54 protein-coding genes (2 of these 54 running past the window's edge) are annotated in these 55,627 nt (G+C 65.0%); 31 read left to right on the forward strand and 23 right to left on the reverse strand.

Going from position 1 to position 55,627, the window contains the following annotated elements:
* The 5 genes from dctP to I6F21_RS32065 all read right to left on the reverse strand — a co-directional run.
* Positions 1–750: the 5' portion of a TRAP transporter substrate-binding protein DctP gene (dctP, locus tag I6F21_RS32045; protein ID WP_035996972.1), read on the reverse strand. It extends 339 nt beyond the left edge of the window; the window shows 750 of its 1,089 coding nt (coding positions 1–750); its start codon is at positions 748–750; its stop codon lies beyond the left edge, outside the window.
* A 180-nt stretch (positions 751–930) separates the two neighbouring features.
* Positions 931–2,244 carry a Gfo/Idh/MocA family oxidoreductase gene (locus I6F21_RS32050; protein WP_109142262.1) on the reverse strand — a complete coding sequence of 438 codons (1,314 nt, stop codon included), beginning with the start codon at positions 2,242–2,244 and terminating at the stop codon, positions 931–933.
* Between the two features lie 153 nt (positions 2,245–2,397).
* Positions 2,398–3,198, reverse strand: coding sequence for a phytanoyl-CoA dioxygenase family protein (locus I6F21_RS32055; protein ID WP_225129019.1), 801 nt, complete (start codon positions 3,196–3,198; stop codon positions 2,398–2,400).
* 148 nt (positions 3,199–3,346) lie between these two features.
* Positions 3,347–4,024 (reverse strand): GntR family transcriptional regulator, encoded by a 678-nt coding sequence (locus I6F21_RS32060; RefSeq protein ID WP_225183994.1) that lies wholly within the window; start codon positions 4,022–4,024, stop codon positions 3,347–3,349.
* Between the two features lie 140 nt (positions 4,025–4,164).
* Entirely contained in the window at positions 4,165–5,064 is a 900-nt protein-coding gene (locus I6F21_RS32065) for a sigma-70 family RNA polymerase sigma factor (protein ID WP_225183995.1), read from the reverse strand.
* A 100-nt stretch (positions 5,065–5,164) separates the two neighbouring features.
* On the opposite strand from I6F21_RS32065, the gene I6F21_RS32070 reads away from it, so the two are divergent.
* Complete coding sequence (locus I6F21_RS32070) at positions 5,165–5,620, forward strand: carboxymuconolactone decarboxylase family protein (protein ID WP_109145603.1); 456 nt, start codon at positions 5,165–5,167, stop codon at positions 5,618–5,620.
* Between the two features lies 1 nt (position 5,621).
* Here I6F21_RS32070 and I6F21_RS32075 read toward each other — a convergent pair whose 3' ends face one another.
* Both I6F21_RS32075 and I6F21_RS32080 read right to left on the reverse strand, forming a co-directional pair.
* A complete protein-coding gene (locus I6F21_RS32075) occupies positions 5,622–6,434 on the reverse strand; it encodes an alpha/beta hydrolase (RefSeq protein ID WP_225183996.1) in 813 nt (270 codons plus the stop codon).
* A gap of 2 nt (positions 6,435–6,436) precedes the next feature.
* Positions 6,437–7,255 carry an alpha/beta hydrolase gene (locus I6F21_RS32080; RefSeq protein WP_109142266.1) on the reverse strand — a complete coding sequence of 273 codons (819 nt, stop codon included), beginning with the start codon at positions 7,253–7,255 and terminating at the stop codon, positions 6,437–6,439.
* Positions 7,256–7,389: 134 nt separating this feature from the next.
* On the opposite strand from I6F21_RS32080, the gene I6F21_RS32085 reads away from it, so the two are divergent.
* Entirely contained in the window at positions 7,390–7,932 is a 543-nt protein-coding gene (locus I6F21_RS32085) for a methylated-DNA--[protein]-cysteine S-methyltransferase (RefSeq protein ID WP_225183997.1), read from the forward strand.
* A gap of 128 nt (positions 7,933–8,060) precedes the next feature.
* Here I6F21_RS32085 and I6F21_RS32090 read toward each other — a convergent pair whose 3' ends face one another.
* The gene (locus tag I6F21_RS32090; protein ID WP_225183998.1) at positions 8,061–9,605 is read right to left on the reverse strand and encodes an acyl-CoA synthetase; all 1,545 of its coding nucleotides are present in this window, start codon (positions 9,603–9,605) and stop codon (positions 8,061–8,063) included.
* 118 nt (positions 9,606–9,723) lie between these two features.
* Complete coding sequence (locus I6F21_RS32095; RefSeq protein ID WP_036020859.1) at positions 9,724–10,896, reverse strand: acetyl-CoA C-acetyltransferase; 1,173 nt, start codon at positions 10,894–10,896, stop codon at positions 9,724–9,726.
* Between the two features lie 231 nt (positions 10,897–11,127).
* Between I6F21_RS32095 and I6F21_RS32100 the strand changes: the two genes are divergently transcribed.
* The 7 genes from I6F21_RS32100 (at position 11,128) to I6F21_RS32130 (ending at position 19,413) form a co-directional block, all read left to right on the forward strand.
* Positions 11,128–11,706 (forward strand): TetR family transcriptional regulator, encoded by a 579-nt coding sequence (locus I6F21_RS32100; RefSeq protein ID WP_244608878.1) that lies wholly within the window; start codon positions 11,128–11,130, stop codon positions 11,704–11,706.
* A 55-nt stretch (positions 11,707–11,761) separates the two neighbouring features.
* Positions 11,762–12,520 carry an SDR family NAD(P)-dependent oxidoreductase gene (locus I6F21_RS32105; protein ID WP_024337318.1) on the forward strand — a complete coding sequence of 253 codons (759 nt, stop codon included), beginning with the start codon at positions 11,762–11,764 and terminating at the stop codon, positions 12,518–12,520.
* 242 nt (positions 12,521–12,762) lie between these two features.
* Positions 12,763–13,569, forward strand: coding sequence for an enoyl-CoA hydratase-related protein (locus I6F21_RS32110; RefSeq protein ID WP_109142270.1), 807 nt, complete (start codon positions 12,763–12,765; stop codon positions 13,567–13,569).
* A gap of 43 nt (positions 13,570–13,612) precedes the next feature.
* Positions 13,613–15,484 carry an AMP-binding protein gene (locus tag I6F21_RS32115; protein ID WP_109142271.1) on the forward strand — a complete coding sequence of 624 codons (1,872 nt, stop codon included), beginning with the start codon at positions 13,613–13,615 and terminating at the stop codon, positions 15,482–15,484.
* 158 nt (positions 15,485–15,642) lie between these two features.
* On the forward strand, positions 15,643–16,770 hold the full coding sequence (locus I6F21_RS32120; protein ID WP_225183999.1) for an acyl-CoA dehydrogenase family protein: 1,128 nt from the start codon (positions 15,643–15,645) through the stop codon (positions 16,768–16,770).
* A gap of 144 nt (positions 16,771–16,914) precedes the next feature.
* Positions 16,915–18,159: an acyl-CoA dehydrogenase gene (locus I6F21_RS32125; RefSeq protein WP_225184000.1), complete on the forward strand. Its 1,245-nt coding sequence runs from the start codon at positions 16,915–16,917 to the stop codon at positions 18,157–18,159.
* Between the two features lie 9 nt (positions 18,160–18,168).
* Positions 18,169–19,413, forward strand: a complete 1,245-nt coding sequence (locus I6F21_RS32130; RefSeq protein WP_225111510.1) for an acyl-CoA dehydrogenase — start codon at positions 18,169–18,171, stop codon at positions 19,411–19,413.
* A gap of 58 nt (positions 19,414–19,471) precedes the next feature.
* Here I6F21_RS32130 and I6F21_RS32135 read toward each other — a convergent pair whose 3' ends face one another.
* Positions 19,472–21,067 carry an ABC transporter substrate-binding protein gene (locus tag I6F21_RS32135; RefSeq protein WP_225111511.1) on the reverse strand — a complete coding sequence of 532 codons (1,596 nt, stop codon included), beginning with the start codon at positions 21,065–21,067 and terminating at the stop codon, positions 19,472–19,474.
* Positions 21,068–21,265: 198 nt separating this feature from the next.
* Between I6F21_RS32135 and I6F21_RS32140 the strand changes: the two genes are divergently transcribed.
* The 12 genes from I6F21_RS32140 to I6F21_RS32195 all read left to right on the forward strand — a co-directional run bounded on the left by I6F21_RS32140 (position 21,266) and on the right by I6F21_RS32195 (position 34,334).
* On the forward strand, positions 21,266–22,927 hold the full coding sequence (locus I6F21_RS32140) for an ABC transporter substrate-binding protein (RefSeq protein ID WP_128266499.1): 1,662 nt from the start codon (positions 21,266–21,268) through the stop codon (positions 22,925–22,927).
* A 193-nt stretch (positions 22,928–23,120) separates the two neighbouring features.
* Entirely contained in the window at positions 23,121–24,074 is a 954-nt protein-coding gene (locus I6F21_RS32145; protein ID WP_057028344.1) for an ABC transporter permease, read from the forward strand.
* Between the two features lie 3 nt (positions 24,075–24,077).
* On the forward strand, positions 24,078–24,980 hold the full coding sequence (locus I6F21_RS32150) for an ABC transporter permease (protein ID WP_057028343.1): 903 nt from the start codon (positions 24,078–24,080) through the stop codon (positions 24,978–24,980).
* 3 nt (positions 24,981–24,983) lie between these two features.
* A complete protein-coding gene (locus I6F21_RS32155; RefSeq protein ID WP_035997070.1) occupies positions 24,984–26,045 on the forward strand; it encodes an ABC transporter ATP-binding protein in 1,062 nt (353 codons plus the stop codon).
* Complete coding sequence (locus I6F21_RS32160; protein WP_109142275.1) at positions 26,042–26,239, forward strand: hypothetical protein; 198 nt, start codon at positions 26,042–26,044, stop codon at positions 26,237–26,239. Before I6F21_RS32155 ends, I6F21_RS32160 begins: the two co-directional genes overlap by 4 nt.
* On the forward strand, positions 26,236–27,651 hold the full coding sequence (locus I6F21_RS32165) for an amidase (protein ID WP_225184001.1): 1,416 nt from the start codon (positions 26,236–26,238) through the stop codon (positions 27,649–27,651). The genes I6F21_RS32160 and I6F21_RS32165 overlap by 4 nt, the downstream gene beginning before the upstream one ends.
* Complete coding sequence (locus I6F21_RS32170) at positions 27,648–28,625, forward strand: ABC transporter ATP-binding protein (RefSeq protein WP_036020911.1); 978 nt, start codon at positions 27,648–27,650, stop codon at positions 28,623–28,625. The genes I6F21_RS32165 and I6F21_RS32170 overlap by 4 nt, the downstream gene beginning before the upstream one ends.
* 100 nt (positions 28,626–28,725) lie before the next feature.
* Entirely contained in the window at positions 28,726–28,995 is a 270-nt protein-coding gene (locus tag I6F21_RS32175) for a GlsB/YeaQ/YmgE family stress response membrane protein (protein WP_035997080.1), read from the forward strand.
* A gap of 254 nt (positions 28,996–29,249) precedes the next feature.
* A complete protein-coding gene (locus I6F21_RS32180; protein WP_035997082.1) occupies positions 29,250–30,998 on the forward strand; it encodes a type I secretion system permease/ATPase in 1,749 nt (582 codons plus the stop codon).
* Between the two features lie 10 nt (positions 30,999–31,008).
* Complete coding sequence (locus I6F21_RS32185; RefSeq protein WP_225184002.1) at positions 31,009–32,340, forward strand: HlyD family type I secretion periplasmic adaptor subunit; 1,332 nt, start codon at positions 31,009–31,011, stop codon at positions 32,338–32,340.
* Between the two features lie 168 nt (positions 32,341–32,508).
* Entirely contained in the window at positions 32,509–33,978 is a 1,470-nt protein-coding gene (locus I6F21_RS32190; protein WP_225137593.1) for an AMP nucleosidase, read from the forward strand.
* Between the two features lie 80 nt (positions 33,979–34,058).
* Entirely contained in the window at positions 34,059–34,334 is a 276-nt protein-coding gene (locus I6F21_RS32195; RefSeq protein ID WP_036040528.1) for a DUF1488 family protein, read from the forward strand.
* A 16-nt stretch (positions 34,335–34,350) separates the two neighbouring features.
* Here I6F21_RS32195 and I6F21_RS32200 read toward each other — a convergent pair whose 3' ends face one another.
* Positions 34,351–34,833 carry a CinA family protein gene (locus tag I6F21_RS32200; RefSeq protein WP_225140821.1) on the reverse strand — a complete coding sequence of 161 codons (483 nt, stop codon included), beginning with the start codon at positions 34,831–34,833 and terminating at the stop codon, positions 34,351–34,353.
* A 145-nt stretch (positions 34,834–34,978) separates the two neighbouring features.
* Between I6F21_RS32200 and I6F21_RS32205 the strand changes: the two genes are divergently transcribed.
* From I6F21_RS32205 to I6F21_RS32215, 3 genes are read left to right on the forward strand one after another with little or no spacing between them, the layout of a single operon-like run.
* Positions 34,979–36,037: an amidohydrolase family protein gene (locus I6F21_RS32205; RefSeq protein ID WP_035997107.1), complete on the forward strand. Its 1,059-nt coding sequence runs from the start codon at positions 34,979–34,981 to the stop codon at positions 36,035–36,037.
* Between the two features lie 25 nt (positions 36,038–36,062).
* Positions 36,063–37,175 carry an amidohydrolase family protein gene (locus I6F21_RS32210; protein ID WP_225184003.1) on the forward strand — a complete coding sequence of 371 codons (1,113 nt, stop codon included), beginning with the start codon at positions 36,063–36,065 and terminating at the stop codon, positions 37,173–37,175.
* A gap of 51 nt (positions 37,176–37,226) precedes the next feature.
* Positions 37,227–37,640 carry a Rieske (2Fe-2S) protein gene (locus I6F21_RS32215; RefSeq protein ID WP_036040510.1) on the forward strand — a complete coding sequence of 138 codons (414 nt, stop codon included), beginning with the start codon at positions 37,227–37,229 and terminating at the stop codon, positions 37,638–37,640.
* Between the two features lie 134 nt (positions 37,641–37,774).
* On the opposite strand, the gene I6F21_RS32220 is transcribed toward I6F21_RS32215, so the two are convergent.
* Positions 37,775–38,674 (reverse strand): transcriptional regulator GcvA, encoded by a 900-nt coding sequence (locus I6F21_RS32220; RefSeq protein WP_225184004.1) that lies wholly within the window; start codon positions 38,672–38,674, stop codon positions 37,775–37,777.
* 110 nt (positions 38,675–38,784) lie between these two features.
* On the opposite strand from I6F21_RS32220, the gene I6F21_RS32225 reads away from it, so the two are divergent.
* A complete protein-coding gene (locus I6F21_RS32225) occupies positions 38,785–38,988 on the forward strand; it encodes a DUF1127 domain-containing protein (protein ID WP_035997119.1) in 204 nt (67 codons plus the stop codon).
* 69 nt (positions 38,989–39,057) lie between these two features.
* Positions 39,058–39,681, forward strand: a complete 624-nt coding sequence (locus I6F21_RS32230; RefSeq protein WP_225184005.1) for a GNAT family N-acetyltransferase — start codon at positions 39,058–39,060, stop codon at positions 39,679–39,681.
* A gap of 188 nt (positions 39,682–39,869) precedes the next feature.
* Here the strand turns inward: I6F21_RS32230 and I6F21_RS32235 are convergent, their stop codons facing one another.
* Both I6F21_RS32235 and I6F21_RS32240 read right to left on the reverse strand, forming a co-directional pair.
* Entirely contained in the window at positions 39,870–40,700 is an 831-nt protein-coding gene (locus I6F21_RS32235; protein WP_036040518.1) for an enoyl-CoA hydratase, read from the reverse strand.
* A gap of 115 nt (positions 40,701–40,815) precedes the next feature.
* Complete coding sequence (locus I6F21_RS32240; protein ID WP_225140827.1) at positions 40,816–41,517, reverse strand: SDR family oxidoreductase; 702 nt, start codon at positions 41,515–41,517, stop codon at positions 40,816–40,818.
* A gap of 34 nt (positions 41,518–41,551) precedes the next feature.
* Here I6F21_RS32240 and I6F21_RS32245 point away from each other — a divergent pair, with 34 nt between their 5' ends.
* From I6F21_RS32245 to I6F21_RS32255, 3 genes are read left to right on the forward strand one after another with little or no spacing between them, the layout of a single operon-like run.
* A complete protein-coding gene (locus I6F21_RS32245; protein ID WP_035997131.1) occupies positions 41,552–41,755 on the forward strand; it encodes a hypothetical protein in 204 nt (67 codons plus the stop codon).
* On the forward strand, positions 41,739–43,523 hold the full coding sequence (locus I6F21_RS32250; RefSeq protein ID WP_225184006.1) for an acyl-CoA dehydrogenase family protein: 1,785 nt from the start codon (positions 41,739–41,741) through the stop codon (positions 43,521–43,523). The genes I6F21_RS32245 and I6F21_RS32250 overlap by 17 nt, the downstream gene beginning before the upstream one ends.
* Positions 43,524–43,567: 44 nt before the next feature.
* Positions 43,568–44,656: a Zn-dependent alcohol dehydrogenase gene (locus tag I6F21_RS32255; RefSeq protein WP_225184007.1), complete on the forward strand. Its 1,089-nt coding sequence runs from the start codon at positions 43,568–43,570 to the stop codon at positions 44,654–44,656.
* A 144-nt stretch (positions 44,657–44,800) separates the two neighbouring features.
* On the opposite strand, the gene I6F21_RS32260 is transcribed toward I6F21_RS32255, so the two are convergent.
* The 6 genes from I6F21_RS32260 to I6F21_RS32285 all read right to left on the reverse strand — a co-directional run bounded on the left by I6F21_RS32260 (position 44,801) and on the right by I6F21_RS32285 (position 51,086).
* Positions 44,801–46,273, reverse strand: coding sequence for an amidase (locus I6F21_RS32260; RefSeq protein WP_225184008.1), 1,473 nt, complete (start codon positions 46,271–46,273; stop codon positions 44,801–44,803).
* A gap of 87 nt (positions 46,274–46,360) precedes the next feature.
* Positions 46,361–47,509: an alpha/beta hydrolase gene (locus tag I6F21_RS32265; protein ID WP_276573632.1), complete on the reverse strand. Its 1,149-nt coding sequence runs from the start codon at positions 47,507–47,509 to the stop codon at positions 46,361–46,363.
* A 174-nt stretch (positions 47,510–47,683) separates the two neighbouring features.
* A complete protein-coding gene (locus I6F21_RS32270) occupies positions 47,684–48,550 on the reverse strand; it encodes an MBL fold metallo-hydrolase (RefSeq protein ID WP_225184009.1) in 867 nt (288 codons plus the stop codon).
* Between the two features lie 15 nt (positions 48,551–48,565).
* A complete protein-coding gene (locus tag I6F21_RS32275) occupies positions 48,566–49,177 on the reverse strand; it encodes a glutathione S-transferase family protein (protein ID WP_035997146.1) in 612 nt (203 codons plus the stop codon).
* Between the two features lie 133 nt (positions 49,178–49,310).
* On the reverse strand, positions 49,311–50,153 hold the full coding sequence (locus I6F21_RS32280; protein WP_035997147.1) for a fumarylacetoacetate hydrolase family protein: 843 nt from the start codon (positions 50,151–50,153) through the stop codon (positions 49,311–49,313).
* 84 nt (positions 50,154–50,237) lie between these two features.
* Positions 50,238–51,086 carry an MBL fold metallo-hydrolase gene (locus tag I6F21_RS32285; RefSeq protein ID WP_225184010.1) on the reverse strand — a complete coding sequence of 283 codons (849 nt, stop codon included), beginning with the start codon at positions 51,084–51,086 and terminating at the stop codon, positions 50,238–50,240.
* 125 nt (positions 51,087–51,211) lie between these two features.
* On the opposite strand from I6F21_RS32285, the gene I6F21_RS32290 reads away from it, so the two are divergent.
* Entirely contained in the window at positions 51,212–51,688 is a 477-nt protein-coding gene (locus tag I6F21_RS32290) for a DUF3775 domain-containing protein (protein ID WP_035997316.1), read from the forward strand.
* A gap of 160 nt (positions 51,689–51,848) precedes the next feature.
* Here the strand turns inward: I6F21_RS32290 and I6F21_RS32295 are convergent, their stop codons facing one another.
* Both I6F21_RS32295 and I6F21_RS32300 read right to left on the reverse strand, forming a co-directional pair.
* A complete protein-coding gene (locus tag I6F21_RS32295) occupies positions 51,849–52,631 on the reverse strand; it encodes an SDR family oxidoreductase (RefSeq protein WP_035997153.1) in 783 nt (260 codons plus the stop codon).
* A gap of 139 nt (positions 52,632–52,770) precedes the next feature.
* A complete protein-coding gene (locus tag I6F21_RS32300; protein WP_225184011.1) occupies positions 52,771–53,283 on the reverse strand; it encodes a CvpA family protein in 513 nt (170 codons plus the stop codon).
* Between the two features lie 121 nt (positions 53,284–53,404).
* Here I6F21_RS32300 and I6F21_RS32305 point away from each other — a divergent pair, with 121 nt between their 5' ends.
* Positions 53,405–54,166, forward strand: a complete 762-nt coding sequence (locus I6F21_RS32305) for an SDR family oxidoreductase (RefSeq protein WP_225184012.1) — start codon at positions 53,405–53,407, stop codon at positions 54,164–54,166.
* A 72-nt stretch (positions 54,167–54,238) separates the two neighbouring features.
* Here the strand turns inward: I6F21_RS32305 and I6F21_RS32310 are convergent, their stop codons facing one another.
* Positions 54,239–55,627, reverse strand: partial view of a choline dehydrogenase gene (locus I6F21_RS32310; RefSeq protein ID WP_225184013.1) — the 3' portion only. It continues 210 nt past the right edge of the window; the window shows 1,389 of its 1,599 coding nt (coding positions 211–1,599); its start codon lies beyond the right edge, outside the window — the gene reads right to left on this strand; its stop codon occupies positions 54,239–54,241.

Below are 55,627 nucleotides of genomic sequence, written 5' to 3' on the forward strand. Positions count from 1 at the left end.
GAGGTTCATGATGTTGTGGCCCTGGCCGGTGCCTTCCCACCAACCGGGATAGTAGTAGTACTTCGCCACCTTGACGAAGCCGAGCTTCTCGTCGTCATACGGACCGACCCACTCGGCAGCGTCGATCGTCCCTTTCTCCAGCGCGGGATAGATGTCGCCGGCCGCGATCTGTTGCGGCACGCCCCCGACCTTTGCGACAATGGTGCCGGCGAAGCCGCCAACCCGGAATTTCAGGCCCTTGAGATCATCGACGGTCTTGATCTCCTTGCGGAACCAGCCGCCCATCTGAGCCCCGGTCGAGCCGGTCGGCACGCCGATCGCGTTGTGCTCTTTCAAGAGATCATTGAGCATGTCCTGACCGCCGCCCCATATCAGCCAGGAAATGTGCTGACGCGTATTGAGGCCGAACGGCAGCGAGGTGCCGAAGGTGAATGCCGGATTCTTGCCCCAATAATAGTAGAGCGCGGTGTTGCCCATTTCGACGGTGCCGTTGGACACGGCATCGAGCACTTGCAGGCCCCCGACGATTTCGCCGGCCGCGAAGGGTTGGATCTGGAATCTGTTGTCGGTGATCTCCGCGACCCGCTTGCAGAAATACTCGCAGCCGCCGTAGAGCGTATCCAGTGATTTCGGCCAGCTCGCCGCCAGCCGCCATTTCACCTCGGGCATTGATTGTGCGACAGCCGGCGCTGCAATTGCGCTTGCGGCAAGGCCCAGTCCGCCTGCCTTCAGAAATTTACGACGTTCCATGCGTTTCCCTCCTGCGGTGTCGTGTCCTCGACGAGGGATCGCGGTCTTGACGCCGCTTCATCTTTCGCCGGTGGCCGACGTTTCTTGGTGTCCGAAATTCAATGTTCCCGGATCGCAGGCAGCATGACCAAAGGGGAACAGCAAATCAAGCTCGCTTTGGTTGTGCGCCTGCCAAGCCGATCAATGCTGCGGCGCGAACGCGGCTTCCATGGCCTTGCGCGCCTTCACCGTTTCGTTGCCCGGGTCGAATTCGACATCGCTCCAGCGTACCAACGTGCCATGGGCGACGTCGTGCTTAAGCTTGAGGCGATGTGCGAGCCCGATCGGCAGGGCCCCAGCCCTGAGGCTCGCGGCCGCCGGTATCAGCTTGCCCCATACCGTGTAGCCGCCTTCGCCGTCGAGCATCTCCCCGGCACGCAAGTTACGTTTGGCTACGGCGGCGACGTCGCCGCGAAAGCCGTAAGGCTGCCCGGTGGGCTCGCCCCGCAGCGCGGCCGACAGCACCGAGATGTTCAGCTCGAGCCCGATCAGATGGTAGGGCTTGTACATCGCGGCATAGCGTCCGCTCCCATCGGTCTTGAGGCCGTATTGCCTGAAGCAATCGGCGGCATAGTCGTTGGGCGCCTCCAGTACCACATAGACGCCCCAGCGCAGGTCGCGAAACACCGGCCGGCCGTCGCGCTCGAGCGAGGAGACGACTTCGACGACACCGGATCGCTCCAGCACACCGCCGCGCGAGCGCGGCCGCATGATGTGCGGCAGATCATCGACGCCGCACGGCGGAAACGCCAGGCCGTCCGCGGGCACGTCGAGGCCGCAGGCATTGGCGATCGCGGCCATCTCGATCGCCGATTTGGTGCCGTCGAGGAACGAGTTGAACATCTGCGGATTCATGCCGGCCGACTGCGCTTCGCCCGCGGTCAGGCCGTAATGCTGCCAGACACCGTCGGGCGTCACGTCGTGATAGGCCGGCAGGTACTTCGTGCCCTTGCCGGCGGCAATGACGTGAAATCCGGTGGCGCGGGCCCAATCGACCATCTCCGCCGTCAGCGCCGGCTGGTCGCCATAGGCGAGCGAATAGACCACGCCGGCTTTGCGCGCTTCGTCGGCGAGCAGCGGGCCCGCCAGCACGTCGGCCTCGACATTCACCATCACGATATGCTTGCCCGCCGCGATCGCGGCGCGCGCGTGGGCAATGCCGACGGCGGGATTGCCGGTCGCCTCTACCACCACGTCCATGGCGCCGCCGGCAATGGCGCGCGCGCCGTCATCGGTGAACACGGTCGCGGCGATGCGTTCGGCATCCCAGCCGACGGTCCGGCAGGCCTCGCGGGCCCGGTCGCGGTCGATGTCGACGATGATGGGCACCTCCAGCCCCGGCGTGTGCGGCACCTGTGCGAGGAACATCGAGCCGAACTTGCCGGCGCCGATCAGCGCGACACGGACGGGCTTGCCGGCGGATGCGCGGGCTTGCAGGAGGCGGAAGAGGTTCATGGGGGGTCCGAGATCGCTATGGCTGTCAGGTGACACTGTCAAACTTCGTCATTCCGGGGCGCGCGAAGCGCGAGCCCGGAATCCATTTCTCCACAAGCACTGCGGCCCGATGGATTCCGGGCTCGACGCTCCGCGTCGCCCCGGAATGACAGGTTACTCCGCCGCCTGCCGCGGTGCCCGTGCCAGCCGCAGCAGCGCGTCGTCGTCCACCGTCTTGATCGGCGTGAAATCGCGATGCGCGATGTAGTCCGGCCGGGTCGGTGTGCGGATATGGTTCGAGACCGCATTCAGCGTCAGGTACACGATCTTGCGCGGATAGGGCGTGATGTTGCCGCTGGAGCCGTGCACGAGATTGCCGTGGAACATCAGCATGCCGCCGGGCTTGCCGGTGGGCGCGACGATGCCGCCCTGCTTGACGAGGCGCGTCACCGTATCCTCGTCCAGCGTCCATAGCGGATAGGAGGTGGTGGCGAGATCGTGCGAAGCCTCGAGATCGCCGGCGTTCTGGCTGCGCGGCACCAGCATCAGGGGGCCGTTGATCGGCATCACCTCGTCGAGGAAGATCGCGATGTTCATCGCCCGCGGCTCCGGCATGCCGTCGTCGCGCTTCCAGGTGCCGTAGTCCTGGTGCCATTGCCAGACGTCGCCGGTGAAGGCCGATTTCGCGTTGATCTTGAACTGGTGCATGTAGACGGGCTCGCCGAACAATTGCTCGACCGGCTCGATCATGCGCGGATGCGCGCCGAGGATCGCGAACGCCTCGTTGTAGAGATGCGCGGCAAAGGCCGTGCGCGGCGCTCCGCTCTTCTCGCGCCAGACCTCGGGCCGGTTGGCGTCGTAGATTGCGACCGCCTCGCGCGCGAGCAGGTCGACCTCCTCCTGGGCGAACAGCTCGGGCAGGAACAGCCAGCCCTCGCGGTGGAAGAACTCCAATTGCTCCTGAGACAGTTTCATGGGTCGTCCTCCTTGGTTTTGTTTGTTTTTGTCATTCCGGGGCGCGACGAAGTCGCGAGCCCGGAATCCATTTTCCCCGCAGTCTCTGCCGCCCGATGGATTCCGGGCTCGATGCTTACGCATCGCCCCGGAATGACGGTGGCAATCGCTACGCCGCCGCCTCTTCCGTCGCCCGCAATCTCTCCTCGGTCATCCGTCCCGCCGTCTGCGCGTGCGCGAGCGCGGCGCGTTCGGCCGCTTTCGCGTTGCCGCCGAGAATGTGCGCGGCAATATCGGCATGCTCCGCCCAGGCGCTGGCGCGATAATCGAGCTCGGAGAGCACCGTCGCCATCGAGCGCCGCATGTGCGGCCATTGCGGCGCCATGGTCTCCTCGATCACAGGATTGCCGGCGAGCTGATAGATCGCGCGGTGAAAATCGACATCGAGGGTGATGAGCTCGGATAGCGTGGTGTTGCGGTCGCTGCGGCGCCCGGCGGCGAGCGCTGCCTCCAGTCGCGCGCGTCCCGCTGCGTCGCTGGCCGCGCGCTGAGCGGCAAGCCCGGCCGCCAGCGCGTCGATGGCGCCGCGCACCTCGTAGAGCTGGCGGATGCGCGCGGGATCGAGCTGCGTCACTTCAAAGCCGCGGCGGCCGCTCTCTGCGACCAGGCCCTGCCGGTGCAACAGATGCAGCGCATGCGACACCGGCTGGCGCGACACGCCGAGCCGGTCGGCGAGCTCGTTCTGCCGGATGCGCTGGCCGGGCTGAAGCGTGCGGTCGGAGATCGCCTCCAGGATCCGCGCATAGACCTGGTCGATCAGGTTCGGGAGCGGGTCGAGAGGGATCACGCCGGCAGCTCCAAGCCATCTCGGAATACGGAATTCCGTATTCGAACTTACGCTCGGCGAGGTGGAGCGTCAAGCCGTATCTCGGGCGATCCCAAGGGCTTCACGTCACCCGGGTAAGCTGTTGAATTTCCTGAGTCCGTCTACTGTGCATGGGGTTGTTTTCGCGACAACGGGTCCGGATCTGACCCATCCAGCACCTCCACCTCCATCGTGGCGATGTCGTCCGCATCGGCCACCGCCTCGATCGCCCCGATCCGCTCGCCCACGAACGTCACGCGCAGGGCAATGCGCAGCTGTCCGCCGAGGATGACGGCAGCACCCAACTCACCATCGACCAGCGCCGTGCGCGCCGTCCGGGCGCGGCCCTTGTAGAGCTGCGCGACAGCCTCGGCGCCGCGCACCTCCGCCAGCGAGCCGAGCCGCACCGCGGCCTGATCGGCGCGGAATACCACGTCGGGATCCAGCACCGCGAGTAGCCCTTCGAAATTGCCCTCGCGCGAGGCTTTAAGAAATGCATCGACGATCCTTCGCTGCTGCGTCAGATCCGTCTCGGGCACCGGTGCGCCCTGCACGCGCCGCCGGGCGCGGCTCGCCAGCTGCCGCGAGGCATCGACCGAACGGCCGACGATCGGCGCGATCTCCTCGAACGGAACGGCGAACATGTCGTGCAGCACGAAGGCGAGCCGCTCCGCGGGCTGCAGCGTTTCCAGCACGACCAGCAGTGCCGCGCCGACGGAATCGGCCATCTCCGCCTCTCGCTCGCGGGTGTCGTCGACCGGCTCGGGTACGTGCGGACCCATCGGATCCTCGCGACGCGACTTCCGGGCGCGCAGCATGTCGAGGCAGATGCGCGCCACGACCGTGGTCAGCCAGCCGCGCAAATTCGCGATGTCGGACAGGTCGTAGCGGCTGACCCGCAGCCACGCCTCCTGCACGGCATCGTCGACCTCGGCGCGGGAGCCCAGCATGCGGTAGGCGACCGCACGCAAATGGTCCCTGCTCGCCTCGAACTGTTCAGTCAGAAAATTCTCTCCAGTCATCGGTCACATTCCCTCGTCGCGATCCGTCATGCCCATGACGAAGCCAATCCGGCCGATGTGACCGGAACCTTCGAAATTCGACAGATGGAGACGCAACATGATGCACGCCCGCATGAAACACCCTGTCATGGTCCTGCCGGAGGCCATGAATGTCCTTCAGTCCCTCGGCAACCTGACAAAGCAGGGTCTGCCGGAAAGGCTCCTCGAACTGGTGCACCTGCGCGCCAGCCAGATCAATGGTTGCAGCGTGTGCGTCGATATGCACCCGAAGGTCGCCCGCAGACTGGGTGAGACCGACGAGCGCTTGTTCGCCGTATCCGCCTGGCGCGAGGCACCCTACTTCACCGACGCCGAGCGCGCCGCGCTGGCCCTGACCGAAGCCGTCACGCGCCTCGCCGATCGCGAGGATCCGGTGCCCGATGCGATCTGGAACGAAGCCGCCAAGCACTTCGACGAGCGCGAGCTCGCCACGCTGATCGTTGCGATCGCGACGATCAACGTCTGGAACCGCCTGAACGCGACGATCAAGATGCCGGTCGGCGTGTGGAAGGTGTGAGCTACTCCGTCAGGAATCTGCTCACCACCTCGCCGAACTCGAGCGGCGCCTGCTCGAACATCCAGTGGCCGGCGTTCGCGATCACTGCCGTCTCGGCGCCCGCGATGTGCGCGGCCAGCACGCGCCACATCACCGACAGGCTGCCGGTGGTGGCGCCGCCGCCGATCAGCAGCGTCGGCGTCCTGATCGCCTGCGCATCGCTGAGGGTGTAGGGCCGGCGCTGCTCGTTGATCTGGCCAAGGAAGGTGAGCGCGTTGTCGCGGAGTTGTTGCTTGGCCGCAGCCGGCACGCGCCGCCAGGAACCGTCGCCCTCGATGCCTTCGTAGAAATTCCGCACCGCGCCCTCGAGGTCGCCGCCGCGGATCATCTCGACCGATCGCGCCGTGCGGGCCGCCAGCGACGGATGCGCGGGCGTGCCTTCGGGCACAGGCAGGGATGGGTCGAGATCGCCGCCGGGCTCGGCCAGCACCAGCTTGTGCAACAGATCAGGCCGCGCCTGCGCCACGCGAAAGGCGATGTGTCCGCCGCGCGAATGGCCCATCAGGTCGACGGGGCCGGGCCTGACCTGCTCGATGAAGGCAATCGTATCGGCGACGTGCTGCGCCATCTTGTAGTCGTCGCCGACGGCGTCCCAATGCTCGGGAAAGAAGTGCCGCAGGCTGACCGCGATCACGCGATGGGATTTCGACAGCGGACCGAGCACGGAATACCAGGTGCGGAAGTCGCCGAGTGTGCCGTGCACGCAGACCAGTGGCGGGCCCTCACCGACCTCGAGATAGGCCATGTCGTAACCATCGACGCGGAAGCTTTGCATGGTCAGCTCGCCAGAAAATCCAAAACCACTTCGGAGAATTTCTGCGGCGCCTGCTCGAACATCGGATGCGTCGCGTTCGGGATGATCGCCGTCTTGGAATAGGGCACATGCGCGGCTAGCGCATGAAGCACCTTCGGCAAGAGGCCCTTTGTCCGCGCGCCCAGGATGAACAGCGTCGGCATCTTGATCGCCTCCGCATCCGCCTTCGAGAACGGCGGGCGGCTGTCGCGGACCTGGCCGATCAGCGTAAAGGCATTGTCGCGCAGGTTCTGCTTCACCATCGCGGGCAATCGCGGCCAGGTGCCTGGGCCTTCCAGCGTGTCAACGAAGACGGCGAGCCCGCCGTCGACATCGCCGGCCGCGATCTTCTCGGCCGAGGCCGTGAAGCGCGCCAGCAGCGGCGAGGGGCCGCCGACGTAGTCCGGATCAAGGCTCGCATCGAGCTCGCCCCCGGGCTCGGCCAGGATCAGCCGTCGCAAGAGATCGGGCCGCTGCTGCGCCACGCGGAAGCAGATATGCCCGCCGCGGGAATGGCCCATTAGGTCGACCGGCCCGAGATCGAGCTTGTCGATGAAGGCGATGACGTCCTCGACATGCTGGGCGATCGAATAGGTCTCACCGACGCCGTCCCAGCGCTCCGGGAAGAAGTGCCGCAGGCTGACGGCGATCACTCGGTGCCGCTGCGTCAGCGGCCCCAGCACGCAGCCCCAGACGCGGAAGTCATTCAGCGATCCATGCACGCAGACCAGAGGCGGACGGCCCCTGTCTTCGCCCACGTCGAGATAGGGCATGTCGTAACCGTTGACGTGGAGGCTCTGCATGATGGACTCGGGAGAGGATTGGAACGCCTGTGCAAGATTCCCGGAAACCGGGTGGATCGCAACTATTTCCAAGCCTAGATTTGGCACGACATCAAAGTGGGGGCCTGCAACGGAAGCAAGCCAGGAACCTAGACATGACCGACCAACATTTTGCCCTGTTCGACACAAGGATCGGCCTGTGCGCCATCGCCTGGAGCCCGCGGGGCATCAATGGCACGCAATTGCCGATGGGCGGCGAGCAGAAGATCCGCACCCGCATCAGCCAGCGTCATGCCGACGCCGTTGAGGCCGAGCCGACCGCCGAGGTGCAACAGGCGATCGATCGCATGACAAAACTGCTCGCCGGCGAGCCGGATGATCTCACCGACATTCCGCTCGACCTCGACGGCGTGCCCGAGTTCAATCGCAGCGTCTACGACATCGCCCGGGCGATTCCGCCGGGTAAGACCATCACCTATGGCGACATCGCAAAACAGCTCGGCGGCGTCCAGCTGTCTCGCGACGTCGGCCAGGCGCTCGGCCGCAACCCGTGCCCGATCGTCGTGCCCTGCCATCGCGTGCTCGCCGCGGGCAACAAGCCCGGCGGCTTCTCGGCGAATGGCGGCGTGGTCACGAAGCTGAAGATGCTGGAGATCGAAGGCGCGCTGGTGAACCACACGCCGAGCTTGTTCGATTGAAGATACCAAAGCTTGCTCGGCGTCATGGCCGGGCTTGACCCGGGCATCCACGTGTTCCTTTGCGGTACAAAGAACGTGGATGCCCGGGACAAGCCCGGGCATGACGGTGTTGAGAGCGGCCGCTCGCCCTAAGTCTTCGTCGCCGTCTTCGGCCAATACCGATCGCGCAAATGCCGCTTCACCAGCTTGCCGGTCGGCGTGCGCGGCAGCTCGGCTTCGAAATCGACCGAGCGCGGGCACTTGATGGCGGAGAGGCGGCTCTTGCAATAGGCGATCAAATCGGCTTCCAGCGCCTTGCCGGCGCGGCTCATGTCGTGGGGCTGCACCACCGCCTTGACCTCTTCGCCCATCTCCTCGTTCGGCACGCCGAACACCGCGACGTCGGCGACCTCAGGGTGGGTGATCAGCACGTCCTCGGTCTCCTGCGGATAGATGTTCACGCCGCCGGAGATGATCATGTAGGACTTGCGGTCGGTGAGATAGAGGAAGCCGTCCTTGTCGAGATAACCGACATCGCCGAGCGTCGACCATCCCTTGGCGTTGTAGGCTTTCTTCGTCTTCTCGGGGTCGTTGTGATAGGTGAAGGCGGGCGCATCGGCGAAATAGACGGTACCGATCTCGCCGACCGGCTGCTCCTCATCGTTCTCGTCGAGAATCTTGATCTTGCCGACCACGGCGCGGCCGACGCTGCCGCGGTGCTCCAGCCATTGCTGCGAGTTGCAGACGGTGACGCCGTTGCCTTCCGAGCCGGCGTAATACTCGATCAGGATCGGCCCCCACCATTCGATCATCTTGGCCTTGACGTCGATGGGGCAGGGCGCGGCGGCGTGGATCGCGCCCTTCAGGGTGGAGACGTCGTACCTCGTGCGCACCTCGTCCGGCAGCTTCAGCATGCGCACGAACATGGTCGGCACCAGCTGCGATTGCGTCACCTTGTACTTCTCGACCAGCTTCAGGAACTCTTCGGCGTCGAAATGCTCCATGATGATGGAGGTGCCGCCGAGCACGATCGCCATCATGTTGAAGCGCAGGGGTGCCGCATGATAGAGCGGCGCCGGCGACAGATAGGTGCTCTCCGCATTCATGCCGCACATGTCGGCGCAGAGCACGCGGAGGAAGGCGTTCGGCACGTCGATCCTGTTGCCTTCGAAAGCCTTCTTGATTCCCTTAGGGCGCCCGGTGGTGCCCGACGAATACAGCATGTCGTAGCCGGCGACCTCGTCGGCGATCGGCGTCGTCGGCTGCGCGGCGGCTTCCTTGTCGTAGGAGCGGAAGCCGGGCAGCGGGTCGTCCATCATGTAGAAGATCGGCTCACCGGGCGCGCCCTTGATCAGGCCCTTGATCTGGTCGGCGCATTTCGGCGTCGTGATCACGACCTTGGCGCCGCAATCGGCGATGATGTAATCGATCTCGTCCTGCTTCAGGTAGCGGCTGATCGCGGTGTAATAGAGCCCGCTGCGCTGTGCCGCCCAGCACAGCTCCATGAAGGCGAGGCGGTTCTCCATCAACAGCGCAATGTGGTCGCCGGCCTTGAGGCCAAGCGAGCGGAACAGATGCGCGCCCTGGTTCGAGAGCTCGTCGAGCTCGCGATAGGTGATCGCCTTGCCGGTCCCGGCCATCTGGTAGGCGATCTTGTCGGGCGTCGTCTTGGCGTGGATACAGGGGTGGGTCATGGCGTTTCCTCAAAACGTGAAATGGCGAGTAGCGAGTGGCGAATAGGGAAGAAGGGCAAACCGCTCTTCGCCTACTCACCATTCGCTACTCGCCACTCGCTACTCGCTTTTGTTTTTCTTACAGCCGCTCCACGATCGTCACATTGGCCATGCCGCCGCCTTCGCACATGGTCTGCAGGCCATAGCGCTTGCCCCGCTGGTGCAGCGCGTGGACCAGCGTCGTCATCAGCTTGGTGCCGGAGCCGCCGAGCGGATGGCCGAGCGCGATGGCGCCGCCGTTGACGTTGAGACGCTCCGGGTCGGCGCCGGTGGTCTTCAGCCAGGCGGTCGGCACCGAGGCGAAGGCCTCGTTGACCTCGAACAGGTCGATGTCGCCGATCTTCATGCCGGCCTTCTCCAGCGCGCGCTTGGTGGCGTGCAGGGGAGCATCGAGCATGATCACGGGATCGCCGCCCGTCATGGTCATGTGATGGATGCGGGCGAGCGGCTTGACGCCGAGCTGCTTCAGGCCCTTCTCGTTCACCACCATGACGCCGGAGGCGCCGTCGCAGATCTGGCTGGCGCTGGCCGCGGTGAGCTTGCCGTTCTCGGCGATCAGCTTGACGCCCTTGATGCCGTCGAGCGTGACATCGAAGCGAATGCCTTCGTCGATGTGGTGAGTGTCCTTGCTGCCGTCGGCGCGGGTGATGTCGAGCGGCACGATCTCCTTCTTGAAGTGACCTGCTTGCGTCGCCGCGATCGCGCGCTGATGGCTCTGGTAAGAATATTCGTCGAGCTCATCCTTGGAGAGGCCGTACTTCTCTGCCATCATCTCGGCGCCGGTGAACTGGCTGAACACGATATTCGGATACTTCTTCTCGATGCCCGGGCTCTTGTAATTGCCAAAGCCATTCTTGGCCGGAAGCTGCGACGACAGGCCCATCGGCACCCGCGTCATCGACTCCACCCCGGCCGCGATCACGACGTCCATCGCACCCGACATCACCGCCTGCGCGGCGAAGTGCAGCGCTTGCTGCGAGGAGCCGCACTGACGATCAATCGAGGTGCCTGGCACACTCTCCGGAAGCTTCGAGGCCATGATCGCGTTGCGCGCGACATTGTTGGACTGTTCGCCGACCTGCATCACGCAGCCCATGATCACGTCCTCGACCTGGGCCGGATCGACCTTGGTGCGGTCGACCAGCTCGTCCAGCACCTTCGCGGCGAGATCGGCCGGATGCCAGCCGGCGAGGCGGCCCCCCTTGCGCCCGCCGGCGGTGCGCGCAGCGGCGACGATGTAAGCCTCGGCCATGTCGGTCTCTCCCTGAATTCTTTATTGGGTGGGTTGTCGGGCGATTTAAGGGTCGGACCATCGTTTAGTCAATCGATCAATTAACTCTTGTGATGAGGCGCTGCTTGCGCTTATCTGCGCCCCGCTTCCAGCGGCCAAACAGGGATCTCCGTGGCGACCAGCGTACCGAACAGGCTCCCCAGCGGGAAAAATTCCACGGCAGAGAAATTGCTGGTGGCCGCGAGCGAGCTGATGATCGAACGCTCCTCGATCGAGATCTCGCTGTCCGATATTGCGCAGAAGTCGGGCGCCAACGCGGCCCTGGTCAAATATCACTTCGGCAACAAGGACGGCCTGCTGCTGGCGCTGCTGGCGCGGGATGCCGCGACCGAGATGACCAATCTCGAATATCTGCTGGCACAGCCGATCACGTCGACAGCGAAGCTGAAGCTGCACATCGCCGGCATCATCCGTGCCTATCACCGGTTCCCCTACATGAACCGGCTGATCCACTATCTCTTGCACGAAACCAGCGCGAGCTCTGCCGACGAAGTCTCGAAATTCTTCGTTGCCCCGCTGCTGGACTTCCACCGCCGCCTGCTGGCGGAAGGCGTCAGCCGCGGCGAATTCCGCCCGACTGATCCGGTACTGTTCTACACCAGCCTGATCGGTGCCTGCGATCACCTGTTCTTCGGCCGGCACGCGATGTCCCGCGCCACCGGCGTCGGCCCGGTCACTGACGATGTCTGCCGGCAATACATCAAGCACATGGAAACGCTGATCTGCGGCGGCATCCTCACGCAAGCCGGGGAAGCCGCTGCGGCCGGATAGTCCGGCCGACACGTGACAAGTCTAGAGAAGAAACGCTCAAGGAAAGGTACAAGCGATGCAATTAAAAGACGTAGCCGTTCTCATCACCGGCGGCGGCTCGGGCCTTGGTGCCGCGACCGCCCGCGCCATGGCCGCCAAGGGCGCCAAGATCGGCGTGATCGATCAGAGCAAGGAAAACGCCGAGAAGGTGGCCGCCGAAGTGAAGGGCGTCGCGCTGCACGCCGACGTCACCAGCGAGGAGCAGATCAAGGCAGCGATCGCCAAGGCGGAAGCCGCACACGGCGTCGCCCGCGTGCTGATGAACTGCGCCGGCATCGGCGGCTCGCAGCGCATCGTCGGCCGCGACGGTGTCTATCCGCTCGAAAAGTTCGCACGCATCATCAACGTCAATCTGATCGGCACCTTCAACTGCCTGCGGCTGTTCGCCGAGCGCCTGGTTACTGCGGAGCCGATCGGCGAAGAGCGCGGCGTCATCATCAACACGGCCTCGGTTGCCGCCTACGAAGGCCAGATCGGCCAGATCGCTTATTCGGCCTCGAAGGGTGGCGTCGTCGGCCTGACGCTGCCGGCCGCGCGCGATCTCGCCAGCCAGAAGATCCGCGTCAACACCATTGCGCCCGGCCTGTTCTTCACGCCGCTGCTGATGGGCCTGAACGAAGAGGCCCGCAAGAGCCTGGGCGCCCAGGTGCCGCATCCCTCGCGTCTCGGCGATGCCAACGAATACGGCATGCTCGCGGTGCACATCGTCGAGAACCCGATGCTGAACGGCGAGACCATCCGCCTCGACGGCGCGATCAGGATGGCGCCGAGGTAGGTGCTTTCTTCCTTCTCCCCTTGTGGGAGAAGGTGGCATAGGCGGCCTTAGGCCGCCGTTCTTAAGAACGCCGAAGCGAAGCTTCGGCTACGGCGCCGGATGAGGGTTGTCTCCACAATCTCATTTGTGGAGGCAGACCCCTCACACAAGCGATTGTGCGGCTAGCGATTTACATGCCCTCTCCCGCAAGGGGAGAGGGCGCAGCAATCGGCGCCGCGACTCGCGGCAAGTGCGAGGCACCCATGTCCCAACCGCTGCTGATCGAGCATGACGATGGCGTCGACCGGGTGACGCTCAATCGGCCCGAGCACCTCAACGCCCTCGATCCGGCGCTGATCGATGCGCTCAACGACTATTTCCAGGGCCTGCAACGCAATCGCGACACGCGCGTCGTCGTGCTCAAGGGCGCCGGCAGGAATTTTTGTGCCGGGCTCGATCTCAAAGCTGCGATGGCGCGCCGGGCCGGACAGCAGGAGCCGCCGGGCGTCACGGAGTCGCTGGATTCGCAGCGGCGCATCGCCGACATCGTGATGCTGATGCGGCGCTGTCCGCAGCCGATCCTGGCGCTGGTGCAGGGCGCGGCGGCCGGCGGCGGCTTCGCGCTGGCGCTGGCCTCCGACATCCGCATCGCGACGAGATCGGCGCGGATGAATTGCGCTTTCATCAAGCTCGGGCTCGGCGGCTGCGATATCGGCACCAGCTATTTTCTGCCGCGCCTCGTCGGCGTCTCCGTCGCATCCGAGCTGATCCTCACCGGGCGCTTCATCGGAGCGGAGCGCGCGCTCGCGGTCGGCCTCGTCTCGGAGATCGTGGACGAGGACAAGCTCGATGACGCGGCCGCGCCTTATGTCGAGGCGATGATGACGGCCTCGCCCGTGGGCCTGCGGCTATCCAAGGAATGCCTCAACATGAGCGTCGATGCCAGCTCGCTGGAAGCTGTGATCGCGATGGAGGATCGCAACCAGGTCCTGTGCAGCCGCTCGGAAGAGTTTTCGGAAGGCATCAGGGCCTTCCTTGAGAAGCGAAAGCCTGTCTATATCAGGCGCTGAACGATGAAGATCCGCAAAGGACAGTAATTCCGGGAGACGCAAAATGAGTGGAAGCGCGGCGGCAGTGATGACGAAGCCCGCCTTTCGCAAGGTGCAGTGGCTCGCGCGCGACATCGACGTCGAGCGTCGCGGCGACGGCACGGTGGTGCTGAAGTCGCGCATTCCGCTGCAGCCTCATGAGAAGCACATCCCGGCCTCGCTGGCGAAATGGGCCAAGGAAGCACCCGAGCGCATCTGGCTGGCGCAGCGCGGCGGCCCGAACCGCGAATGGCGCAAGGTGTCCTATGGCGAAGCCAAGCGCATCGTGGACGCGCTGACGCAAGGCCTGCTCAATCTCGAGCTCAAGGGCCGGCCCGTCACGATCCTCTCCGGCAATTCGATCGAGCATGCGCTGATGACGCAGGCCGCGATGCAGGCGCGCGTTCCGGCAGCGCCGGTATCGCCGGCCTACTCGTTGATGAGCCACGACCACGTCAAGCTCAAGTACCTGTTCGACCTGATCAAGCCGGCCGTACTGATGGTGCAGGACGGACCGATCTTCGAGAAGGCGCTGAAGGCGCTCGACCTCAGCGGCGTCACTGTGGTTCACGTCGCGCGGCCCTGCGAGGGCATCAAGAGCGTCAGCTTTGCCGAGCTCGCGGCAACGCGTGTCACGGCCGATGTCGAGGCCTCGATCGCGAAGATCACGCCGCAGACCGTCGGCAAGCTGCTGTTCACATCAGGCTCGACCGGCATGCCCAAAGCCGTCATCAACACGCAGGAGATGATGTGCGCCAATGCAGCGATGATGATGCAAGTGCGGCCGCGCGATCCGAACGGACCGATCTCGACCATGCTGGACTGGATGCCCTGGAACCACACCATGGGCGGCAATGCCGCGTTCCACCCGATCCTGGTCGACGGCGGCACGCTCTATATCGACGACGGAAGGCCGATGCCGGGCCAGTTCGAGGAGACCCTGCGCAATCTGCGCGAGATCTCGCCGACCTATTATGCCAACGTGCCGGCCGGCTATGCCGCGCTGGCAGCGGCCATGGAGAAGGACGACGCGCTCTGCCGTTCCTTCTTCAAGAATCTCTCGATCATGGCCTATGGCGGCGCGCGTCTGCCCGACGATCTCTACGAGCGCATGCAGGCCCTCGCAGTGAAGACCACCGGCGAGCGCATCGTGTTCTACACCGGCTGGGGTTCGACCGAGACCGCGCCGACCTCGACCGGCACCTATTGGGACACCGAGCGCGTCGGCCTGATCGGCCTGCCGTTCCCCGGCGTCGAGTTGAAGATGGTGCCGTGCGGCTCGAAATACGAGTTGCGCCTGCGCGGCGTCAATGTCACGCCCGGCTATTTCGGCCAGCCTGAGCTGACGAAGAAGATGTTCGACGAGGAAGGTTTTTATTGCATCGGCGATGCCGGCGTCTTCGTCGACGATTCCGATCCGGTGCAAGGCATCATCTTCGCCGGCCGCGTGGTGGAGGACTTCAAGCTCACCACGGGCACATTCGTACATGTCGGCTCGCTGCGGACCGATGCGATCGCGGCCGCCACGCCCGTGGTGCACGACGCGCTGGTCGCGGGGCAGGACCGTCCCTTCATCGGCCTCCTGGCCTGGCCGAACCTGCACGCCTGCCGGCAGCTGGTCGGCAATCCCGATCTCAGCTTTGCGGATGCTGTGAAGCATCCCGAGGTGATCGCTTGCTTCAGGCGCGGCCTGGAAGCCCACAACCGTGAATGCGAAGGGGCCAGCAGCCGTATCATCGCGCGCGCGATGCTGATGGTCGAGCCGCCCTCGATCGACGGCAACGAGCTCACCGACAAGGGCTACATCAACCAGCGCGCCGGCCTGGAACGCCGCGCGGCGCTGGTGGAGCGGCTCTATGCGGACAAGCCGGATCAGGATGTGATCGTGCTGAAATGAAGACGACACTCGCTCCATTCGTCATTCCCGGGCGCGCGCAGCGCGAGCCCGGAATCCATCGGGCCGCATATGCGTGGCGAAATGGATTCCGGGTTCGCCGCTGCGCGGCGCCCCGGAATGACGGCAATAAATGACAACGAATAAGAGGTAAGCCCGCCATGAACTTCGACTTCTCCGACGATCAAAAGCAGCTCCGCGACCAGGCGCGCAAGTTCCTCGCCGAGAAATGCTCGCCCAAGGCGGTGCGTGTCGTGCTCGACGGCAAGGCGCCTTACGACAAGGAGCTGTGGAAAGGCCTCGCCGAGATGGGCTTCCTCGGCGTCGCGATTCCCGAGGAGTTCGGCGGCGCCGGCGCCGGTCATCTTGAGCTGTGCGTAATCGCGGAAGAAATGGGCCGGGCCAACGCGCCGGTGCCGTTTTCCTCGACCGTGTACCTCGCCGCCGAAGCGCTGCTGATCGCCGGCAGTGACGCGCAGAAGAAGAAATGGCTGCCGGCGATTGCTTCCGGCGAGGCCATTGGCACGCTGGCGCTGTTCGAGGGCAAGGGCAACCCGTCGCCGAAGAACGTCAAGCTGACGGCCGCGAACGGCGTGCTCAACGGCGTCAAGAAGCCGGTCGCCGACGGTGCCATCGCCGATTTCGCGGTGGTTGCCGCGCGCACGGGATCGAGCGGGCGCGAGGCCGACATCTCGCTGTTCCTGGTCGATCTCAAAGCCGGCGGCGTCGACGTGAAGAGCCTCACCAATCTCGATCCGACCCGCGGGCAGGCCGAGATCACCTTCAAGGACGTCAAAGCCGAGCCGCTCGGCGCTGCGGGCGAAGGCTGGAGCATCCTCACCCAGGTGCTCGACCGCGCGGCGGTGCTGTGCGCGTTCGAGCAGGTCGGCGGCGCTGATCGCGCGTTGGAGATGGGGCGCGACTACGCGCTGGACCGGATCGCCTTCGGTCGGCAGATCGGCTCGTTCCAGGCCGTCAAGCACATGCTCGCCGACATGTACGTCTCGGCGACGCTGGCGCGCTCCAACAGCTATTACGGCGCCTGGGCGCTCTCGACCAATGCGGCCGAGTTGCCGGAAGCCGCCGCCGCCGCGCGCATCAGCGCGACGCAGGCATTCCAGCACTGCGCCAAGAACAACATCCAGGTCCACGGCGGCATGGGCTTCACCTGGGAATTCGACTGCCACATGTACTATCGCCGCGCCAACGCGATGGCGCTCGGGCTCGGCAGCCTCACTTATTGGGAAGATCAGCTGATCGACCGCATGCGAAAGAAGAACGCAGCGTAACGACAGGTGCGTAGGGTGGGTTAGCCCTGCGGATTGCGCGAAGCGCAAACCGCTCGGCGTAACCCACCACCGACCGGCAGTGCTCGACAGAATTGGTGGATTACGCCTCCGGCTAATCCACCCTACGGACAACAGAGAAGCAAGATGAACTTCGACGACACCCCGCAGGAAGCCGAATTCCGCGCCACCGCGCGCGCCTGGATCAGCGCCAACGCGCCCAAGCAATATGAGGAGGAGCTGCGCAAATCCTCGCTCGGCCGCACCGTGCTCAAGAACGCGGATATCCTGCAGGTCGCAAAAGCCTGGCAGAAGAAAAAGGCCGACGCCGGCTGGGCCTGCCTGCACTGGCCGAAGGAGTATGGCGGCCGCGGCGCATCGCCGATCGAGCGCGTGATCTGGCAGCAGGAGGAGGGGCCGTTCGGCCAGCTGTCCCGCATGTTCATCATCGGCCACGGCATGTGCGGGCCGACCATGATGGCGTTCGCGCGCGAGGAGCATAAGCGCACCTATCTGCCGCCGCTCGCCTCGGGCGAGAAGGTCTGGTGCCAGCTGTTCTCCGAACCGGCCGGCGGCTCAGATGTCGCGGGCTTGCGTACGCGTGCGGAGAAGGACGGCGACGACTGGATCATCAACGGCCAGAAGATCTGGACCTCGGGTGCACATTATTCAGACTACGGCATCCTGCTCACGCGCACTGATCCGACCGTGCCCAAGCACAAGGGCCTCACCATGTTCTTCCTGGACATGAGGAGCCCCGTCGTCGAGGTGCGGCCGATCAAGCAGGCGAGCGGTGCCTCGGATTTCAACGAGGTCTATTTCACCAATGTCCGCATCCCCGACCATCAGCGCCTCGGCGAGGTGGGTGACGGCTGGAACGTCTCGCTGACCACGCTGATGAACGAGCGCAGTGCGATCGGCGCGGCCGTCTCGACCGGTTTCCCCGAATTGTTCGAGTACTGCTCCAGCTTGATGCTCGACGACGGCCCGGCGATCGAGGATCGCGCGGTGCGATCCAAGCTGGCGAACTGGGCGGTGAAGGCAAGCGGGCTGAAATACACCAGCATGCGCGCGATCTCGGCGCTGTCGAGGGGCGAACGCCCGGGACCGGAGAACTCCATCGGCAAGCTGGTGGCGGGCTCCATGATCCAGGACGTTGCGACCTATGCGCTCGATCTGCAGGGCGCGTCCGGAATCGTCAGCGGCGAGGATGGCGAACTGGCGGGCCGTTTCCAGGCCATGCTGCTGCGTGCGCCGGGTACGCGCGTCGAGGGCGGCACCGACGAGATCATGCGCAACATCATCGCCGAGCGGGTGCTGGGCCTGCCCGGCGACATCCGCGTCGACAAGGACGTGCCGTTCAACAAGATCCCGACGAAGGGAAGAGGGTAGAGGTCCGCCATGAATTTCGACGACACCCCGCAGGAAGCCGCATTCCGCGAGACCGCGCGCAAATGGATCGAGGCCAATGCGCCGAAGGAATTGCAGGCCGAGCTGTCAAAGTCCTCGCTCGGCCGCATCCGCCTTGCCAATCGCGACATCGTCGATGTCGGCAAGGCCTGGCAGAAGAAGAAGTTCGAGGGCAATTGGGCCTGCCTGCACTGGCCGAAGGAGTATGGCGGCCGCGGCGCGACGCCGATCGAGAAGGTGATCTGGCAGCAGGAGGAGGGCGTCTACGGCAAGCTGACGCAGCCGTTCCAGATCGGCGAGGGCATGTGCGGCCCGACCGTAATGGCGTTCGGCAGCGAGGAGGCCAAGCGGCGGTACTTGCCGAAGCTCGCATCGGGCGAGGAGATCTGGTGCCAGCTGTTCTCCGAGCCGTCTGCCGGCTCCGACGTCGCAGGGCTTCGCACCCGCGCCGAGAAGAAGGGCGACAATTGGGTCGTCAACGGCCAGAAGATCTGGACCTCGGGCGCGCATTATTCCGACTATGGTCTTTTGATCGCGCGCACCGATCCGAACGTGCCCAAGCACAAGGGCCTCACCATGTTCTTCCTGGACATGAAGAGTCCCGGCGTCGAGGTGCGGCCGATCAAGCAGGCCAACGGCATGCAGGAGTTCAACGAGGTCTATTTCACCGATGTGGTGATCCCCGACAGCCAGCGGCTGGGCGCCGTCGGCGACGGCTGGAACGTCTCGCTGACCACGCTGATGAACGAGCGCATGTCGATCGGCGCGCGGCTCGCGACCGGCGTGCCCGAGATGTTCGAGTTCTGCTCGAACCTGATGCTGGAGGATGGCCTCGCCATCGACGATCCCGCCGTGCGCTCGAAGCTCGCGAGCTGGGCGGCGAAGTCGAACGGCCTGAAATACACCAGCTACCGCACGATCTCGGCGCTGTCGAAGGGCGAGCGACCGGGCCCGGAGAATTCGATCGGCAAGCTGGTCTCGGGCATGATGCTGCAGGACATCGCGACTTACGCCATGGACCTGCAGGGCGCGGCCGGTGTTCTCACCGGCAACGACGAGGAAACAGCGCAGGGTCAATTCCAGCAGATGCTGCTGTCCTCGCCCTCGATGCGCATCGCCGGCGGCACCGATGAGATCCTGCGCAACATCATCGCCGAGCGCGTGCTCGGCCTGCCGGGCGACATCCGCGTCGACAAGGACGTGCCGTACAACAAGATCCCGACCAAAGGGCGGTGATCGCGCGCCGCCCGGGTGGGCAAAGGCGCAAAGCGCCGTGCCCACCCTTGCGTGTTGCTCACTCCACCCCGATCGTCGTCAGATCCTGGAACCAGTGCTGCGCCTGCACGAACTGCTTGATCTTCGGTGACAGCGCGTGCGGGTTGGTGTCGTGGACGACCCACACCAGCGTGGCATCGTCCACGATCAGCGCATGCGCCTGCGCCAGCAATTGGTCCTGCTTGGTGCTGTCGAAAGTCTGCTTGGCCTCGTCGATCAGCGCGTCGACCTTCGGGTTCTTGTAGCCGCCCCAATTGACGCCAACCGGCGCGATCTGGCCGGAATGGAAGAAGCGGACGATGGCGTAGAGCGGATCCGAGGTGACATAGGCGATGTTGTTGGAGGTGATGCCGGCGTTCATCTCGTCGGCGGCGCCCTTGCGCCAGTGCGTATAGAGCGTCTCCAGCTCGACCACCTTGAAGTCGATCTCGATGCCGATCTCCTTGAAGCTCTGCTGCAGGAATTCGTTCATCGGCAACGACAGCATCTGGCCGGTGCCGCCTTGCGCGATGATGAAGGTGGTCTTCAGCGGCTTTGCTTTGGAATAGCCCGCTTCCTCCACCAGCTTCTTGGCGGCGGCGAGATCATATTTCAGCTCGAAGCTGGGCTTGCCGAACCACGGGCTCGACGGGTCGACCTGGCCCTTGGCGGGCTTGGCGAGGCCGTTCATCAGCCCGACGACTTCGTCGCGGTTGATCGCAAGATTCAGCGCCTTGCGCAGGCGGATGTCGGTCCAGGGCGAGCCCGGCAGCACGCTGAGGTGATAATTCCACACATGCGGCGTGACGTTGTCGACCAGCTTCATGCCCGCCGCCTTCAGCTGCGGCACGGCATCCGGGGCCGGCGTCTCGATCAGGTCGACCTGGCCGGCGAGCAGCGCATTGGTGCGCGTCAGCGCTTCCGGCATCGGCACCAGCACGATCTTGTCGGCCTTGGGAATGCGCTTCTTGTTCCAGTAGTCCGGATTTTTGACTAGCTCGGCGAGCTCGCGCGGCACCAGCTTCGTCAGCTTGAACGGGCCGGTTCCGGAGGGCTGGCTGGCGAACTTGTCCCAGTCCTTGCCGAGCTTTTCATATTGCGCCGGGCTCGAGACCAGGAACCACAGCATCTGATAGGGGAAGAAGGAATCCACCGTCTTGGTGATGATCTCCACCGTGAAGTCGTCGATCTTGGCGTAGCTGGCGACGGAGGGGAGGCGGGTCTTCACCTGCGCGCTCTGCCGCTTGTCGAATTGCGGCGCCTTGTCGTTGAGCACCTTGTCGAGATTCCAGATTACCGCATCGGCGTTGAAATCGCTGCCGTCGTGAAACTTCACGCCCCTGCGCAGGGTGAAGTGCCACTTCGTCTTGTCGGCGTCGTCCACCTTCCATTCGGTGGCGAGGCCCGGCACCAGCTTGCCGGGGCGGTCGGCGACATCCATCTCCCAGGCCACCAGCGGATCGTAGATCGTGTAGGCCGTGAACTGATAGGCGCCGGCGCCACGATCGGGCTGGCCAGTGGTGAGTGGAATATCCGCCATCGAGATGCCGTAACGCACCACCGTTTCGGCGTGCGCCGTGATTGCGGACACCGCCAATGCAAGCACGGCGAGACAGGTCGATAGACGAATACGCATGGCCCAAAGCTCCAGGGGGATCTGGGACCAAACCTGCAATCTTGATGCCAGAATAGGCAGGGGGCCGATTTCGCCCGTGCGTCATCACAAGGACTTGTCGTCGCAGGGGCAATTCGCAGAAAAAGTTTTCCCTTGGCATAGCCATTGCATACGATTGCATCAAAATTAATCATCGGAAGCCGGAAAGGGACTGAGGCGATGTTTATCAAGAACAACAACACACGGGCGGCGCTGATCGCGCTGTTGGCGCTTGGCAGCGCGGCCGCATGGCCGCGGGTAGCGGCTGCCGAAACTGTGCTGCGCATCGGCATGACTGCTGCCGATATTCCGCGCACGCTCGGCCAGCCCGATCAAGGTTTTGAGGGCAACCGCTTCACCGGCCTCACCATGTACGATGCGCTGACCAGCTGGGACCTGTCCTCTGCCGACAAGGCGAGCGTGGTGATCCCCGGCCTTGCCACCGAATGGAAGGTCGACGATGCCGACAAGACCAAATGGACCTTCAAGCTGCGCCCAGGCGTCACCTTCCATGACGGCTCGCCGTTCAATGCCGATGCGGTGGTGTGGAATGTCGAGAAAGTGCTGAAGCAGGATGCGCCGCAATTCGACGCCAGCCAGGTCGGCGTCACGGCCTCGCGCATGCCGACGCTGGCCTCCGCGAAGAAGATCGACGACATGACCGTCGAGCTCACCACCAAGGAGCCCGACAGCTTCCTGCCGATCAATCTCACCAATCTGTTCATGGCAAGCCCGGCGAAGTGGCAGTCCTTCTACGACAAGGCCGAAGGCGCCGACGCCAAGGCGAAGTCACAGGCCGCATGGACCGCCTTCGCCAGGAGCGCCTCGGGCACCGGCCCGTGGAAGATGGCGAGCTTCACCCCGCGCGAGCGGCTCGAGCTGGTCAAGAACGCGAGCTACTGGAACAAGGATCGCGTGCCCAAGGTCGACAAGATGGTGCTGCTGCCGATGCCGGAAGCCAACGCGCGCACCGCGGCACTGCTGTCCGGCCAGGTCGATTGGGTCGAGGCGCCGGCACCGGACGCGCTGCCCGAGCTCAAGCAGCGCGGCTTCAAGCTCTACTCCAACGAGCAGCCGCACGTCTGGCCGTGGCAGTTCTCGCGCGTCGAGGGCTCGCCCTGGAACGATATCCGGGTGCGCAAGGCCGCGAACCTCTGCGTCGACCGCGAAGGCCTCAGGGACGGTCTGCTCGCGGGCCTGATGGTGCCAGCGACCGGCACCTTCGAGCCCGGCCACCCCTGGCGCGGCAATCCCACCTTCCAGATCAAGTACGACAAGGCGGCTGCGCAAAAGCTGATGCAGGAGGCCGGCTACGGTCCCAACAAGAAGCTGACCGTGAAGACGCAGACGTCGGCGTCCGGCTCGGGCCAGATGCAGCCCTTGCCGATGAACGAGTATCTCCAGCAGGCGCTGGCCGAATGCTATTTCGACGTCCAGCTCGACGTCATCGAATGGAATACGCTGTTCACCAACTGGCGCCGCGGCGCCAAGGATCCCAGCGCCAACGGCTCGCACGCGACCAACGTCACCTACGCGGCGATGGACCCGTTCTTCGCGCTGGTGCGCTTCCTGCAGTCGGGCATGGCGCCGCCGGTCTCGAACAATTGGGGCTTCATCAACAACCCCAAATTCGACGAGCTGGTGAAGAAGGCGCGCCAGACCTTCGATCCCGCCGCGCGCGACGCCGCACTCGCTGAATTGCACGCAGCCTCCGTCGATGACGCCGCCTTCCTCTACGTCGCCCACGACGTCGGCCCGCGCGCCATGAGCCCGAAGGTGACAGGCGTCGTGCAACCGAAGAGCTGGTTCATCGACTTCTCGCCGGTGTCGATCGCGCAGTAGCTCTGTCGATTTGCTCGGTGCACCCTCTCCCCTTGTGGGGGAGGGTGGCTTCGCTTTAGCGAAGCCGGGTGAGGGGTCTCTCTCCGCGGATGCGGACCCTTCGATTGGAAAAGTTGCGTCCGCGGACCGAACCCCTCATCCGGCGCTTGCGCGCCACCTTCTCCCGCAAGGGGAGAAGGAAGAAAGAAGACCAGTGCTCGCCTATACCGCCAGACGCATTGTCTACGTCGTCCCGATCGTCATCAGCGTGGCGCTGGTGTGCTTCCTGCTCGTGCACATCACGCCGGGCGATCCGCTGGTCGCCGTGCTGCCGGCCGATGCGTCGCAGGAGCTCGCCGCGCAGCTGCGCGCCGCCTACGGCTTCGACCGGCCGCTGCCGGTGCAGTTCGGCCTGTGGCTGCTGCGTGCCCTTCATGGCGATCTCGGCAATTCCATCGCGACGGGGCGTCCGGTGCTGGCCGAGGTCATGCGCGCGGTCGGCAACACCGTCACGCTCGCGATTGCCGCCGCCATCATCGGCTTCACCATGGGCGTCCTGCTTGGCCTGATCGCCGGCTATTTCCGCGAGACCTGGATCGACAAGGTCGCGACCTCCTTTGCCATCGCCGGCGTCTCGGTGCCGCATTACTGGCTCGGCATGCTGCTCGTCATCATTTTCTCGGTCCAGCTGAACTGGCTGCCGGCGGTCGGCGCCGGCCCCAGCGGCTCCAACTCCTGGGCCTGGGATTGGGCGCACCTCAAATATCTCGTGCTGCCCGCGATCACGACGTCGGTGATCCCGATGGGCATCGTCACCCGCACGGTCCGCGCGCTCACTGGCGACATTCTCTCGCAGGACTTCGTCGAGGCTTTGCGTGCAAAGGGCCTGCGCGAAACCGGCGTGTTCCGCCACGTCATCAAGAATGCCGCGCCCACCGCGCTCGCGGTGATGGGGCTTCAGCTCGGCTATATGCTCGGCGGCTCGATCCTGATCGAGACCGTGTTCTCCTGGCCTGGCTCGGGCTTCCTGCTCAACTCGGCGATCTTCCAGCGCGACCTGCCGCTGCTGCAGGGCACGATCCTGATCCTGGCGCTGTTCTTCGTCTTCCTCAATCTCCTGGTCGACATCGCCCAAGCCGCGATCGACCCGCGCATCAAGCGGGGCTAGCCGATGAGCGAGCTCCCGTTGTCCGCCACCGCCGATGCCGCGCTGCAGGCCGCGCCCGCGACCAAGGCGCGCGGTTATTGGGCGACCGTCGGCCGCCGCATCATGCGCGACAAGGTCAGCATGGCCTGCGCGCTGGTGCTGCTGCTGATCTTCCTCTCCGCGATCCTCGCGCCGTGGCTCGGTCTCGAAGACCCCTACAAGGGTTCGATGATCCGGCGCCTCCGCCACATCGGCACCACAGGCTATCCGCTCGGCACCGACGAGCTCGGCCGCGACATGCTGGCCCGGCTGATCTATGGCGGGCGCCTGTCGCTGGTCATCGGCATCCTGCCCGTGATCCTGGCCTTCTGCATCGGCACCTCGCTCGGCATCATTGCCGGCTATGTCGGTGGCAAGCTCAACACCGCGATCATGCGCACGGTGGACGTGTTCTACGCCTTCCCGTCGGTGCTGCTGGCGATCGCGATCTCTGGCGCGCTCGGCGCCGGCATCCTCAACTCCATCGTGGCGCTGACCATCGTGTTCGTGCCGCAGATCACCCGCGTCGCCGAGAGCGTCACCACCGGCGTGCGCAACATGGACTTCGTCGAGGCCGCACGTGCCTCCGGCGCGGGCGCCTTCACCATCATGCGCGTCCACATCCTCGGCAACGTGCTGGGCGCGATCTTCGTCTATGCCACCAGTCTGATCTCGGTCTCGATGATCCTGGCGGCCGGTCTGTCCTTCCTCGGCCTCGGCACCAAGCCGCCGGAGCCGGAATGGGGCCTGATGCTGAACACGCTGCGCACCGCGATCTACGTTAATCCCTGGGTCGCAGCCTTGCCGGGCGCGATGATCTTCGCGGTCTCGATCTGCTTCAATCTGCTCTCGGACGGCCTGCGTAGCGCCATGGACATCAGGAACTAGGCCATGAGCGAAACCAACACCTCCGTCGAAATGCTGGAGCCGGTCGAGGACCGCGGTGGGCTCGCGCAGCCGCTGCTGCAGGTCAACGGCCTGACCAAGCATTTCCCGGTGCGCGGCGGCCTGTTCGCCGCCAAGCGCACCGTGCGTGCCGTCGACAATGTCTCCTTCTCCGTCGCCAAGGGCGAGACGGTCGGCATCGTCGGCGAGTCCGGCTGCGGCAAGTCCACGACCGCGCGGCTGCTGATGCACCTGATGCCGCGCGATGACGGCGACATCATCTATGACGGCATGACCGTCGGCCAGTCGCTAAGCTTGCGCGAGCTGCGCCGCGGCATGCAGATGGTGTTCCAGGATTCCTACGCCTCGCTCAACCCGCGCCTGACGATCGAGGAATCCGTCGCCTTCGGTCCAAAGGTCCATGGCATGGCCGATGGCGCGGCGCGCAACCTGGCGCGAGAGCTGCTCGGCAAGGTCGGCCTGCGCCCGGAAAACTTCGCCAACCGCTATCCGCACGAGATCTCCGGCGGCCAGCGCCAGCGCGTCAACATCGCCCGTGCGCTGGCGCTGTCGCCGCGGCTGGTGATCCTGGACGAAGCCGTCTCGGCGCTCGACAAATCGGTCGAGGCGCAGGTGCTCAACCTGCTCGCCGATCTCAAGCGCGAATTCGGCCTCACCTATCTCTTCATCAGTCACGACCTCAATGTCGTCCGCTACATCTCGGACCGCGTGCTGGTGATGTATCTCGGCGAGGTCGTCGAGCTCGGCCCGGTCGACCAGGTCTGGGACAGCCCGGCGCATCCCTATACCCGCGCGCTGCTCGCCGCGATGCCGTCCTCCGATCCTGATCGCCGCACCGAAACGCCGCCGATCACGGGCGACCCACCCAATCCGATCGATCCGCCCTCCGGCTGCCGTTTCCACACCCGCTGCCCGTTTGCGGAGCCGCTCTGCGCAAATGCGACACCAAAGCTCACCGCGCTGGATAATATGGGCCACGAGGCCGCGTGCTACATGGCGATACCGGGTTCAGGCCACAGCCGCGCCCCCAGGGGAGAAACCGCATGACGAGACCGACACCGAAAGAGATCAAGCCGATCGCGCATATCGCCGGCGTCCCCGTGGACGACGAGATCGCAACCCGCATCTCCAATGCCATCGGCCCCGCCTTCGAAGGCTTCGCCGCGATCGCCGGCACGCTGCCGTTCGATCTGGAGCCCGCAACTTACGTGCTCGCGCAGACGCAGAAGGTGTCCAAATGAGCTGTGAGCCCGCTCTGATGACGCTCACCGAGGTCGCGCGCGCGATCGCGATGAAGCAGGTGTCCTCGCACGAGGCGACGCGTGCGCTGCTGCAGCGCATCGCGCAGTGGCAGCCGCATCTCAACGCCTTCATGTCGATCGAGGCAGAAGCGGCATTGAAAGCGGCGGATGCCGCCGATGCCGAGCTGGCCAAGGGCAATGTCCGTGGTCCCCTGCATGGCGTGCCGCTTGCGCACAAGGACATGTACTACGATGCCGGCCACGTCTCGACCTGCGGCTCGCTGATCCGCCGCGACTTCGTGCCGAACGTCACGTCCACCGCCTTGCAGCGGCTCAAGGACGCCGGCCAGGTCCGGCTCGGCACGCTGCATCTCGCCGAGTTCGCCTATGGCCCGACCGGGCACAACGCTCATTACGGTCCGGTGCGCAATCCCTGGAACGTCGCCCATATCACCGGCGGCTCCTCATCCGGCTCCGGCTCGGCGGTGGCCGCGCGCCTGACCTATGCGGCGCTTGGCTCCGACACCGGCGGCTCGATCCGCATGCCCGCGCATTTCTGTGGCGTCACGGGACTCAAGACCACGGTGGGCCGCGTCAGCCGCGCCGGCGCAATGCCGCTGTCGCAATCGCTCGACACCGTCGGCCCGCTGGCCCGCAGCGCCGAGGATTGCGCGCTCTTGCTGGCGCTGATGGCCGGTCCCGATCCCGCCGATTCGACCTGCAGCCACGAGCCGCTCGCGGACTACGTCGCAGCCACCAAGGCTTCGCTGAGGGGTCTCAAGATCGGCGTGCCCGCCTCGTTCTATGTCGACGATCTCGACAGCGAGGTCGCGCGCGTGCTGGACGAGACCATCGCGGTGCTCAAGCGCGAGGGCGCCGACATCGTCAAAGTCGAGCTGCCGGACCAGCGGCAATTGTCCTCGGCCAGCCAGCTCGTGCTCGCCGCGGAAGCTGCCGCCTTCCACAAGCGCTGGATGATCGAGCGTCCGCAGGACTATGGCCCGCAGGTCTTGATGCGGCTTCAGAACGGCCTCGCCGTTCCCGCCATCACCTATCTCGAAGCGATGCGTTGGCGCGGGTCGGCGCTCGCGGCCCACAATGCCGCGACGGCAGGCGTCGATGCGGTGATCGCGCCGGCGTCCCCGGTGCCGGCGCCGACGATCGAGGAGAGCGACGTCGGCGGCGGCCCGAACGCGCCGGCGCTGTTGCAGCGGCTGACGCTGTTCACCCGCCCGGTGAATTTCCTGGGCTTGCCGTCACTGACCATTCCTTCGGGCTTCACCACGACCGGCCTGCCGGTCGGCATGCAGCTGATCGGCCGCTCCTTCGACGAAGCCACCCTGCTGACCATTGGCGCCGCGTTCCAGCGCATCACCGACTATCACGACCGATTGCCGAAGCTGCCGTCATGACGAACCTCGTCGAGATCTCAGGCCTCAACATCCGCTTCACCGGCGAGCGCACGGTCTATGCCGTGAACGATCTCAGTCTCTCGCTCGGCAATAGCGAGGTGCTCGGCCTGCTCGGCGAATCCGGTTCGGGCAAGAGCGTGACCTTGCGTGCCTTGATGCGGCTGTTGCCAAAGAAGCGCACGCAGATTTCGGGCACGGTCAACGTCATGGGACAGGACGTGCTGGCCATGAACGACGAGCAGCTGTCGTCGTTCCGCGGCCAGACCGTCTCGATGATCTTCCAGGAGCCGGCGCTTGCGCTCGATCCGGTCTACACGATCGGCGCGCAGATCGCCGAAAGCGTGGTGCGCCACGAAGGCAAGAGTTTTGCGGAAGGGCGCGCACGGGCGCTGGAGATGCTCGAGGTCGTGCGCATTCCCTCGGCCAAGCGCCGGCTGGATGCCTATCCGCACGAAATGTCCGGCGGCATGCGCCAGCGCGCGATGATCGCGCTTGCGCTCGCCTGCCGGCCGAAAATCCTGCTCGCGGACGAGCCGACCACGGCGCTCGATGCGACCGTGCAGATCCAGATTCTGCTCTTGCTGCGCGAGCTGCAGCGCGAGTTCGGCATGTCCGTCATCTTCGTCACCCACGACATCGGCGTCGCCATCGAGATCTGCGATCGCGTCGCGGTGATGTATGCCGGTCAGATCGTGGAGCAGGGCACCTTGCGCGACATCGTCCGCTCGCCGGTGCATCCCTATGCCAAGGGCCTGCTCGCCTCCACCATCCACGGCGCCAAGCGCGGACAGCGGCTGGAGACCATCCCCGGCACGCCGCCGTCGCTGGCCGAGAAGCCGCACAATTGCTCCTTCGCTCCCCGCTGCAAGCTCGCCGAGCCGCGCTGCCTGGAGCAATTGCCCGGGAATGTCGCGGTCGGGCCGGGTCGGGCGGCCAGATGCGTCCTGGCGGAGCCGGCCACCGTGCTGTCATAGTTTGGATGAATTGAGCCGGGCTGAGCGAGCCTCCAGCATTCACACCCCATTCATTCCGGTTCCCGTTCCATGGCGCCGTTCACGGAGAGGAACCTCACGGATGTACATTTCCAACGAAGGCCTGCTCGTCATCCTATTCGTCGGTCTCGTCGCCGGTTGGCTCGCCGGCAAGATCGTGCGGGGCGCCGGGTTCGGCCTTATCGGCGACATCGTGATCGGCATCTGCGGTGCGCTGGTGGCGAGCCTTCTGTTTCCAAAGCTCGGCATCCGCCTCGGCACCGGCTTGATCTCCCAGATTGTCTATTCTGCCATCGGAGCGGTCATCCTGCTGCTGGTGGTACGCCTGGTGCGCGGCGGGGGCCGGCTCTAGCCTCTGCATTCGGCTGAGCGGAACTTGAGCCGCGCTTTTCGCGGAAGCGGCTGAAAGCCTGCAAGAAAAAGCCGCAAGCCTGTGGAATTCCGGACTTGCGCGGAAGGCTATCGGGGGTAGATGTGGCCCATGAGGCCTCGGATTAAATTCGACCGCGTCGGACGGCCGGAAAACAGATGTTAATCCAAGGTGAGTACTCCTTGAATCGCCTTTGAAATCAGGGCTTTGCCCGTTAGCCGAAAGAGATCAGACTGATGGCAGCCATCCCTGGCGTCCGCCGTTCGGAGCTCGGTGACGCCTTGCGCGCTTGTCGCACGGCCTTCATCGGCGTCGGCCTGATGAGCTGCATGATCAACCTGCTCTATCTGACCGGGTCGATCTTCATGCTGGAGGTCTATGACCGGGTGCTGCCGAGCCGCAGCATCCCGACCTTGGTCGGCCTCATCATCCTCGCCAGCTTCCTCTACATGGCGCAGGGCGTACTGGACATGATCCGCAACCGCATCCTGGGGCGGATCGGCACCGCGCTCGACGAGGCCCTCAACAAGCGCGTGTTCGATACCATCGTGCGCCTGCCGCTGCTGGTCGGCAGCCGCAACGAGGGCCTGCAGCCGCTGCGCGATCTCGACAATGTCCGCTCCTTCCTCGGCAGCATGGGCCCGAGCGCATTCTTCGACCTGCCCTGGCTGCCGCTCTATCTCGCCATCTGCTTCGCCTTCCATGTCCTGATCGGCGTCACCGCGCTGGTCGGCGCCATCATCCTGGTCGGGCTGACGCTGGTGACCGAGTTCATGTCCCGCCAGCCGGCGAAGGAGGCGATGGGCCTCGCCGCCCAGCGCAACGATCTCGCCCAGGCCAGCCGCCGCAACGCCGAAGTGATGGTGTCGATGGGGATGGCCGGCCGGATGAACCAGCGCTGGAGCGAGGCCAACGAAAAATACCTCGCCGGCAATCAGCGGGCGAGCGACGTCGCCGGTGGTCTCGGCGCGGTCGCAAAGGTGCTGCGGATGATGCTGCAATCGGCCGTGCTCGCGGTCGGCGCCTATCTCGTCATCCACCAGGAGGCGACGGCCGGCATCATCATCGCCGGCTCGATCCTGTCCGCCCGCGCGCTCGCTCCGGTCGATCTCGCCATCGCGCATTGGAAATCCTTCGTCGCGGCGCGCCAGAGCTGGCAGCGTCTGACGCGCCTGTTGGAGCAGATGCCGGCGCAGGCGATGCCGACCCAGCTGCAGGCGCCGACCAGCCGGCTCTCGGTCGAAGGCGTCGCCATGGTGCCGCCCGGCGATCAGCGTCTCGTGGTGCAGGATGTCACCTTCGCGCTCGCCGCCGGCAACGGCCTTGGCGTGATCGGCCCGAGCGGTTCCGGCAAGTCGTCGCTGATCCGCGCGCTGGTCGGGGTCTGGCAGCCGGTGCGCGGCAAGGTGCGGCTCGACGGCGCGGCGCTCGATCAATGGACGAGCGACGCGCTCGGCCGCCATATCGGCTATCTGCCGCAGGACGTCGAATTGTTCGGCGGCACCATCGCGCAGAACATCAGCCGGTTCGATCCCGAGGCCACCTCCGAGGCGATCATCGCCGCAGCCAAGGAGGCCGGCGTGCACGAGATGATCATCAAGATGCGCGAGGGCTACAACACCCAAGTCGGCGAGCAGGGCGCCGCGCTTTCCGCAGGTCAGGCCCAGCGCGTGGCGCTGGCGCGCGCGCTCTACGGCAACCCCTTCCTGATCGTGCTCGACGAGCCCAATTCCAATCTCGACACCGAAGGCGACGAGGCGCTGACCCGCGCCGTCCGCTCGGCGCGCGAGCGCGGTGCCATCGTCGTCGTGGTGGCGCACCGCCCGATCGGCGTCGAGGCGGTCGACCAGATCCTGGTGCTGCGCGACGGCCGCATGCAGGCCTTCGGCCCCAAGGAGCAGGTGCTCGCCCAGGTGCTGCAGCCGCGCGTGACGCCGCCAGCGCCGATCAAGATCGTCAGCGAGGGCGGAGTGGCCAAACCATGAGCACGAAGCCATGAGCACGATGGCCATCGGCGGCCCCAAGGCGGCCGCGAAGACCGTACGCGACTCCATCAGGTTCCACCTGATGCTCGGCCTCGCCATCGTGCTGGTCCTGGTCGTCGGCCTCGGCGGCTGGGCCTCGACCGTCCTGATCTCGGGCGCGCTGATTGCGCCGGGCCAGATCGTGGTCGAATCCAACGTCAAGAAGGTGCAGCATCCGACCGGCGGCGTGGTCGGCGAGGTGCGCGCCCGCGACGGCGACCTGGTCAAGTCCGGCGACATCGTGGTGCGGCTCGACGACACCGTCACCAAGGCCAATCTTGCCATCGTCACCAAGAACCTCGATGCGGCGCAGGTGCGTGCGGCGCGATTGCAGGCCGAGCAGCGTGGCCTCGACCGAATCGAGTTCCCGCAAGGCCTCATCGAGCGGGCGGGCGATCCCGACGTCAAGGCGCTGCTTGCGGCCGAGACCAAGCTGTTCGAGGTCCGCGTCAATGGCCGCACCGGGCAGAAGGCGCAGCTCCGCGAACGCATCACGCAGCTCAACGAGGAGATCGCCGGTCTCAGCGCCCAGGAAAAAGCCAAGGACCAGGAGATCGCGCTGGTGCTGAACGAGCTCACCGGCGTGCGTGAGCTCTACGAGAAGCGTCTTGTGCAGATCTCGCGCCTGACCCAGCTCGAGCGCGACTCGGCCCGCCTCAACGGCGAGCGCGCGCAGTACATCGCCGCGCGCGCCCAGGCCAAGGGCAAGATCACCGAGACCGAGCTCCAGATCATCCAGATCGACAAGGACGTGGTCAGCGAGGTCTCCAAGGACCTGCGCGAAACCAACGACAAGATCGGCGAGCTGATCGAGCGCAAGGTCGCGGCCGAAGACCAGCTCCGCCGCGTCGACATCCGCGCGCCGCAGGATGGCATGGTGCTGCAATCGACGGTGCACACGATCGGCGGCGTCGTCACGGCCGGCGATACCTTGATGCTGATCGTGCCGCAGACCGACGATCTCCAGGTCGAGGCCAAGGTCAATCCGGTCGACATCGACAAGCTCCAGATCGGCCAGAAGACGCTGCTGCGACTGTCCGCGTTCAACCAGCGCACCACGCCCGAGCTCAACGGCGTCGTCAGCCGCGTCTCGCCCGACGTCACCACCGACCAGCGCACCGGCCAAGGCTACTACACCATCCGCGTCTCGATGCCGCCGGAAGAGATCGCCAGGCTCGGCGACGTCAAGATGATCCCCGGCATGCCGGTGGAAGCCTTCGTCCAGACCGGCGACCGCACGATGCTGTCCTATCTGATGAAGCCGCTTCACGACCAGCTGATGCGCGCGTTCCGCGAGAAGTGATGCGCGACAGCGCGTCGTGGTCTCGTAGGGTGGGTTAGGCGAAGCCGTAACCCACCGCTTCTCTAACCGAGGATGCGGAAGTGGTGGGTTACGCTGCGCTAACCCACCCTACAACACCGCCTTCTTTGCTATAGTTCGACTCAGGCCCAATCACCCGGCGGTCGAACCATGCAATCTCCACCCTCCATCCCCACCGCATCCTTCTCCGACGCGTCCCTCGCCGTTGCCCGCCTCGAAGAAATCTACGAGCGCAACACGAAATTCCTGCGCGACCGGTTCGAAGCCTATGTCGGCGGCGAGGCGATCACGACGCGGGTTCGCGCCTACTATCCCTTCGTCCGTCTCACCACGGCGACGCATGCGCGGCTGGATTCGCGCCTTGCTTACGGCTTCGTCGCCGGACCCGGCGTGCATGAAACCAGCGTGACGCGGCCGGATCTGTTCCGCAGCTATTTCACCGAGCAGATCGGCCTCTTGATTCAGAACCACGGCGTGCCCGTCGAGATCGGCGAGTCCGCCGAGCCGATCCCGATCCACTTCGCCTATCGGCGCGACATCAATATCGAAGCCGCCATCACCACCAGCGAGAACTCGCCCGTGACACGCTCGCTGCGCGATGCGTTCGACGTGCCCGTTCTCGCGACCATGGACGATTCGATCGCCGACGGCACTTTCGAGCTCCAGCCCGGCGCGCCGGAGCCGCTGTCCCTGTTCCGCGCCGCCCGCGTCGATTACTCGTTGCGCCGGCTTTATCACTACACCGGCACCGATCCCGAATATTTCCAGAACTTCGTGATCTTCACCAACTACCAGTTCTATGTCGATGCCTTCGCGCAAGCGTGCCAGCAGCGGCTGCAGTCCGGCGAAGCCGGGCTCGAAGCTTTCGTCGCGCCTGGCAACGTGATCACGAACAGCGGCGGCGCGATCAGCGGTACCGCGCCGGCTCGCGCACCGCAGATGCCGGCCTTCCATCTGGTCGCACCTGGCTATCGCGGCATCACGTTGATCAACATCGGCACCGGTCCGTCCAATGCACGCAACGTCACCGACCACGTCGCGGTGCTGCGGCCGCATGCCTGGCTGATGCTCGGCCATTGCGCCGGCCTGCGCAACACGCAGCGGCTCGGCGATTACGTGCTCGCGCACGGCTATGTGCGCGAGGATCACGTGCTCGATCGCGAGCTGCCGCTGTGGGTGCCGATCCCGGCGCTGGCCGAGATGCAGGTCGCGCTCGAGGAGGCGGTCGAGGACGTCACCGGGCTTGAAGGCTTCGAGCTCAAGCGCCTGATGCGCACCGGCACGGTCGCGAGCGTCGACAACCGCAATTGGGAAATTTCCGGGCCTGAGGTGATCCGCCGCCTGTCGCAATCGCGCGCGGTCGCGCTCGACATGGAATCGGCCGCGATCGCCGCCAATGGCTACCGCTTCCGCGTTCCCTACGGCACGCTGCTGTGTGTCTCCGACAAGCCGCTGCATGGCGAGATCAAGCTCGCGGGCATGGCCAGCGAGTTCTACCGCCGCCGCGTCGGCCAGCACCTCGAGATCGGCCTGAAGGCGCTGGAGCGGCTCAAGCAGCAGGAATCGGAACGGCTGCATTCGCGCAAGCTCCGCAGCTTTGCCGAAGTGGCGTTCCAGTAGGGCCGAAGCCGCACTTTGCTGCTGACAAGCGCAGCGATTTTCAGCATTGTCCGGCGCGGGGGCTCGACCGGGACGACTTGATGCCGCTCATGCGCCACAAGATCATTGGCCATGATCTGGAACGGCTGGCCTTTCGCTTCACCATGTTGAACGACGGCGAGGTCGTGCAGTGCCAGATCAGCGACGCCGCGATGGACGAGCTCGCGGGCATGCAGGGCACCGAAAGCAGCGCACGGCAGGCGCAATTCCTGTCGCTGCGCGAGACCATCGAGCGCATCGCGTCGGATCTCTACGACGAGGCACCACGATTCCCGGGCTATGTGGTGCGCATTTTCATGCGGCATTTAGGACGGTAGCTGTCGCTCCTCTTTCTCACCCCTCCAGCTTCCTCAGCAGCAACCGCAGCGCCGCCGCTGCGAACATCTGCATGTTGCCGAGCCGGTCATTGCTCCCCGTCTCCAGCGTCATCACCTCCATGGCGGGCCCTGCAACCGCCATGCAGCTATGGCCCGCCGAATCGCCGTAGCGGTTGCCGGTGGGGCCGGCGGCGCCGGTCTCGGACAGGCCCCAGTCGCTGTCGAAGCGCGTTCGCATCTGCTCGGCCAGCAATTGCGCGTAGGGCTCCGACGACGACCGAAAGCCCTTCATTCCTTCGTCCGAAATATCCATCAGCACGCGCCTGGCATCGCGCGTATAGACCACCGCGCCGCCGAGGAAATAGGCGGATGCGCCGGGCACCGCGAGCAGGCTGGCCGCGATCAGACCGCCGGCGGAGGATTCGGCAACCGCAATGGTCTGTTTGCGCGCGATCAGTTTGGCGGCGACCTGTTCCGCAATGCCGACGAGCTCTTTCATGTCGTAACCCCTCATTCCTTCGCAACCGAGCTCAGCCTTCCTAGCATATGACAGGACGCTTGGCCGAGTTGCGGGCGGCGGGCAGGCCTGCTTGAATGGCGGGGACAAGAAGAGACATGCGAGGAAACGTGAGAAGGGAGACGTGATGGCATCCCTGATCGCCGGCGGCATCGATTGCGACGTGCATCCGGCCGTGCCGCATCTGACCAGCCTGCTGCCGTACCTGAACGATTATTGGCGCGATCAGGTCACGACGCGCGGCATGGTCGACCTTATCTCGCAATCCTATCCGCAGAACTCGCCGATCACCGCGCGGCCGGACTGGCGCCCCGAGACCGGCAAGCCCGGCGAGAGTCTGGAGGCCATGCAGCGTCACGTGCTCGATGCTTTCAAGCTCGAATACGCCATCTGCAATCCGCTCTACGGCGTGCAGATGGTGTTTTCGGAAGACATGCAGGCCGCCTTCTGCCGCGCGCTGAATGATTGGCTGGCGAAGGAATGGCTCGATCGCGACTCGCGGCTGCGCGGCTCGATCGTGATCCCCACGCAAAGCGTCGAGAAAGCCGTTGCCGAGATCGAGCGCTGTGCACCGGACGAGCGCTTCGTGCAGGTGCTGATGCTGGTCATGGGCGATACGCCGCTCGGCAAGCGCGCGCTGTGGCCGATCTACGAGGCCGCGGAACGTCTGGAACTCCCGGTCGGCATCCACGCCGGTTCCGCCTATCACAATCCGCCGACCGCCGTGGGTTGGGGGTCCTATCACATCGAGGATTATGTTGGGCAGGCCCAGGCGTTCCAGACCCAGCTCACCAGCCTGATCGTCGAGGGCGTGTTCGCCAAATATCCGCGGCTGAAAATGGTGATGCTGGAGTCCGGCGTGTCCTGGATCGCGCCCTATCTCTGGCGCCTGCACAAGTTCTGGCGCGGGGTACGGATGGAGACGCCGTGGGTCGATCGCGCGCCGCTGGAGATTGTGCGCAGCAACATCCGTTTCTCGTTACAGCCATTTGATGCGCCGCCGGAACCTCAGACATTAATTCGCCTGTTTGATCATATGCAGTCCGACGAATTGGTCCTATTCTCCACGGACTATCCGCACTGGCAGTTCGACGGCCAGGACGCGCTGCCCGAAGGTCTGTCCCCCGATCTCGTGCGCAAGATCATGATCGACAATCCGCATGCAACCTATCCCCGCCTGAAATGAGCCCGCTGCCAAAGGAGGCAAGGCGATGAATATCCAGTTCCGCGAGAACCAAGAAGCCGCTTCCCCACTGAACGTCAAAACCGCAATCGCGGACTGCGACATCCATCCGGCGCGCACGACCCACACCGAGCTCTACCCCTACCTCGCCAAACGCTGGCAGCATCATCTCGAGATTTACGGCGTCCATGCCTATCAGGGCATGATGGAAGGCCCGCCCTATCCGAAGGCCCAGCCCAACGCCTCGCGCCGCGATGCCTATCCGCCTGAAGGCGGCCCGCAGGGCTCCTCGCTCGCCTTCATGCAGAAGCAATTGCTCGATCCCAACAACGTGCAGCTGGGCGTGCTCAATCCGCTCAACACCGGGCAGGGCATCCGCAATCACGAGCTCTCGGCCGCTCTGTGCTCGGCGATCAACGATTGGCAGATCGATAAATGGACCAGCAAGGATAAGCGGTTGAAGGCCTCGATCGTGGTCGGGAATGAGGACGGGCTATCGGCCGCCGCCGAGATCCGCGAGCGCGCCGGGGACAAGAATTTCGTGCAGGTGCTGCTGCTCAGCCGCAATGTCGAGCCGCTCGGCCAGCGTCGCTATTGGCCGATCTACCAGGCCGCGGAAGAAGCCGGCCTTCCCGTCGGCGTGCACGCCTTCGGCTTCGGCGGCAACCCGATCACACCCTCGGGCTGGCCGTCCTATTACGTCGAGGAGATGGTAGGGCATTCGCAGTGCCAGCAATCGGCGCTTGCGAGCCTGGTTTTGGAGGGCGTGTTCGAGCGCTTCCCGAAATTGAAGATGGTGATGATCGAGGCCGGCTTCGGCTGGGCGCCGTCACTGGCGTGGCGGCTGGACAAGGCCTGGCAGCGGCTCAGGAGCGAGGTGCCGCATGTAAAACGGCCGCCGTCGGAATATATCCGCGAGCAGGTGTGGTGGACGACGCAGCCGATGGAAGATCCTGAAAGGCGCGAGGATCTGTTCGATGTCATCAAATGGATCGGCTGGGATCGTCTCTTGTTCGCCACCGATTATCCGCATTGGGACTATGACGAGCCGTCGCGCGTGCTGCCGGCGGGAGTCAGCGAGGACAATCGCGAGGCGTTCTATCTCGGCAACGCAAAGAAGCTGTATGGGATAACCGCATGATCCGAAAAAGTGTGAAGCGGTTTTTCGGTCAGATCATGTGGAAAACATAGCATGGCGCGGCATGTGATTGCCGCGGTCGACGAGCTTCCGCCCGGCACGCGAAAATTCCTGGAGATCGACGGGCGGCCGATCGCAGTCTTCAACATCAAGGGCGAATATTTCGGCCTGATGAACCGCTGCCCGCATCAGGGCGCGGCGCTGTGTGAGGGCCCGCTGATCGGTCTCGCACAGTCGAGCAACCCCGGCGAGATCGAATACACCAAGTTAGGTGAGATCATCCGCTGCCCCTGGCACGGCTGGGAGTTCGACATCCGCACCGGCCAATCCTATTGCGACCCCCGCCGTTTCCGCGTGAAGGCCTATCCCGCCCATGTCGAGCCGGGCGCGAGCGTGGTGAAGGGACCGTATGTCGCCGAGACGATTCCGGTGAAAGTCGAGAGCGACTACGTGGTGGTCGAGCTGTAGGTCTCCGCTGTCATTCCGGGGCGGTCCGCAGGACCGAACCCGGAATCCATCGGGCAACAGATCCTGTGAGAAATGGATTCCGGGCTCGCGCTACGCGCGCCCCGGAATGACAACCGAGGGAAGCCGCTGCATTTTCACGCCTTATTCTGCGCCGCCGCGAGCACCCATTGCCGGAACGCAGCCAGCTTTGGCGCCTCGCGATGGCCGTCCGGCGCGACCAGGTAGAAGCCGGCGTCCGCCGGCAGCGCGATCTTGAAGGGGACCACGAGCCGACCCTTGGCGATGTCGTCCTGCACGTAGGAGGTCCGTCCCATGGCGACGCCGATGCCGTCGATCGCCGCCTGGATGGTCATGAAGATCATGTCGAAGGTGATGCCGGGGTGCCTTGCGATGTCGGCCGGCAGGCCCGCCGCGGTCAGCCACAGCCGCCAGTCGTCGCTGTTGGTGCTCGACGTGTGCAGCAGCGGATGGTTGCGCAGATCCTCGGGGCGGCGCAGCGGCTTGTCGCCGCGCAGCAGCGACGGGCTGCACACCGGAAACAGCTCGTCCGCCATCAGCCAGTCGGCGCGCAGGCCCGGCCATTGGCCGCGACCATAGCGGATCGCGGCATCGACATTGTCGCGCTGGAAGTCGACGAGGCTGGTCGAGGTGGTGATGCGCACATCGATGCCGGGGTGCTGCTCCTGGAAATCGGTCAGCCGCGGCAGCAGCCATTTGGCGGCGAGCGAGGCCAGCGTCGACACTGTCAGCACCTTGTCGTCGTCCTTGCGCAGGAGCCGGTCCGTGGCGAGGCGCAAATCGTTGAAGGCGGCGCGGACGCCCGGCAAATAGTCGCGCGCCTCCGGCGTCAGCGCCAGCGCGCGGTTCTGCCGGATGAACAGGCGGATGCCGAGCTCCTCCTCCAGCCTGCGGATCTGATGGCTGATCGCGGTCTGGGTCACGTTCAGCTCGCTGGCTGCGAGCGTGAAGCTGAGATGGCGCGCGGCGGCCTCGAACGCCCGCAATCCGTTTAGGGAGGGCAATCTGGCAGTCATTTGGCAGCAGGATGCATGACGTTATTTCATGCGAAAAGGTACAAATTGTCGTTTGTCGCGGCGCAGCAGAAGGCAGATATTAGCGGTCAACTTAGCTCCAGGAGCTGAAAATGTCTACATTGACCGACAATTCGATGACAAATCATCATGCACAGGGCGTCCTCTACCAGATCGGCGAGGTCCTCCACGTCTGGCACGAGCGCTACCGGACCCGGCGCGAGCTGACCCACTGGACCGCCCGCGATCTCCAGGACGTCGGGCTGTCCTGGTCCGACATTGCCTACGAGGCCGACAAACCCTTCTGGCGGGCCTGATAGGCCGCCAGGCCGGCGCCGCCTGAGCACAGGGGCGCCGGCGGTCCCCTTTTCCGCTGGGCATGTGTCATGAGCTCGCTTCGCCTCGAAGACCTCAAGCAATATTCGGACGTGCTGCGCACAAGGCACGGTGAGCGGCTCAATGTCCGCTTCGTCGAGCCGCGCGACACCGATGAGCTGCAGCACTATTTCCGCTCGCTCTCGACCCGCTCCCGCTACAACCGCTTCTTCGGCGCGATCAGCGAATTGCCGAAAGGCCTGCTGCACGATTTCCTCGAGGTCGGCGAGCGCGATCGCTTCACCATCGTGGCGACCATGATGGTCGACGGCTTCGAGACCATCGTCGCCGAAGCGCGCTATGCCTTCCATGCCGAGACCGCGACGCTCGAGTTCGGCCTCTCGGTCGATGACCGCTGGCAGGGCCACGGCATCGCCACCGCGCTGATGAAGAATCTCGAATGCCGCGCGGCCGCGCTCGGCGCCGAGCACATCTACGGCGACACGCTGCGCGCCAACGAGACCATGGTCTCGCTCGCGCGCAAATCCGGCTTCACCTTCGTCAACCACCCTGATGACTGGAAGCTGGTGCGCTTCGAAAAGGAGATCAACCTCGCTCCGCAAGACATTCCCTGCGCGAGCTGGCGCCTCGCCGCCATTTCCCGTCAGGCCGACAGCCCCTCAGCCTCGGCCTGACCTGACTGCAAGCCCGGCCTGGTCATCCAGAGCCGGGCTTTTTTTCCACTTTGCGTTCTCTCTCTCCATCGTCATTCCGGGGCGCGCGTAGCGCGAGCCCGGAATCCATTACACGCGCGTTTCGCGGTCCAATGGATTCCGGGTTCGATGCTGCGCATCGCCCCGGAATGACGGCGCTTGTGTCGGAGCTACTTCCCCGTGAACACCGCCTTGCGCTTGTCGATGAAGGCCTGCACGGCCTCCTTGTGGTCGGCGGTCGTGGTGAGGCGGACCAGCCTTTCGGCCTCGTGGTCGCGCGCGGTTTCGAAGTCGAACAGCAGGGCCTCGTCGAGATTGTCCTTCATGTAGCGCAGCGCGAGGCGCGGGCCTTCGGCGAGCGATTTGGCCAGTGCGAAGGCCTCGGTCTGCAGTTTGTCGTCGGGCACGACGCGGTTGACGAGGCCGATCGCCTCGGCGCGCGCGGCATCGACGCGGTCGCCGGTGAACATCAATTCGCGCGCCCGCGCGGTGCCGACGAGGCGGGTGAGCAGCCAGGCAATGCCGTAGTCGCCGGACAGCGCGATGCGGGCATAGCCGGTGGCAACGAAGGCCGATTGCGCGGCGATGCGGATGTCGCAGGCCATGGCGATGGCGAGCCCGGCGCCGACCGCGGGGCCGGGCAGCGCAGCGATCGTCGGCTTGCGCACAGACACCAGCGCGCCGGTGAGCAGCCGCTGCCGCTCCTGCAGGTCGGCGACCTTGTCGTCAAAGGACATGTCGAGCTTGGCCTTGTCGCGATGCGCACCCATGCCCTTGACGTTGCCGCCGGCGCAGAAGGCTTCGCCCGCGCCGGTCAGCAGCAGCGCGCCGACATCGGGATTCTCGCCGCAGCTCCGGATCATCGTGCGCAGCGCCGGCGTCAGCGCGTCCGACAGCGAATTGCGCGCCTCCGGCCGGTTCAGCGTGATCACGGCGACGCGGTCGCGGATCGTGCAGAGGAGCTCATTGGTGCCGGTATCGATGGTGGTTTCCGTGGTCATTGTTCCTCCCGGTCTCGTAGGGTGGGCAAAGCGAAGCGTGCCCACCATTATTTCTAAAGTTCGAGATCGTGGGCACGGCGCTTCGCGCCTTTGGCCACCCTACGGCAGCTTGCCCTCAAAACCTCTCCACCCAGGGCCGCAGCTCCAGCTCCCAGCTCCAGGCGCTGCGCGGCTGCTGCAGCACGTTCCAATAGCTCTGTGCGATTGCGTCGGGATCGAGCATCGAGTCCGGCTTGTCCGCCGGATCCGTCCGCGCGGCGCTCCTGATGCCGCCGTCGATGACGAAATGCGCGACATGGATGCCCTGCGGCGAGAGTTCGCGCGCCATGCTCTGGGCAAGGCCCCGCAGCGCGAACTTGCCCATCGCGAAGGGAGCGGACTGCGCATAGCCCTTGACGCTGGCGGAGGCGCCGGTGAACAGGATCGCGCCGTGCTGGTTCGGCAGCATGCGCTTGGCGGCCTGCTGCGCCACCAGGAAGCCGCCATAGGCGCTGACCGCAATCGCCTGCGCGACGTCGGCCGGCACGAGATCGACGAACGGCCCGCGCGTGCGGCCGGAGGCGTTGTAGACGACGAGGTCGGGCGTGCCGATCTCGCGCTCGACCAGACCGAACAGCCGCTCCACCTCGTCGGGCTCGGTGGCGTTGCAGGCATAGGCCTTGGCCCCGGTCTCGGTGCAGAGCGCGCCAAGCTTCTCGATCTTGCGTGCGGCGAGCGCGATGCGGATGCCCTGCGCCGCTAGCAGGCGTGCCAGCGATGCGCTGAGGCCTTCGCCGGCACCGACGATGAGGGCGATCTTGTACTTCGGGTGTTCCATGGCGTGATCTCTCGGAAGTAGGAGCCGCTGATCTATGCATGGTCCGCGCAGACAACCAGCCGGCGCGATCACAATTCCGCAGGGCGAGTTGCTCCCTCGCGGCGATCATGCCGCCCTGACATTTTGCGGCTTTATCGCTGTCCGCGACTGGAGCATGATCGACATCATCCAAAGCGGCAAGCGCAAAGAATTGCCGTCGGACGGAAACGAAGAGGACGATCATGCCCGGACCGGTTAAAGCGCAGCCAAAAGATATCGCGGCCGCACCCTCCGGCCTGCTGGCGCCCGATACGTCGGGCATGAATTTCTACCGCGCCGATCCCGCGCTCACGGACCTGCTCCGCATCCATCTCCCGGAGAATCTGTTCCGACACATCGAGCCGCATCTCGACCGGCTCGGTGAGCTCGCCGGCGGCCATCTCGACGAATGCGCGCGGCTCGCCGACCGGCACACGCCCATCCTGCACCAGCGCGACAAGTTCGGCCGCGACGTGCAATGGATCGAATATCATCCGGCCTATCGCGAGCTGGAGAACGCTGCATTCGGCGAGTTCGGCATCCACGCGCTCTCCATCCGCAAGGGTGTCATGGGCTGGCCGGACAAATACCCTGTTGTGGCCAAGCACGCCTTCACCTTCCTGTTCAACCAGACCGAATTCGGCATGGGCTGCCCGATCAACGTCACCGATGGCTGCGCCAAGCTCTTGGCGAATTTCGGCAGCGAGGCGCTCAAGGCGAAATATCTGGATGGCCTGACCTCGACCGACATGAGCAAGCTGACCCAGGGCGGCCAGTTCATGACCGAGAAGGAAGGCGGCTCCGATGTCGGCACGCTGACCACGCGAGCCGTGCAGGAAGGCGACCATTGGCGCCTCTATGGCGAGAAATGGTTCTGCTCGAATGCCGACGCCAAGGTCGTGATGCTGTTGGCGCGCCCTGAAGGCGCCGGCCCCGGTACGCGCGGCGTCGGCCTGTTCCTGATGCCGCGCTTCCTCGACGACGGTTCGCAGAACCACTACCGGATCGTGCGCCTCAAGGACAAGCTCGGCACCCGCTCGATGGCCTCTGGCGAGATCAAGCTTGAAGGCGCGATCGCCTACGCTGTCGGCAAGCTCGACCGCGGTTTCGTGCAGATGGCCGAGATGGTGAACTCCTCGCGGCTCTCCAACGGCGTCAAGTCCACCGCGCTGATGCGCCGCGCTTATCATGACGCGATGACGGTGGCGACCAACCGCGTGGTGTTCGGCCAGCGCATTATCGATCTGCCGCTGGGGCGGCGACAAATGCTGAAGATCATGCTGCCGGTGGAGCAGGGCCTGTCGATGAGCTTCCTCACTGCTGATGCCCTCGACCGTGCCGAGGCCGGCAGCCAGGATGCCGCGGCGCTGCTGCGCATTCTCACGCCGACGCTGAAGTTCCGCGCCACGCGCGATGCGCGCAAGGTTTGCGGCGATGCGCTCGAGATGCGCGGCGGCATCGGCTATATCGAGGAATTCGCCACCGCCCGCCTGTTGCGCGATGCGCATCTCGGCTCGGTCTGGGAAGGCACCGGCAACATCGTCGCGATCGATGCGCTCCGCCGCGCAGTAGGCCGCCACGGCGCGGAATCCGCGCTCGCGGCCGATCTGCACGCCCGGCTCGACGACAGTGGCTCGGTACCGCAGGCCTGGCGCGATCATCTGCGTGGCCTCACCGACCGCGCCGTCGACTTCGCACGCGAAGTTGCGGCCAAGTCCGAGAACGAAGCCGATGCGCGCCGCGCCACCAGCGCGCTCTATCACGTCGCCAGCGCGGTGGCGCTCGCCTGGGAAGCACACCGCATTCACGAGATGCGCGGCGATGCACGCCGGCTGCTGCTGTCGCGCCTCGTGATCGACCACCGCGTGACGCCGAGCGATCCGTTCCGGCTCACGGAAAATGCCGCGCAGGCGAAGATGGCCGAACTGCTGCTCGGCGATCGCGGAGCCGGCATGAGCGAGGTTGGCGAACTGGTTCTGGCAGCGTAGGCTGCGCGCTGCGATCAAACAAAAAACGCGATAGGGAGTGTTCGATGAAGGCCGCCGTCCTCTATGAAGTCAATCAGCCGCTCGTCATCGAGGACATCAGCCTGCCGAAGCCGGGACCGCGCGAGGTGCTGATCCGCACCGCCGTCGCCGGCCTCTGCCACTCCGACCTGCATTTCATGGAAGGGCTCTATCCGCATCCGCTGCCTGCGGTGCTCGGGCACGAATCCGCCGGGTTGGTTGAGCAGGTCGGCTCCGATGTGACTTATGTCAAGCCCGGCGACCATGTCGTCACATGTCTCTCCGTCTTCTGCGGCACCTGCGACAATTGCACGACCGGCCGCACCGTGCTCTGCACCGACGCGACGGTGAAGATGCTGCCGGGCGTCTCCAACCGGATGCAATGGTCGAAGCCGGAGAAGCTGCACCAGTTCCTCAATCTCTCCTCCTTCGCCGAGCAGATGCTGGTGCACGAGAATGCCATTGTGAAGATCCGCAAGGACATGCCGCTCGATCTCGCCGCGCTGATCGGCTGCGGTGTCATCACCGGCTATGGCGCGGTGGTGAACACGGCGAAGGTGACGGCCGGCGAGACCGTGGCGGTGATCGGCTGCGGCGGCGTCGGCATGGCCGCGATCAACGGCGCGCAGATCGCCGGCGCCGGCCGTATCATCGCCATCGATACCAATCCCGCAAAACTCCAGCTCGCGACCAAGCTGGGTGCGACCGACATCATCAACCCGGCCGACGGCGATGTCGTGAAGCAGGTCCGCGACCTCACCAATGGCGGCGTGCACCATTCCTTCGAGGTGCTCGGCCGCAAGGAAACGGCCGAGCAGGCCTTCGCCATGCTCGCCTCCGGCGGCACCGCCACCATCGTCGGCATGATCCCGTTCGGGCAGAAGATCGAGCTGCACGGCTTCGACTTTCTGCGCGAGCGCAAGATCCAGGGCTCCTCGATGGGCTCGAACCACTTTCGGGTCGACATGCCGCGCCTGGTCGACTTCTATTTGCGCGGCCGGCTGCATCTGGAAGACTGGATCTCGGCCAAGCTGAAGCTCTCCGAGATCAACGAGGGTTTTGCCAACATGAAGGCAGGCAAGACGCTGCGCAGCGTGATCGTGTTCGATAGCTAGCGGCCGTTACGGTGTCATCGCCCGGTCAAGCCGGGCATGACAGTTCGTAGCCCGGATGGAGCGAAGCGCAATCCGGGATCTTTGTCGCGGATCGGCTGTCCCGGATTTCGCTTCGCTCCATCCGGGCTACAGGACTTCGAAGCATCAATCATCGAACATCTTCGGCGGCACGAAGCCGCCGAACTCGCGCTCGATCAGCTCGGCGAGCTTGAGCGGCGTCCTGTCCTCGAGGAAGGGACCGACGATCTGCACACCGACAGGCAGACCGTGTTTCGACAGGCCGAGCGGAACGGCCGTTGCCGGCAGGCCTGGAAGCGTTGCGATGCCCGGCCAGGCGAGCTGGTCGGAATAGGGGTAATCCTTGCCGTCGATGCTGATCGTTCGCAGGCGTTGTTCCGGCGAATGATCGTGCGGAAAGGCCGGCGTCGGCATGATCGGGCAGATCACCGCGTCGAAGCTCTTGAACAACGCGCGCCATTGCGCGCGCAGGACGGCGCGGGTTCCTGCGTCGAGCACCCAGGCGCGGTGGCTCGCGGTGATGCCGCGCAGTCGCTCCGCGCCGAGGCTGCGATCTTCCGGCGAGAGCTGACTCGCCCGTGCCTGCGCATCCGCCAACTCGTCGGGAGGCAAGAACGCGCCGAGGAAGCCCAGCAGCATGCGCATGTAAAGCCGCGACGTCTCCGCAAAGTCCGGGAGCAGCGCGCTCTCCCCTACGACGGCGACGCCGGCCTTCGCAAGATCGGCCGCGAGCTTGTCGATCGCGGCGCGGACATCCCGGTCGCTCGGCAGCAGGGGATGGCTGTCGATCACCAGGACACGAAAATCCCGCAGCGACTGATGCCGCGCGGCTGGCAAATCGAGCTTGTAGGCGATACCGGAATCGAGCGGATCGGGCCCCGCCATAACGTCGAGCAGCAAGGACAGATCCGCCGCATTGCGCGCCATCGGCCCGATGACGGCGAGGTCGCCCTCGCGCGGAATGGCTGGAAACGGCGGCGGGGTCTCGCCGCGCGCCGCGCAGAGATTGAGGGTCGGCTTGTGCGCGAACACGCCGCAATGAAATGCCGGCACACGCAGGGAGCCGCCGATGTCCGAGCCGGTGGCGAGCGCGCAATAGCCTGCGGCGAGGGCTGCCGCCGATCCCCCGGACGAACCGCCCGGCGTGCGGCCGAGATCGTAGGGGTTGTTGGTGGTGCCGTAGATGTCGTTGTAGCTCTGCCAGTCGCCGAGGCCGACCGGCACGTTGGTCTTGCCGAGGATCACGCCGCCGGCCTGCTTGATGCGGGTCACCGCCAGCGCGTCTTCCACGGGCTTGAAGCCCTTCTGCGGCACGAATCCCCAGGTCGTCGGCAGGCCTGCGATGTTGAAGGATTCCTTGATCGTCGTGGGCAGGCCGAGCAGCGGCTTTTGCTCGCCGCGCGCCAGCGCCGCATCCGCCTCGCGCGCCGCAACGAGCGCGCGATCGAAATCGCGCACGCACACCGCGTTGGTCCTGCCGTCGTGCCGTTCGATCCGCGCAATCGCATCCTGCGTGAGCTCGACCGCCGAGACCTTCTTCGCACGCAACGCGGCCGACAGTTCGACCGCACTCTTGAAACTCCATTCCGATCCGGCCACGGCGCTTCTCCCGCTCTTGGATGATGATGCGCAGTCTGGCCGAATCTCGCAACGGCTGTTTGATGGAGATTGTGGTTCCCGGTCAAATCAGGCCATGCCGGCCCTGGCGAGGAAGTCGAGCAGCAACCTGCTCACCGCGGCCGGCTGCTCCTGCTGGACCCAATGGCCTGCGCCGTCGACGAGATGGCAGCCGAGCATCTTCGTGCACGCGCTGCGCTGCATCGTCTCGAAAGCGCCGGCCCGTTGATAGGTGCCCCAATCCTGCTTGCCCGAGATGAAGCAGGAGGGCACATCGATGCTGCGGCCGGCAAACAGCTGCATCTCGTTGTTGAGCGTGCCCGACGTGCCGTAGCGGTACCATTGCAGCCCGCCCTGAAATCCGGTGCGGCTGTATTCGGCGCTGTAATAGGCAAGTTCGCTATCCGGCAGCCATTGGTTCGCGGCGATCGCGGCCGGCGAGGGCATCTCCTTCGCGACCGTCTCGGCCATGGTCTCGTGCAAGTTCATCACGTAATAGGTCGGCAGCTTCGCCAGCTCCTGCGCCGACCATGCCTGCAGCGGATAGGGCTTGTTGTCGGTCCAGTCCGCGCTCTTGTGATGATAATAGGCGCGCAGGAAATCATGCACGCCTTGCGGTGCATGCTGCATGTCGGCATTGGCTTCGCGTGTCGAATAGTACCATTGATAGTGCTTGCGTGGCCGCGGCAGCGCGGCGAGCTCGCGATGCACGGGGTCCTCCACCGCGGGCTTTGCCGGTTTGTCGACCGTGCCGAACGGCAGCGGCGGCGGACCGCCGAACGGCGCGCTCATCATCGTCACCGAACGAAACACGTCGGGCCGGATCAAGGCGCACCAGGCTGCGACCGGGCTGCCAAAATCATGTCCGACCACATCGACCTGCCTGTAGCCGAACGCCGACACCAGGCCGAGCGCATCGCGCACGAGATTGAGAAGCGAGAACGGCGCGAGAGGGCCGTCGTACTCCGCGCTCCAGCCCGTGGTGCGTCCGTAGCCGCGCTGGTCCGGTGCGATCACGTGGTAGCCGGCCGCGCTGAGCGCCGGCATCACCTTGCGCCAGGAGAAGGCGAGCTCGGGAAAGCCGTGCAGCAAGAGGATACAGCGCCGTCCTTTGGTCTCGAATCCGGCCTCCAGCACATGCATCCGCAAGCCGTTGATGCCCTCGACGTGACGCGAGCGGATGCCGGCGGGCAGGGGGATGTCGGGGAGCGCGGTCATGGTATTCTCCACACGGGCAGTATCGTAGGGTGGGTTAGCCCCGGGGATTGCGCGAAGCGCAAGCCGCGCGGCGTAACCCACCTCTTTATTCTCCGCGGAGGCAGAAGTGGTGGGTTACGCTCGGCGTCTGCGCTTCGCGCAGCCGCAGAGCTAACCCACCCTACGACAGCCAGACTAAACCGCCACACATTCGAACGCGTTGCCCTTGCTCCTGATCTTCCCGACCGACGGCGAGGGGAAATGCGCGGTGCAGCACAGCGTGTCGGTGTCGCAATAGCGTTCCAGGAAGCTGCGGCGCGTTTTCGCGGCTTCGGCCGGATCGACGTCGAACTTGATCGACAGCTCCGGATAGAGCGTCTGCAGCGGTGAGTGGATGAGATCGCCCGAGAACACCGCATCGTCCTTGCCGCGGCCCATCGTGATGGCGATATGGCCCGGCGTATGGCCAGGTGTCGGCAGGATGCGGACGTGGTCGCCGATCTCGTGGTCGTTGCCGACGAGCTCGTGCCTGTTGGCCTCGACCACCGGCAACACGCTGTCGACGAAGGGCGGGATCTCCGTCTTCTCGTTCTGCGCGGACCAGTGATCGAATTCCTGCTTGGCGAACAAATAGCGCGCCTTGGGGAAGGTCGGCACCCAGCGGCCGTTCTCCAACCGCGTATTCCAGCCGACATGGTCGACATGCAGATGCGTGCACATCACGAAGTCGATGTCGTCGACCGAAAACCCCGCGGCGCCGAGGCCGCGCAAATAGGTGTCGTCGGTCTTCATGTTCCATTTCGGCCGCGGCCGCGGCTTGTCGTTGCCGATGCAGCTGTCGACCAGGATGGTGTGGTGCGGCGTCTTCACCACGTAGGACTGGAAGCACAGCAGCAGCACGTCCTCTTCGTCCAGCGCCTTCGCCTCGTGCATCCACGCCCGGTTCTCGGCCAGCACCTCGGCCGTCAGCCCCGGCAGCATCTCAAGCGCCGGGACGAACGAGGTCTCCTGCTCGATGACGCGATGGATGGTGAGATCGCCGACCGAGAATCTGAGGCTCATGAGAACTCCTGAACTCTATGCAGGTGGCGGCACCGAGATCTTCACTGAGGGCCGCTCCAGCATCTTCTGGTGGAAGGCGTCGAGCTTCGGATAGGCCTTGCGCCAGCCGCAATCGGCGAAGCGGAAGTCGGCATAGCCGAGCACGCAAACGAGGCCGATCTGCGAGATGTCGAACGGGCCGTTCAGCACGTCAGGCATGTTCTCGAAGCGCGCCATGCCGGTCCAGGCCCTGTTCCAGTGGTCGTCCGACCAAGCCTGCCATTGCAGGCCCTGCGGCCGCACCATCTTCTCGTAGCGGCACAGCAGCATGGAATCGAGCATGCCGTTGATCAGCGAGTGATTGGTCTTGGCTTTCCAGCGCCGCGGGCCGTAATCCGGGATCAGGCTGCCGCCGGCGATCTCGTTGAGATATTCGACGATGACATAGGAATCCAGGATCACGTCGCCGTCATTGGTGATCAGCACCGGCAGCTTCTTCAGCGGCGTGATCTTCGAATAATCCTCGTTGGCGGTGCCCGGCGTGACGCTCGCGGGCACGAGCTCGATCTTGTCGATCAGCCCGAGCTCGATCGCAGCGATGCGCACCTTGCGGGCAAAGGGCGAGGCGGGGGAGAAGGTGAGCTTCATGGAGAGTATCCCACAAATGAACGTTTTGTTTCGTCATTGCGAGGAGCGAAGCGACGAAGCAATCCAGAGTGTTGCCGCGGAGGGATTCTGGATTGCTTCGCTTCGCTCGCAATGACGGCGAGAGGGCGGAGGCTTACGCCGCCACGATCTCCTGGCGCTGCTCGCCGAGGCCTTCGATGCCGAGCGTGACGACGTCGCCGACATTGAGGAAGGTCGGCGGCTTCATGCCGAGGCCGACGCCGGGCGGCGTGCCCGTGGTGATGACGTCGCCGGGCAGCAGCGTCATGAACTGCGAGACATAGGAAATGCACTTGGCCATTGAGAAGATCATGGTCTTGGTCGAGCCGGTCTGGCGGCGCTGGCCGTTGACGTCGAGCCACATCGACAGGTTCTGCACGTCCTTGATCTCGTCCTTGGTGGCGAGCCACGGCCCGAGCGGGCCGAACGTGTCGTGCGACTTGCCCTTGGTCCATTGGCCCAGGCGCTCGATCTGGAAAGCGCGCTCGGAGACGTCGTTGCAGACGCAATAGCCGGCGACGTGGTTCAGCGCGTCGGCTTCCGAGACGTATTTGGCGCGGGTGCCGATGATGGCGGCGATCTCGACCTCCCAGTCGAGCTTGGTCGAGCCGCGCGGCTTCTCGACGGGATCATTCGGGCCCGACAGCGAGGTATTGGCCTTCATGAAGATGATCGGCTCGCTCGGAATCTCGGCGCCGGTCTCCTTGGCATGGTCGGAATAGTTGAGGCCGATCGCGACGAATTTCGAGATACCGGTGACGGGGGCGCCGAACCGGGGCTTGCCGGAGACGGCGGGCAGCGAGGCGGGATCGAGCGCGGCCAGCTTCTTCAGGGATTCAGGCGAATAGGCCTCTCCGGTGAGGTCCTTCAGATGCGCCGACAGGTCGCGCAACTGGCCGGATCTGTCGATCAGGCCGGGCTTTTCCGCACCCTTCTCGCCATAACGAACAAGCTTCATTCTCGTTTCTCCCTGGGAATGGACCGATCGGTTAACTGCTTCATGGAACAGGGCGGCGGGAAATTCAACCGCCCAAAACGGGCATCACCCCAGCGCCACGAACCTGAATGCGTCGCCGTCTCGCTTGATATGTCCGGCGGAATAATGACCGCCGATCACCAGTGTGGGTGTGTCGGCAAAGCGCGAGAACACCGCATGCCGGCTTGCCGCCGAACGCGCGGGATCAGTATCCACAGTCGAGCACCAGTCGAGATGGGCCATCTGGCAGGGATGATGGGCAACGTCGCCGGTCAGAAGCGCCTGCTCGCCGTCGGACTCGATCAGGACGCTCATGTGCCCCGGGCTGTGACCGGGAGTTGGGATCATTTTGATCTCCTCGCAAAGCCGATGGTCACTCGGAACCAGATCGGCCTGGCCGGCATCGACCACTGGCTTCACGGAGTCGTTGAACACCGCGACCTTGTCCGGCTCGGCCGTGTAATCACGCCAATGATCATATTCGGTCCTGCCGAAAACATAGCGCGCCTTCGGGAACGTCGGCACCCATCGGCCGTCAACCAGCCGCGTATTCCAGCCGACATGGTCGACGTGAAGATGCGTGCACAGCACGGTGTCGATGCTGTCAGGCGGAAACCCCGCCGCGGTCATGGTCTCCAAGAACGGCGTGCTGCGGTTGTTCCAGGTGGGGACGCCGCGGCCTTGCTTGTCGTTGCCGAGGCCGGTGTCCACCACGATCCGGCGCGTCGGCGTCTCCACCACCAGCGAGTGGATCGACATTTTCAGCCGGCCTTCGTCGGTGGCGAAATGCGGGATCAGCCAGGGCAGCTTCTGGATCTCGTCATGGGTGGCTGCCGGCAGGATGAAGCGGGTCGAGCCGACCGTCTCCATTTCGACGAATTTCGTGATCCTGACCTTGCCGACCTTCCACTGCATCCGCCGCCTCCCATTTTCTTGCTCTTGCGCTGGAACATGCACGTTTTCTGCCATCGGGCGCAATGGATCATCTGAGGTGATGTGGCGTTATCGCGGGGAACTGGATGCTAGCCGAAGAGGACGCCATGCCAGAGCTTGCGATTTCCGCGGAAAAGGTCGCCTTTATCATCGAGAAGGCGCGCGAATTCGACGTCAAGGAGGGGGCTTCTGATCCGGACTCCGGCTCGAACGCGGCCGACGACGATATGATGGACGTCCTCGACGACGATGGCTCCGATCCTGTCGTCCAGGAGCTCGGAAGCTTCATGATCGCCTTGAACGAGGACGAGCAGCTCGATCTCGTCGCGCTGACCTGGCTCGGACGCGGCGATGGCACGATCGATGACTGGGACGATCTGCGCGCCCGCGCGTCGGAGGCGCGCCGTGAATATGGCAGCCCACGCCGCGAAACGGTGCACTATCTGCTCGGCGAGCCCATGCTGGGCGATCTGCTCGCGAACGGGCTCGACGAATTCGGCATCGACTGGACCGATGAGCGCACCACCGCCGATTCCTCCGCTCCGAGCCAGCAGGATGAGGACGAGCCGACCAAGCAGCGGTGATGATTTTACCTCGCCCCGCTTGCGGGGAGAGGTGGGCGCGAAGCGCCGGGTGAGGGGGAGTCTCCGCGAGTCCGACTGTCACCGTGCTTGCGGAGAGAGCCCCTCACCCCAACCCTCTCCCCCGTAAGAACGGGGCGAGGGAGTACATCTGCAAACGCGACTACAGCGTCCCCGGGAACGCACCACCATCCAGCAGAATGTTCTGTCCGGTGATGAAGCCGGCCTTGGCGCCGCACAGGAAGGCGCAGGCATAGCCGAATTCGTCGGGCTGACCGAAGCGCCCCGCGGGGTTGAGCTTGGCGCGCTCGGCCAGGATCTGCTGCGGTGTGACACCGCGCTTGTCGGCTTCGCCCTTCGCGGTGCTGGTCAGGCGATCGGTCTCGAACGGGCCCGGCAGCAAGCCGTTGATGGTGACGTTGTTGATGACGGTCTTGCGCGACAGGCCGGCGATGAAGCCGGTGAGGCCGGCGCGGGCTCCGTTGGAGAGGCCCAGGATATCGATCGGCGCCTTCACCGCGGCCGAGGTGATGTTGACGATGCGGCCGAACTTGCGCGCCATCATGCCGTCGACGGTCGCCTTGATCAGCTCGATCGGGGTCAGCATGTTGGCGTCGATCGCCTTGATCCAGTCGTCTCGGGTCCAGTTGCGGAAATCGCCGGGCGGCGGGCCGCCGGCATTGTTGATCAGGATGTCGGGCTCGGGGCAGGCCTTCAGCACCGCCTCCCGGCCCGCCGGCGTCGTGATGTCGCCGACGATCTCGGTGACCGTCACGTCGGGATAGGCCTTGCGGATCTCGTCGGCGGTCTTCTTCAGCGCATCAGCGCCGCGCGCGGTCAGCGTGACGTCAACGCCGGCCTCCGCCAGCGAGAAGGCGCAGGCGCGCCCGAGGCCCTTGCTGGATGCACAGACGATGGCGCGGCGACCTTTGATCCCAAGATCCACTGTTTCACTCCCGTAAATGTCAGGCAGGTTTTGGACGGCGGCTACATTAGCCAACTGTGATGCCGCTGATAAGGGATCGGCCCGCACCAAAATGCATGGCGTGCGCTGCGGCGATGCAAATGCGCGGGCATGATCTGGACTAGATCCGCCGCTCCTGCTTGAGGCGGTCGATTGCGGCGGCAGCCTCCGGCGGCAGCGACTTGAAGCCCATCTGGCCCGCGGTCGAGAACAGCGGCCGCAGATGCGAGCCGGCGAGGAAGGGCGGCTGGCGGTTCGTCGGCACGATCTGATCAAACACCAGCACCAAGGTAGTGGCGACGAGGCCCACCCTGACGGCGCCGAGCGCCGCGCCGCCGAGCCGGTCGCCGATGCCGGCCTCGCCGATCGTGTCGTTCAGCGCGATGCGGCCGATATGGCCGAACAGCATGCCGACGACCACGAAGATGGCGAAGAACCAGATCCAGTTCTGCAGCAGCGGCGAGTTCGGATTGCCGGCGATCTGCGGTGCGATCAGCGGCATCAGCGCCACCGCGATCGGGGCGGCGAGCAGATAGGCGAGGATGGTCATGGCGCTGCTTAGCAGCCCGGTCCTGAACCCCAAGCCGACCGCGACTGCCAGCGCGGCATAGACGGCGAGATCGAAACTGTTCATGCGCGAAAGCCCTGCCTCGACGGAACGAATGAACGCCGAGCCGATCATTCCGGTTTCAGATCGCTAAAATCGTCTGTATTGGTGGCTCCAAAGCTTAAAGGAACCGTCCAAGGAACGCGTCATGTCAGACCTATTCGACGTCAGTAAAGAAACCATCCTCGTCACGGGTGCGAGCCAGGGGCTCGGCCGGCAATTTGCCCGGGTGCTGGCGGCGCATGGTGCGGCCGTGGCGCTCGCTGCGCGGCAGACCGACAAATTGAAGGGCCTGGAAGAGGAGATCCGCGGCAAGGGTGGTCGCGCCGCTGCGGTCGCGCTCGACGTCACCGACACTGCCTCGATCGCCAAGGCGGTCGATGCCGCTGAGGCCGCGCTGGGCCCCGTCACCGTGCTGATCAACAATGCCGGCATCGCCATCGAGAAGCTCGCGACCGAGCAGACCGAGGCGGATTGGGACGCCGTGATCGGTGCCAATCTCAAAGGCGCCTATTTCCTCGCAACCGAAGTGGCGCGGCGCATGATCGCGCGCAAGCAGCCGGGCAACATCGTCAACATCGCCTCCGTGCTCGGCACCGGCGTCTTGAAGGCGCTCTCGCCTTACGCGATCTCCAAGGCCGGCATCATCCAGGCGACGAAAGCGATGGCGCTCGAGCTCGCTAGCCAGAACATCCGCATCAACGCGCTTGCGCCCGGCTATATCGATACCGAGATGAACCACGCCTTCTGGTCGACGCCGGCAGGCGAGCGCCTCGCCAAGCGCATCCCGCAACGCCGCGTCGGCGCCGAGTCCGATCTCGACGGCGCGATTCTGCTGCTGGCGTCGAATGCGTCGCGCTACATGACGGGCAGCGTCGTGACCGTAGACGGCGGGTTCCTGCTGAATTGAGCCCAACTGTCGTCCCGGATCGGCGCTTACGCTTGTCCGGGACGACAGCGGCATATGAGGCGACACCGTCGCCTAGCTCGCCCGCATCTCCCCCCGGATCATATCCGCCGCCTTCTCCCCGATCATGATGGTCGGCGCATTGGTGTTGCCGCCGACCAGCGTCGGCATGATCGAGGCGTCGACGACGCGCAATCCTCCGATGCCATGCACCTTCAACGCCGGATCGACCACGGCCATCGCGTCGGTGCCCATCTTACAGGTGCCGACGGGGTGATAGACGGTGTCGACACGCGCGCGCAGAATGGCGCGGATGTCCTCGTCCGTCTTCACGTCGGATGTGAACATGTCCTTCTTCTGCAGCGCCCGCATCGCAGGCGTCTCCATCAGTCGCCGCGTCGTCTTGAAGCCGGCGACCATCGCCTCGAGATCCTCCGCCTCGCCCAGAAAGTTCGGGTCGATCATCGGCGTTGCGAGCGGATCGGCGCTTTTCAGCCAAATGCTGCCGCGGCTCTTCGGCCTGAGCAGACAGAAATGGCATGAGAAGCCCGCCTCCTTGTGCTTCTTGCGGCCGTGGTCGTCGAGCATCGCGATGACGAAGTGGAGCTGGATATCAGGTACGTCGAGATCAGGCCGGGTTTTCAGGAAGCCGCCGCACTCGGCGAAATTGGTGGTCATCACGCCGCGCCGCTCGCGGCGATATCGCTGGATACCGCGCAGCAGGGATGGCAACCGACTGATCGAGGCGTGAACGAAGTGCGGATAGTCGGAGGCGTAGACGAACACGAAGTCCGGATGGTCCTGCAGATTGCGCCCGACGCCCGGCAGGTGATGCACGACGTCGATGCCGTGGGCGGCAAGCGCATCGCCATCGCCAATGCCCGACAGCATCAATAGCTGCGGCGACTGGAAGGCGCCGGCGGCGAGGATCACCTCGCGGCGGGCGCGCAGCTGCCTTGTCTGCCCGCCCTGCACATATTCGATGCCGACGGCGCGCCCTGCTTCGAACAGGATCTTCGTTGCCTGCGCTCCCGTCTCGACCCGCAGATTCGGCCGCTTGCCGAGGTGAGGAGCCACATAAGCCCGCGCCGCGCTCCAGCGCTCGCCGCCCCGCTGGGTCACCTGGTAGCTGCCGAGCCCTTCATGGTCCTCGGCATTGAAGTCCTCGCGGATCCGGAACTGCGCCTCGCGTGCGGCCTGATGGAAGACGTCGTGAATCGGATTGTCCGAGCGCAGCCGGTTGACATGCAGCGGTCCGCCCTTGCCGTGATATTCGCCGTCGAAATCGGCGTTGTCCTCCGAGCGCTTGAAGTAGGGCAGCACGTCCGCATATGACCAGCCGGCATTGCCGAGCGCGGCCCAATGGTCGTAATCCCATTTGTGGCCGCGGATATAGACCATGGCGTTGATCGCCGAGGACCCGCCGAGGCCCTTGCCGCGCGGCTGATAGCCGATGCGGCCGTT

Source organism: Bradyrhizobium sp. NBAIM03, assembly GCF_020194055.1.
Lineage (GTDB): Bacteria > Pseudomonadota > Alphaproteobacteria > Rhizobiales > Xanthobacteraceae > Bradyrhizobium > Bradyrhizobium yuanmingense.

What these genes read in the sequence shown, in the direction of transcription:
- I6F21_RS32050 (WP_109142262.1), bottom strand. Translation starts at nt 2,244, where the DNA reads ATGAACCTCTTCCGCCTCCTGCAAGCCCGCGCATCCGCCGGCAAGCCC.
- I6F21_RS32055 (WP_225129019.1), bottom strand. Translation starts at nt 3,198, where the DNA reads ATGAAACTGTCTCAGGAGCAATTGGAGTTCTTCCACCGCGAGGGCTGG.
- I6F21_RS32065 (WP_225183995.1), bottom strand. Translation starts at nt 5,064, where the DNA reads ATGACTGGAGAGAATTTTCTGACTGAACAGTTCGAGGCGAGCAGGGAC.
- I6F21_RS32070 (WP_109145603.1), top strand. Translation starts at nt 5,165, where the DNA reads ATGCACGCCCGCATGAAACACCCTGTCATGGTCCTGCCGGAGGCCATG.
- I6F21_RS32075 (WP_225183996.1), bottom strand. Translation starts at nt 6,434, where the DNA reads ATGCAAAGCTTCCGCGTCGATGGTTACGACATGGCCTATCTCGAGGTC.
- I6F21_RS32080 (WP_109142266.1), bottom strand. Translation starts at nt 7,255, where the DNA reads ATGCAGAGCCTCCACGTCAACGGTTACGACATGCCCTATCTCGACGTG.
- I6F21_RS32085 (WP_225183997.1), top strand. Translation starts at nt 7,390, where the DNA reads ATGACCGACCAACATTTTGCCCTGTTCGACACAAGGATCGGCCTGTGC.
- I6F21_RS32090 (WP_225183998.1), bottom strand. Translation starts at nt 9,605, where the DNA reads ATGACCCACCCCTGTATCCACGCCAAGACGACGCCCGACAAGATCGCC.
- I6F21_RS32095 (WP_036020859.1), bottom strand. Translation starts at nt 10,896, where the DNA reads ATGGCCGAGGCTTACATCGTCGCCGCTGCGCGCACCGCCGGCGGGCGC.
- I6F21_RS32100 (WP_244608878.1), top strand. Translation starts at nt 11,128, where the DNA reads ATGATCGAACGCTCCTCGATCGAGATCTCGCTGTCCGATATTGCGCAG.
- I6F21_RS32105 (WP_024337318.1), top strand. Translation starts at nt 11,762, where the DNA reads ATGCAATTAAAAGACGTAGCCGTTCTCATCACCGGCGGCGGCTCGGGC.
- I6F21_RS32110 (WP_109142270.1), top strand. Translation starts at nt 12,763, where the DNA reads ATGTCCCAACCGCTGCTGATCGAGCATGACGATGGCGTCGACCGGGTG.
- I6F21_RS32115 (WP_109142271.1), top strand. Translation starts at nt 13,613, where the DNA reads ATGAGTGGAAGCGCGGCGGCAGTGATGACGAAGCCCGCCTTTCGCAAG.
- I6F21_RS32120 (WP_225183999.1), top strand. Translation starts at nt 15,643, where the DNA reads ATGAACTTCGACTTCTCCGACGATCAAAAGCAGCTCCGCGACCAGGCG.
- I6F21_RS32125 (WP_225184000.1), top strand. Translation starts at nt 16,915, where the DNA reads ATGAACTTCGACGACACCCCGCAGGAAGCCGAATTCCGCGCCACCGCG.
- I6F21_RS32130 (WP_225111510.1), top strand. Translation starts at nt 18,169, where the DNA reads ATGAATTTCGACGACACCCCGCAGGAAGCCGCATTCCGCGAGACCGCG.
- I6F21_RS32135 (WP_225111511.1), bottom strand. Translation starts at nt 21,067, where the DNA reads ATGCGTATTCGTCTATCGACCTGTCTCGCCGTGCTTGCATTGGCGGTG.
- I6F21_RS32140 (WP_128266499.1), top strand. Translation starts at nt 21,266, where the DNA reads ATGTTTATCAAGAACAACAACACACGGGCGGCGCTGATCGCGCTGTTG.
- I6F21_RS32150 (WP_057028343.1), top strand. Translation starts at nt 24,078, where the DNA reads ATGAGCGAGCTCCCGTTGTCCGCCACCGCCGATGCCGCGCTGCAGGCC.
- I6F21_RS32155 (WP_035997070.1), top strand. Translation starts at nt 24,984, where the DNA reads ATGAGCGAAACCAACACCTCCGTCGAAATGCTGGAGCCGGTCGAGGAC.
- I6F21_RS32160 (WP_109142275.1), top strand. Translation starts at nt 26,042, where the DNA reads ATGACGAGACCGACACCGAAAGAGATCAAGCCGATCGCGCATATCGCC.
- I6F21_RS32165 (WP_225184001.1), top strand. Translation starts at nt 26,236, where the DNA reads ATGAGCTGTGAGCCCGCTCTGATGACGCTCACCGAGGTCGCGCGCGCG.
- I6F21_RS32170 (WP_036020911.1), top strand. Translation starts at nt 27,648, where the DNA reads ATGACGAACCTCGTCGAGATCTCAGGCCTCAACATCCGCTTCACCGGC.
- I6F21_RS32175 (WP_035997080.1), top strand. Translation starts at nt 28,726, where the DNA reads ATGTACATTTCCAACGAAGGCCTGCTCGTCATCCTATTCGTCGGTCTC.
- I6F21_RS32180 (WP_035997082.1), top strand. Translation starts at nt 29,250, where the DNA reads ATGGCAGCCATCCCTGGCGTCCGCCGTTCGGAGCTCGGTGACGCCTTG.
- I6F21_RS32185 (WP_225184002.1), top strand. Translation starts at nt 31,009, where the DNA reads ATGAGCACGATGGCCATCGGCGGCCCCAAGGCGGCCGCGAAGACCGTA.
- I6F21_RS32190 (WP_225137593.1), top strand. Translation starts at nt 32,509, where the DNA reads ATGCAATCTCCACCCTCCATCCCCACCGCATCCTTCTCCGACGCGTCC.
- I6F21_RS32195 (WP_036040528.1), top strand. Translation starts at nt 34,059, where the DNA reads ATGCCGCTCATGCGCCACAAGATCATTGGCCATGATCTGGAACGGCTG.
- I6F21_RS32200 (WP_225140821.1), bottom strand. Translation starts at nt 34,833, where the DNA reads ATGAAAGAGCTCGTCGGCATTGCGGAACAGGTCGCCGCCAAACTGATC.
- I6F21_RS32205 (WP_035997107.1), top strand. Translation starts at nt 34,979, where the DNA reads ATGGCATCCCTGATCGCCGGCGGCATCGATTGCGACGTGCATCCGGCC.
- I6F21_RS32210 (WP_225184003.1), top strand. Translation starts at nt 36,063, where the DNA reads ATGAATATCCAGTTCCGCGAGAACCAAGAAGCCGCTTCCCCACTGAAC.
- I6F21_RS32215 (WP_036040510.1), top strand. Translation starts at nt 37,227, where the DNA reads ATGGCGCGGCATGTGATTGCCGCGGTCGACGAGCTTCCGCCCGGCACG.
- I6F21_RS32220 (WP_225184004.1), bottom strand. Translation starts at nt 38,674, where the DNA reads ATGACTGCCAGATTGCCCTCCCTAAACGGATTGCGGGCGTTCGAGGCC.
- I6F21_RS32225 (WP_035997119.1), top strand. Translation starts at nt 38,785, where the DNA reads ATGTCTACATTGACCGACAATTCGATGACAAATCATCATGCACAGGGC.
- I6F21_RS32230 (WP_225184005.1), top strand. Translation starts at nt 39,058, where the DNA reads ATGAGCTCGCTTCGCCTCGAAGACCTCAAGCAATATTCGGACGTGCTG.
- I6F21_RS32235 (WP_036040518.1), bottom strand. Translation starts at nt 40,700, where the DNA reads ATGACCACGGAAACCACCATCGATACCGGCACCAATGAGCTCCTCTGC.
- I6F21_RS32240 (WP_225140827.1), bottom strand. Translation starts at nt 41,517, where the DNA reads ATGGAACACCCGAAGTACAAGATCGCCCTCATCGTCGGTGCCGGCGAA.
- I6F21_RS32245 (WP_035997131.1), top strand. Translation starts at nt 41,552, where the DNA reads ATGCATGGTCCGCGCAGACAACCAGCCGGCGCGATCACAATTCCGCAG.
- I6F21_RS32250 (WP_225184006.1), top strand. Translation starts at nt 41,739, where the DNA reads ATGCCCGGACCGGTTAAAGCGCAGCCAAAAGATATCGCGGCCGCACCC.
- I6F21_RS32255 (WP_225184007.1), top strand. Translation starts at nt 43,568, where the DNA reads ATGAAGGCCGCCGTCCTCTATGAAGTCAATCAGCCGCTCGTCATCGAG.
- I6F21_RS32265 (WP_276573632.1), bottom strand. Translation starts at nt 47,509, where the DNA reads ATGACCGCGCTCCCCGACATCCCCCTGCCCGCCGGCATCCGCTCGCGT.
- I6F21_RS32270 (WP_225184009.1), bottom strand. Translation starts at nt 48,550, where the DNA reads ATGAGCCTCAGATTCTCGGTCGGCGATCTCACCATCCATCGCGTCATC.
- I6F21_RS32275 (WP_035997146.1), bottom strand. Translation starts at nt 49,177, where the DNA reads ATGAAGCTCACCTTCTCCCCCGCCTCGCCCTTTGCCCGCAAGGTGCGC.
- I6F21_RS32280 (WP_035997147.1), bottom strand. Translation starts at nt 50,153, where the DNA reads ATGAAGCTTGTTCGTTATGGCGAGAAGGGTGCGGAAAAGCCCGGCCTG.
- I6F21_RS32285 (WP_225184010.1), bottom strand. Translation starts at nt 51,086, where the DNA reads ATGCAGTGGAAGGTCGGCAAGGTCAGGATCACGAAATTCGTCGAAATG.
- I6F21_RS32290 (WP_035997316.1), top strand. Translation starts at nt 51,212, where the DNA reads ATGCCAGAGCTTGCGATTTCCGCGGAAAAGGTCGCCTTTATCATCGAG.
- I6F21_RS32300 (WP_225184011.1), bottom strand. Translation starts at nt 53,283, where the DNA reads ATGAACAGTTTCGATCTCGCCGTCTATGCCGCGCTGGCAGTCGCGGTC.
- I6F21_RS32305 (WP_225184012.1), top strand. Translation starts at nt 53,405, where the DNA reads ATGTCAGACCTATTCGACGTCAGTAAAGAAACCATCCTCGTCACGGGT.